The sequence below is a fragment of the Paenibacillus sp. V4I3 genome, assembly GCF_030817215.1.
Taxonomy (GTDB): domain Bacteria; phylum Bacillota; class Bacilli; order Paenibacillales; family NBRC-103111; genus Paenibacillus_E.
Window position 1 is genome coordinate 3,074,859 of record NZ_JAUSZA010000001.1, and the last position, 57,671, is coordinate 3,132,529.

52 protein-coding genes and 2 pseudogenes (2 of these 54 cut by a window edge) are annotated in these 57,671 nt (G+C 42.9%); 39 read left to right on the forward strand and 15 right to left on the reverse strand.

Annotation, left to right across the window (positions count from 1 at the left end; translation table 11 throughout):
• The 9 genes from yjbM to QFZ77_RS14215 all read left to right on the forward strand — a co-directional run.
• Nucleotides 1-696, forward strand: the 3' portion of a protein-coding gene (yjbM, locus tag QFZ77_RS14175) for a GTP diphosphokinase (protein ID WP_307440529.1). It extends 102 nt beyond the left edge of the window; only the last 696 of its 798 coding nucleotides appear in the window; the start codon falls outside the window, past its left edge; its stop codon occupies nt 694-696.
• A gap of 3 nt (nt 697-699) precedes the next feature.
• Complete coding sequence (locus QFZ77_RS14180; protein WP_307440532.1) at nt 700-1,128, forward strand: DUF309 domain-containing protein; 429 nt, start codon at nt 700-702, stop codon at nt 1,126-1,128.
• Nucleotides 1,121-2,116: an ABC transporter ATP-binding protein gene (locus QFZ77_RS14185; RefSeq protein WP_307440534.1), complete on the forward strand. Its 996-nt coding sequence runs from the start codon at nt 1,121-1,123 to the stop codon at nt 2,114-2,116. Before QFZ77_RS14180 ends, QFZ77_RS14185 begins: the two co-directional genes overlap by 8 nt.
• A 5-nt stretch (nt 2,117-2,121) precedes the next feature.
• Nucleotides 2,122-2,937, forward strand: coding sequence for an ABC transporter permease (locus tag QFZ77_RS14190; protein ID WP_307440535.1), 816 nt, complete (start codon nt 2,122-2,124; stop codon nt 2,935-2,937).
• Between the two features lie 18 nt (nt 2,938-2,955).
• Nucleotides 2,956-3,744 carry an ABC transporter permease gene (locus tag QFZ77_RS14195; RefSeq protein ID WP_373462742.1) on the forward strand — a complete coding sequence of 263 codons (789 nt, stop codon included), beginning with the start codon at nt 2,956-2,958 and terminating at the stop codon, nt 3,742-3,744.
• Nucleotides 3,745-3,906: 162 nt separating this feature from the next.
• Nucleotides 3,907-5,514, forward strand: a complete 1,608-nt coding sequence (locus QFZ77_RS14200) for a spore germination protein (protein WP_483874769.1) — start codon at nt 3,907-3,909, stop codon at nt 5,512-5,514.
• 21 nt (nt 5,515-5,535) lie between these two features.
• Nucleotides 5,536-6,735, forward strand: coding sequence for a Ger(x)C family spore germination protein (locus QFZ77_RS14205; protein ID WP_307440541.1), 1,200 nt, complete (start codon nt 5,536-5,538; stop codon nt 6,733-6,735).
• 7 nt (nt 6,736-6,742) lie between these two features.
• Nucleotides 6,743-6,976, forward strand: coding sequence for a hypothetical protein (locus tag QFZ77_RS14210; protein WP_307440544.1), 234 nt, complete (start codon nt 6,743-6,745; stop codon nt 6,974-6,976).
• Nucleotides 6,977-6,987: 11 nt separating this feature from the next.
• Complete coding sequence (locus tag QFZ77_RS14215) at nt 6,988-8,091, forward strand: GerAB/ArcD/ProY family transporter (RefSeq protein WP_307440548.1); 1,104 nt, start codon at nt 6,988-6,990, stop codon at nt 8,089-8,091.
• Between the two features lie 36 nt (nt 8,092-8,127).
• Here the strand turns inward: QFZ77_RS14215 and QFZ77_RS14220 are convergent, their stop codons facing one another.
• Nucleotides 8,128-8,637 (reverse strand): thioredoxin family protein, encoded by a 510-nt coding sequence (locus tag QFZ77_RS14220; RefSeq protein WP_171690027.1) that lies wholly within the window; start codon nt 8,635-8,637, stop codon nt 8,128-8,130.
• Between the two features lie 145 nt (nt 8,638-8,782).
• Between QFZ77_RS14220 and QFZ77_RS14225 the strand changes: the two genes are divergently transcribed.
• Nucleotides 8,783-10,321 carry an RsmB/NOP family class I SAM-dependent RNA methyltransferase gene (locus QFZ77_RS14225; RefSeq protein ID WP_307440552.1) on the forward strand — a complete coding sequence of 513 codons (1,539 nt, stop codon included), beginning with the start codon at nt 8,783-8,785 and terminating at the stop codon, nt 10,319-10,321.
• A 6-nt stretch (nt 10,322-10,327) separates the two neighbouring features.
• On the forward strand, nt 10,328-11,068 hold the full coding sequence (locus tag QFZ77_RS14230) for a pseudouridine synthase (RefSeq protein ID WP_307440554.1): 741 nt from the start codon (nt 10,328-10,330) through the stop codon (nt 11,066-11,068).
• A 71-nt stretch (nt 11,069-11,139) separates the two neighbouring features.
• On the opposite strand, the gene QFZ77_RS14235 is transcribed toward QFZ77_RS14230, so the two are convergent.
• On the reverse strand, nt 11,140-11,736 hold the full coding sequence (locus tag QFZ77_RS14235; RefSeq protein WP_307440557.1) for a hypothetical protein: 597 nt from the start codon (nt 11,734-11,736) through the stop codon (nt 11,140-11,142).
• A 133-nt stretch (nt 11,737-11,869) separates the two neighbouring features.
• A pseudogene (locus QFZ77_RS14240) lies at nt 11,870-12,318 on the reverse strand (flavodoxin).
• Nucleotides 12,319-12,831: 513 nt separating this feature from the next.
• On the opposite strand from QFZ77_RS14240, the gene QFZ77_RS14245 reads away from it, so the two are divergent.
• The 5 genes from QFZ77_RS14245 (at nt 12,832) to QFZ77_RS14265 (ending at nt 23,327) form a co-directional block, all read left to right on the forward strand.
• On the forward strand, nt 12,832-13,875 hold the full coding sequence (locus tag QFZ77_RS14245) for an S-layer homology domain-containing protein (RefSeq protein ID WP_307440559.1): 1,044 nt from the start codon (nt 12,832-12,834) through the stop codon (nt 13,873-13,875).
• Between the two features lie 10 nt (nt 13,876-13,885).
• On the forward strand, nt 13,886-20,842 hold the full coding sequence (locus QFZ77_RS14250; protein ID WP_307440560.1) for a PKD domain-containing protein: 6,957 nt from the start codon (nt 13,886-13,888) through the stop codon (nt 20,840-20,842).
• A gap of 115 nt (nt 20,843-20,957) precedes the next feature.
• Nucleotides 20,958-21,755 carry a Cof-type HAD-IIB family hydrolase gene (locus tag QFZ77_RS14255; protein ID WP_307440563.1) on the forward strand — a complete coding sequence of 266 codons (798 nt, stop codon included), beginning with the start codon at nt 20,958-20,960 and terminating at the stop codon, nt 21,753-21,755.
• 65 nt (nt 21,756-21,820) lie between these two features.
• Nucleotides 21,821-22,141 carry a hypothetical protein gene (locus tag QFZ77_RS14260; RefSeq protein WP_307440564.1) on the forward strand — a complete coding sequence of 107 codons (321 nt, stop codon included), beginning with the start codon at nt 21,821-21,823 and terminating at the stop codon, nt 22,139-22,141.
• A 106-nt stretch (nt 22,142-22,247) separates the two neighbouring features.
• Nucleotides 22,248-23,327, forward strand: a complete 1,080-nt coding sequence (locus QFZ77_RS14265) for a hypothetical protein (protein ID WP_307440566.1) — start codon at nt 22,248-22,250, stop codon at nt 23,325-23,327.
• A gap of 67 nt (nt 23,328-23,394) precedes the next feature.
• Here QFZ77_RS14265 and QFZ77_RS14270 read toward each other — a convergent pair whose 3' ends face one another.
• Nucleotides 23,395-24,024 carry a nitroreductase family protein gene (locus QFZ77_RS14270; protein ID WP_307440568.1) on the reverse strand — a complete coding sequence of 210 codons (630 nt, stop codon included), beginning with the start codon at nt 24,022-24,024 and terminating at the stop codon, nt 23,395-23,397.
• A 212-nt stretch (nt 24,025-24,236) separates the two neighbouring features.
• Here QFZ77_RS14270 and QFZ77_RS14275 point away from each other — a divergent pair, with 212 nt between their 5' ends.
• The 9 genes from QFZ77_RS14275 (at nt 24,237) to QFZ77_RS14315 (ending at nt 34,890) form a co-directional block, all read left to right on the forward strand.
• Complete coding sequence (locus QFZ77_RS14275; protein ID WP_307449508.1) at nt 24,237-24,506, forward strand: hypothetical protein; 270 nt, start codon at nt 24,237-24,239, stop codon at nt 24,504-24,506.
• Nucleotides 24,507-24,575: 69 nt separating this feature from the next.
• Nucleotides 24,576-25,049, forward strand: a complete 474-nt coding sequence (gene queD, locus QFZ77_RS14280) for a 6-carboxytetrahydropterin synthase QueD (protein WP_171640389.1) — start codon at nt 24,576-24,578, stop codon at nt 25,047-25,049.
• The gene (locus QFZ77_RS14285) at nt 25,049-25,729 is read left to right on the forward strand and encodes a 7-carboxy-7-deazaguanine synthase QueE (RefSeq protein ID WP_307440572.1); all 681 of its coding nucleotides are present in this window, start codon (nt 25,049-25,051) and stop codon (nt 25,727-25,729) included. Before queD ends, QFZ77_RS14285 begins: the two co-directional genes overlap by 1 nt.
• 52 nt (nt 25,730-25,781) lie before the next feature.
• Entirely contained in the window at nt 25,782-26,501 is a 720-nt protein-coding gene (gene queC / locus QFZ77_RS14290; RefSeq protein ID WP_307440575.1) for a 7-cyano-7-deazaguanine synthase QueC, read from the forward strand.
• A 33-nt stretch (nt 26,502-26,534) separates the two neighbouring features.
• Nucleotides 26,535-27,212, forward strand: coding sequence for a response regulator transcription factor (locus tag QFZ77_RS14295; protein ID WP_307440577.1), 678 nt, complete (start codon nt 26,535-26,537; stop codon nt 27,210-27,212).
• The gene (locus QFZ77_RS14300) at nt 27,209-28,609 is read left to right on the forward strand and encodes a sensor histidine kinase (RefSeq protein ID WP_307440579.1); all 1,401 of its coding nucleotides are present in this window, start codon (nt 27,209-27,211) and stop codon (nt 28,607-28,609) included. The genes QFZ77_RS14295 and QFZ77_RS14300 overlap by 4 nt, the downstream gene beginning before the upstream one ends.
• A 110-nt stretch (nt 28,610-28,719) precedes the next feature.
• Nucleotides 28,720-31,824 (forward strand): efflux RND transporter permease subunit, encoded by a 3,105-nt coding sequence (locus tag QFZ77_RS14305; protein ID WP_307440581.1) that lies wholly within the window; start codon nt 28,720-28,722, stop codon nt 31,822-31,824.
• A gap of 12 nt (nt 31,825-31,836) precedes the next feature.
• Nucleotides 31,837-33,141 carry an efflux RND transporter periplasmic adaptor subunit gene (locus QFZ77_RS14310; protein WP_307440583.1) on the forward strand — a complete coding sequence of 435 codons (1,305 nt, stop codon included), beginning with the start codon at nt 31,837-31,839 and terminating at the stop codon, nt 33,139-33,141.
• A gap of 36 nt (nt 33,142-33,177) precedes the next feature.
• Nucleotides 33,178-34,890, forward strand: coding sequence for a hypothetical protein (locus QFZ77_RS14315; protein ID WP_307440585.1), 1,713 nt, complete (start codon nt 33,178-33,180; stop codon nt 34,888-34,890).
• A gap of 87 nt (nt 34,891-34,977) precedes the next feature.
• Here QFZ77_RS14315 and QFZ77_RS14320 read toward each other — a convergent pair.
• Nucleotides 34,978-36,096 (reverse strand): annotated as a pseudogene (locus tag QFZ77_RS14320) (IS3 family transposase).
• 271 nt (nt 36,097-36,367) lie between these two features.
• On the opposite strand from QFZ77_RS14320, the gene QFZ77_RS14325 reads away from it, so the two are divergent.
• Nucleotides 36,368-36,838 (forward strand): hypothetical protein, encoded by a 471-nt coding sequence (locus tag QFZ77_RS14325; protein ID WP_307440587.1) that lies wholly within the window; start codon nt 36,368-36,370, stop codon nt 36,836-36,838.
• A gap of 52 nt (nt 36,839-36,890) precedes the next feature.
• Here QFZ77_RS14325 and QFZ77_RS14330 read toward each other — a convergent pair whose 3' ends face one another.
• The 3 genes from QFZ77_RS14330 to QFZ77_RS14335 form a co-directional block, all read right to left on the reverse strand.
• A complete protein-coding gene (locus QFZ77_RS14330) occupies nt 36,891-38,222 on the reverse strand; it encodes an IS3 family transposase (protein WP_307440589.1) in 1,332 nt (443 codons plus the stop codon).
• Between the two features lie 174 nt (nt 38,223-38,396).
• Entirely contained in the window at nt 38,397-38,597 is a 201-nt protein-coding gene (locus tag QFZ77_RS37795) for a helix-turn-helix domain-containing protein (protein ID WP_373462600.1), read from the reverse strand.
• A complete protein-coding gene (locus QFZ77_RS14335; RefSeq protein WP_307440591.1) occupies nt 38,554-39,297 on the reverse strand; it encodes a cupin domain-containing protein in 744 nt (247 codons plus the stop codon). Before QFZ77_RS14335 ends, QFZ77_RS37795 begins: the two co-directional genes overlap by 44 nt.
• A gap of 159 nt (nt 39,298-39,456) precedes the next feature.
• Here QFZ77_RS14335 and QFZ77_RS14340 point away from each other — a divergent pair, with 159 nt between their 5' ends.
• Together QFZ77_RS14340 and QFZ77_RS14345 are read left to right on the forward strand one after the other, a co-directional pair.
• Nucleotides 39,457-40,299, forward strand: coding sequence for a sugar phosphate isomerase/epimerase family protein (locus QFZ77_RS14340; RefSeq protein WP_307440593.1), 843 nt, complete (start codon nt 39,457-39,459; stop codon nt 40,297-40,299).
• 5 nt (nt 40,300-40,304) lie between these two features.
• Entirely contained in the window at nt 40,305-41,324 is a 1,020-nt protein-coding gene (locus QFZ77_RS14345) for a Gfo/Idh/MocA family protein (protein ID WP_307440596.1), read from the forward strand.
• Nucleotides 41,325-41,384: 60 nt separating this feature from the next.
• Here the strand turns inward: QFZ77_RS14345 and QFZ77_RS14350 are convergent, their stop codons facing one another.
• The gene (locus tag QFZ77_RS14350) at nt 41,385-41,507 is read right to left on the reverse strand and encodes a hypothetical protein (protein ID WP_307440598.1); all 123 of its coding nucleotides are present in this window, start codon (nt 41,505-41,507) and stop codon (nt 41,385-41,387) included.
• A 195-nt stretch (nt 41,508-41,702) separates the two neighbouring features.
• Between QFZ77_RS14350 and QFZ77_RS14355 the strand changes: the two genes are divergently transcribed.
• Nucleotides 41,703-43,070, forward strand: coding sequence for an MATE family efflux transporter (locus QFZ77_RS14355; RefSeq protein ID WP_373462601.1), 1,368 nt, complete (start codon nt 41,703-41,705; stop codon nt 43,068-43,070).
• Nucleotides 43,071-43,249: 179 nt separating this feature from the next.
• Here the strand turns inward: QFZ77_RS14355 and QFZ77_RS14360 are convergent, their stop codons facing one another.
• Nucleotides 43,250-44,014, reverse strand: coding sequence for a MerR family transcriptional regulator (locus QFZ77_RS14360; protein WP_307440599.1), 765 nt, complete (start codon nt 44,012-44,014; stop codon nt 43,250-43,252).
• Between the two features lie 161 nt (nt 44,015-44,175).
• On the opposite strand from QFZ77_RS14360, the gene QFZ77_RS14365 reads away from it, so the two are divergent.
• A complete protein-coding gene (locus QFZ77_RS14365) occupies nt 44,176-44,802 on the forward strand; it encodes a LysE family transporter (RefSeq protein WP_307440600.1) in 627 nt (208 codons plus the stop codon).
• 2 nt (nt 44,803-44,804) lie between these two features.
• Here QFZ77_RS14365 and QFZ77_RS14370 read toward each other — a convergent pair whose 3' ends face one another.
• Both QFZ77_RS14370 and QFZ77_RS14375 read right to left on the reverse strand, forming a co-directional pair.
• Entirely contained in the window at nt 44,805-46,202 is a 1,398-nt protein-coding gene (locus QFZ77_RS14370; RefSeq protein ID WP_307440601.1) for an amino acid permease, read from the reverse strand.
• A gap of 76 nt (nt 46,203-46,278) precedes the next feature.
• Nucleotides 46,279-46,572 (reverse strand): Rieske (2Fe-2S) protein, encoded by a 294-nt coding sequence (locus tag QFZ77_RS14375; protein ID WP_307440602.1) that lies wholly within the window; start codon nt 46,570-46,572, stop codon nt 46,279-46,281.
• Nucleotides 46,573-46,661: 89 nt separating this feature from the next.
• Here QFZ77_RS14375 and QFZ77_RS14380 point away from each other — a divergent pair, with 89 nt between their 5' ends.
• The 5 genes from QFZ77_RS14380 to QFZ77_RS14400 all read left to right on the forward strand — a co-directional run bounded on the left by QFZ77_RS14380 (nt 46,662) and on the right by QFZ77_RS14400 (nt 50,567).
• On the forward strand, nt 46,662-47,753 hold the full coding sequence (locus tag QFZ77_RS14380; RefSeq protein ID WP_307440604.1) for a threonine aldolase family protein: 1,092 nt from the start codon (nt 46,662-46,664) through the stop codon (nt 47,751-47,753).
• A 44-nt stretch (nt 47,754-47,797) separates the two neighbouring features.
• The gene (locus QFZ77_RS14385; protein ID WP_307440606.1) at nt 47,798-48,703 is read left to right on the forward strand and encodes an ATP-dependent DNA ligase; all 906 of its coding nucleotides are present in this window, start codon (nt 47,798-47,800) and stop codon (nt 48,701-48,703) included.
• A gap of 92 nt (nt 48,704-48,795) precedes the next feature.
• On the forward strand, nt 48,796-49,485 hold the full coding sequence (locus QFZ77_RS14390; RefSeq protein WP_307440607.1) for a metal-dependent hydrolase: 690 nt from the start codon (nt 48,796-48,798) through the stop codon (nt 49,483-49,485).
• Between the two features lie 27 nt (nt 49,486-49,512).
• Nucleotides 49,513-49,821 carry a Dabb family protein gene (locus tag QFZ77_RS14395; RefSeq protein WP_307440609.1) on the forward strand — a complete coding sequence of 103 codons (309 nt, stop codon included), beginning with the start codon at nt 49,513-49,515 and terminating at the stop codon, nt 49,819-49,821.
• A 23-nt stretch (nt 49,822-49,844) separates the two neighbouring features.
• On the forward strand, nt 49,845-50,567 hold the full coding sequence (locus tag QFZ77_RS14400; RefSeq protein WP_307440611.1) for a metallophosphoesterase family protein: 723 nt from the start codon (nt 49,845-49,847) through the stop codon (nt 50,565-50,567).
• Between the two features lie 7 nt (nt 50,568-50,574).
• Here QFZ77_RS14400 and QFZ77_RS14405 read toward each other — a convergent pair whose 3' ends face one another.
• Entirely contained in the window at nt 50,575-50,964 is a 390-nt protein-coding gene (locus QFZ77_RS14405; RefSeq protein ID WP_307440613.1) for a helix-turn-helix domain-containing protein, read from the reverse strand.
• 204 nt (nt 50,965-51,168) lie between these two features.
• Here QFZ77_RS14405 and QFZ77_RS14410 point away from each other — a divergent pair, with 204 nt between their 5' ends.
• A complete protein-coding gene (locus tag QFZ77_RS14410) occupies nt 51,169-51,384 on the forward strand; it encodes a helix-turn-helix domain-containing protein (protein WP_216625547.1) in 216 nt (71 codons plus the stop codon).
• Between the two features lie 192 nt (nt 51,385-51,576).
• A complete protein-coding gene (gene cdaS, locus QFZ77_RS14415; protein WP_307440616.1) occupies nt 51,577-52,200 on the forward strand; it encodes a sporulation-specific diadenylate cyclase CdaS in 624 nt (207 codons plus the stop codon).
• A 21-nt stretch (nt 52,201-52,221) separates the two neighbouring features.
• On the opposite strand, the gene QFZ77_RS14420 is transcribed toward cdaS, so the two are convergent.
• Nucleotides 52,222-53,478 (reverse strand): glycoside hydrolase family 18 protein, encoded by a 1,257-nt coding sequence (locus QFZ77_RS14420; protein ID WP_307440618.1) that lies wholly within the window; start codon nt 53,476-53,478, stop codon nt 52,222-52,224.
• A 216-nt stretch (nt 53,479-53,694) separates the two neighbouring features.
• On the opposite strand from QFZ77_RS14420, the gene QFZ77_RS14425 reads away from it, so the two are divergent.
• The gene (locus tag QFZ77_RS14425; protein ID WP_307449514.1) at nt 53,695-54,639 is read left to right on the forward strand and encodes a fused MFS/spermidine synthase; all 945 of its coding nucleotides are present in this window, start codon (nt 53,695-53,697) and stop codon (nt 54,637-54,639) included.
• A 136-nt stretch (nt 54,640-54,775) separates the two neighbouring features.
• Here QFZ77_RS14425 and QFZ77_RS14430 read toward each other — a convergent pair whose 3' ends face one another.
• The gene (locus QFZ77_RS14430; protein WP_307440620.1) at nt 54,776-55,654 is read right to left on the reverse strand and encodes a helix-turn-helix domain-containing protein; all 879 of its coding nucleotides are present in this window, start codon (nt 55,652-55,654) and stop codon (nt 54,776-54,778) included.
• Nucleotides 55,655-55,786: 132 nt separating this feature from the next.
• On the opposite strand from QFZ77_RS14430, the gene QFZ77_RS14435 reads away from it, so the two are divergent.
• Nucleotides 55,787-57,671, forward strand: partial view of a glycoside hydrolase family 2 TIM barrel-domain containing protein gene (locus QFZ77_RS14435; RefSeq protein ID WP_307440622.1) — the 5' portion only. Its footprint extends 623 nt past the window's final position; only the first 1,885 of its 2,508 coding nucleotides appear in the window; the start codon lies at nt 55,787-55,789; its stop codon lies beyond the right edge, outside the window.

Here is a 57,671-nt window from a genome sequence, read left to right on the forward strand (position 1 = left end):
GAAGAGTATGCACCTATTGAGTTCGTAACGGGACGTGTCAAAAAGATATCAAGTGTACTGGAGAAAGCGAAACGCTTGAGCGTTCCGATGGATCAATTAGAGTCCGGTATCGAGGATATCGCTGGGATTCGGATTATGTGTCAGTTTGTAGAAGACATTGATCGTTTGGCCGAGCTGATTCGCAGCAGACAGGATATGAATGTAGTCTACGAAAAAGATTATATTGCCAATAAGAAACCGAGTGGCTACCGCAGCTTTCATATTATTATTGAATATCCCGTTCAAACCGCTTTAGGTATGAAACGAATATTAGCTGAGGTGCAAATTCGGACGCTCGCCATGAATTTCTGGGCGACGATCGAGCATTCTTTGAATTATAAATATAAAGAACAATTGCCATCTGAGGTTAGAGCACGCCTTAGTAAAGCAGCGGAGGCTGCTTATCTGTTGGATCAGGAAATGTCCAGCATTCGTGGTGAGATTGTTGCGTCTCAGAAGATGTTTGAGGATAACTCGAATTTGGTAAACATCGTACTCAATAACATTCAGGAGCTTTATTTCTATCATAGAGTTCGGGAAGCCGCTCAATTTCAGCTGAGATTTAACGAAATATGGGAGACGGAAGAAGGTTTGAGTGATCTGTCGTCCGATATTGAGGCTGCAATCGCCAGAGCGAAAAAAGGAGACAGTAACTGATCTATGAGTACCTACGATCGTTTATATGTGGCTTACTTGTACTATTTCAATGATCAGCGAGACTATTTCGAATGTCATGAAGTGATGGAGGAGCTTTGGCTGGAGGAAGGCCGAAGCCCCTTATACCAAGGTCTACTGCAGGTTGCAGTGGGCCTTTATCATCATGCCAATGGAAACGTAAGCGGTTCCATTAAGCTCTTTAGCGCAGGACTGGATAAGCTAGCGCCATATCCTGCACATACGCTCGGCATTGATTTGGAAAGATTGATCCGAGATAGCGAGACGTATTTAACTAAGCTGCAGCAAATCGAGAATGAGCCGTTTCCCCCCTATGATTTGGACATTCATATCCTAGATGATGAATTGAATGAACAAATTGCGAAATTAAAGCTAAATCCCCCTCAACATGAAGAGGAGGAAGGCCATGATTGAGGTTCGTCAGCTGAGCAAATATTATCAAGTACATGAGCGAGAGCCTGGATTCATGGCATCTTTGAAAAGCTTGTTTCACCGGAAGTTCCGTACAGTTAAAGCTGTGGACGATATTTCCTTTTCCATACCTGAAGGTGAAATTGTGGCTTTTCTTGGTCCCAATGGGGCTGGCAAGACGACTACGATGAAAGTATTAACTGGACTGCTGCATCCTTCAGGTGGTGAAGTGAAGGTGGGCGGTTTTGTTCCTTTTCAACAAAAAAAAGAATTTAAGAAGCAGATTTCGCTCGTCATGGGACAGAAAAGCCAGCTTATCTGGGACATTCCCGCAGCGGAAACGTTTCTGGTTAATAAAGTCATTTATGAGATACCAGATCGGGAATATGAAGAAACCTTAGGAGACTTGGTGCAGCTGCTCCAGTTGGAAGAAGTTATCCGCAAACCGGTTAGACAGCTTTCTCTGGGGGAGCGGATGAAGTGTGAGCTGGCAGCTGCGCTGCTGCATCGCCCGCGCATAGTATTTCTAGATGAGCCGACGATTGGCCTCGATGTGAATATGCAGGAAGTGATGCGCCGATTCATTCAGGATTACAGCCGTAAATATAAGGCGACCATTTTACTGACGAGTCACTATATGGCGGATGTTACGGCGTTATGTGAGAGAGTGCTGGTGATTGGAAAAGGCCGTCTCCTTTACGATGGTGCTATTTCCCAACTGGTTGATAAGTATGCGCCTAATAAGCGTATTCGACTTCAATTGGCTGAACGGGTCAAGGAGTCAGAGCTAATCGACGTATCCCAAGGGTTAGGGATGTTATTTCATTATGAGTTTCCAAATGTGGAATTGGACGTGCCGAGAGAGCAAGTTTCTGAACTTTCAGCCCGATTATTAACCCGTTTGACGGTATTGGATTTGACCATTGAAGATCCTTCCATGGAATCGGTGATCGCACAAGCGTTTGAAGCGGGGACCGAAGGGGGAAGTTAAGGAGCATGAAGGCGTTAGCTTTATTTTGGCAAAAATATCGTATGCTGCTTCGAGTTGAATGGGCGGTTATGTTTGCCTATCGGAGTGAATCACTCATATGGATGATAGCTGCATTCATTCAACCTCTGGTCAGTATGGCTGTTTGGCTCTCGATAAGTGATAACAATTCCATTGGTGGATATACCGCACATGATTATATGGTGTATTTCCTGGGCGTACTTCTTGTAGATCGATTGACGAGTACATGGGATGTGTGGGAGCTTGATGCCAGCATTCAGGACGGGTCGCTCTCCACCAAGATCGTACGCCCCTTCCATCCGGTTCACTGGAGTATTTCTCAAAATCTCGTATATAAGTTGTTTTTTGCTGTTTTGCTAATACCCGCATGGGCGGTAGCTGCTGCGTTTGTCCCTATGCTCAGGTTGACTATTTCCTTGGAAATAATTGTACTCTCGTTCTTCGCTATTGTGCTTTCCTCTGCAATCCGTTTTCTAATCGGTTTCGAGTTTGGTCTGATGGCTTTTTGGACGAATAGGGCGACTGCGATCTATAGTTTATATGAGGGTGTTCATTTGTTTCTTGCTGGTCGGTTAGCCCCGCTGAGTATGTTTCCTGCTTGGGTTGAAAAAATGGCAGCCTGGCTGCCTTTCTATGGAACCGTCGGCTTTCCAGTTGAGCTGCTGACAGGCAAGCTTACGCTTGGATCATCCGCGATAATTCACAACTTTGCGATCCAACTTATTTGGCTTATTGTCCTTCTTGTAACGTTTCGGTTGATGTGGAGGCAAGGCATGAAAAAGTATGGCGCTGTGGGCGGATGAGGAAGGTGCGGTGTGACAGTGATCAAATACATACGACTTTTTAGAGAGTTTATGCGGGCATGTTTAGTCGAAGAGTTCGAGTATAGAGCTAATTTTGCTGCAAATCTCCTATCCACGTTATTTTGGCTGTTCATGGCGATCTTAACAGTTCAAGTATACTTTTATCGTACACAGGAGATTGGCGGCTGGGGTTTCTATGAGGTGCTTGTACTTCTAGGTATTTTTAACGCTGTACACGGTTTTATTGAATTTATCCTACAGCCGAATATGTCTCGTCTAGTCAGTCATATCCGTAAAGGGACATTGGATTTCATCCTGACGAAACCAGTTGACAGCCAATTTTACATTAGCTTTAGACATCTGGTTTTCTGGCGATTAGCCGATATCATTCTTGGTTTTGGCTTGACGGCTTACGCACTCTTGGAGCTGGACGCTGTTCCTAGTTTTGTGGAGCTTATTCGCTTTGTCATTGTTTTCCTTGCATCGTTGGTTGTGGTCTATTCGCTTTGGATGGGCATGATGATGTTCTCGTTCTGGGCTGTTAAAGTAGATAACTTGTCTTATTTATTTAGTTCGTTTTTTGAAACGGCACGGTTTCCAGTTTCGGTCTATAAAGGGTTATTACGGTTCACCTTAACCTATATATTTCCGATTGCTTTCATAACGACATTCCCGGCTGCAGCGCTCATTGGTCGAATCAGTGGATGGCAAGTTGCTTGGAGTGTTGGGATTGCGATAGTTTGTTTCGGATTGACGAGGGTATTATGGAAGATTGCCTTACGCCATTATACCAGTGCGAGCAGTTGAGTTTCGGAGGCGAAAATAGAGAAGGGCTTCTCACCTTGCGGTGTGAGAAGTCCTTTTTTGTGTGGAGTGAGTTATCCCGCATTTCATACATAAATTTACGGGAAGTGGGAAAACTTTTCCATAAGACATAGTTATTCCTATGAATTTGGTGGTGGCGAGCTCATGAAATCTTGGACGAAAACGCTACATCAACTTTTTAACAGAAAGAAAACCACTCTCCCCCTTTCACAAGAGAGGGAGCCAATGGAAATGCCTATTTTGCAGCAAAGCCTTTATCTTGATATTGGACTGAACATCGCTCAGATCAAAACGATTTTTGGACATAGCTCTGATATAGTAACCGGAGAGTTATGCCTGGATGCCGAAAATACCAATAAGATTGGCTATGTATACTTAGATCAATTGGTTAATAAATCATTTTTTCAAGAAGTGACGAATGCTCTATTTACAGGAACTACTCAGCTCATCGAAGCCATAAATACCGGTTTCTATGATTCACCAGATTTGATTAGGAACAGCATTCATGCTTGCGGTGAAGTCAAAACGATCGAAGATTTTCAAGTATTGTGCCAGAATATATTGTCTGGTGAGACTGTTATTCTAATCGATGGCTATGCACTTGCACTTTCTGTGAATACAGCTGGCGGAGATATGCGTTCTGTGGAAGAACCTTCAACGCAATCCGTAGTAAGAGGTCCTCGTGATGGATTCACGGAATCGATCGGCACGAATATATCCCTCATTCGCAAACGAATAAAGAGTCCCAATTTATGGTTAGAAACCATGGCGATTGGCAGAGTCACTCAAACCACAGTGTCAATTATGTACATAAATGGAATCGTAAATGACAAAATTGTTGAAGAGATACGTCTCCGGCTTGCACGAATTGATATTGATGGGATCTTGGAAAGTGGCAATATCGAGGAACTTATACAGGATGAAACCTTCACGCCGTTTCCAACACTGTACAATACAGAACGTCCCGATGTTATCGCGTCAGGATTGCTTGAGGGTCGCGTGGCCATCCTGGTAGATGGAACACCATTCGTACTTGAAGCACCAGCACTGTTCACCCAGTTTTTCCAATCTGCTGAAGATTATTACCAACGGGCTGAATTTGCCACACTTATCCGCATATTGCGATATATTTGCTTCTTTATCTCTTTGATGGCTCCTTCGTTCTATATCGCTATGACAACGTTTCATCAAGAGCTGGTGCCCAGCTCTCTGCTGTTTAACTTGGCAGCGCAGCGAGAAGGTATACCTTTTCCGGCTTTTGTTGAGGCGCTTCTTATGGAGGTTACTTTTGAAATCTTGCGAGAAGCCGGCGTCCGTCTCCCCAAGACAGTAGGGCAAGCTGTATCTATCGTAGGTGCCTTGGTTATTGGACAGGGTGCTGTTGATGCAGGGCTAGTTTCACCGGCTATGGTAATTGTCGTTGCCATTACGGCGATTTCCAACTTTGTAATCCCGGCTTTTAGCATGGGCATTCCAATCCGCATCATTCGGTTTATTCTGATGATTTTTGCCGCAACGTTTGGTTTATTCGGGATCACCGTTGGCTTAATTGCGATGGTCCAACATTTATGCAGCTTGCGTTCATTCGGGGTGCCGTATATGGCTCCTATGGCGCCTTTTGTCCTTGATGACCAGAAAGATACCATTCTTAGATTCCCTCAATGGGGGCTATTCTCTAGACCACGTTTCATCAGTCAAAAAAATAAAATTCGGGAAAATAATACCCCAACAACGAAACCAACACGGAAGTAAAAGGGAGGAGGGCTCTGCCTGATGAAAAGATTAGGTTGTATTCTTTGTACACTTATCTTACTTGGCGTCGTGCTCTCCGGGTGTTGGGATCGACATGAATTAAATGATCTGGCCATTACGGTTGGTGTAGGGTTCGATAAAAGTGGCAAAGAGTATTTAGTTACAACTCAAATTGTGAATCCGAACGAAGTTGCATCTAAAAAAGGGAGTGGCTATAGCACCCCAATTACAACCTTTTCAGCGGCGGGGGTTTCAACGTTAGAGGCAGCACGAAAGTTAACGACAGTGACCCCTAGAAAAATATTCGCTTCTCATTTACGTATTCTCGTGATTAGCGAAGAGCTTGCCCGTGAGGGTGTTTCCAAGGTATTGGATGGCATTTCCAGAGACCATGAAGTTCGATCCGATTTCTATATCATTGTTGCCAAAGGAACGACGGCTGCAAAGGTTCTTCAAATATTAACCCCAATAGAGAGAATACCAGCTAATAAAATGTTTAAGACATTAGAAACGTCAGAGAAAGCTTGGGCACCCACCGTTAGCATTCAACTTGATCGCTTTATAACCAACCTTGCTAAACCTACCAGAGACTCGGTACTTACCGGAATTCGAATAAATGGAGATTTAGAGAAAGGAAAATCCAAATCCGTTTTAGCAGAAACTACGCCTCGCACGTTTTTGGAATATTCAGGAATAGCTTTATTTAAGAAGGATAAGCTGGTCGATTGGCTAAACGATGATGAAAGCAAGGGATATAACTACATCATGGGTAATGTTAAAAGCACAATGGGACATATCACCTGTCCCAAAGGCGGAACAATATCCTTTGAAATTATCCGAGAAAAAATCAAAGTTAAAGCTCATGTTGTAAACGGCAAGCCCGAAATTAATATTAACGTACTTTTGGAGCAAAATGTAAGTGAAGTTCAGTGCCAGATTGACTTGTTGGATCCAAACACTGTCCCTGAATTGGAACAAATCGCCGCAACTAAACTAAAACAGATTATGACTTCCACAATTAAAAAGGCCAAACAGAACAAAGCTGATATTTTCGGCTTTGGAGATGCTATAGAAGATATCTCCCCCAAGACTTGGTTGAAAGTGAAATCCGATTGGGAGAACGAATTCTCCGAGTTAAAAGTGAATATCGATACTGATATACACATTCGCCGTTTGGGAACAACGAATAATTCGATCATCGTGCGGCCAAAGGAGGAATGATCTCGAATTGCTGACAAATCTCTTGATTATTATTGGTGCTTCTATCATCGGTTTCTTGGAAGCCCCCGCTTTAAGGCGTAAAAAGCTATTCTTAGAAAGCTGGGTTTTCTTTGCTCTTCTGCTAGCTGGGACCCTTCTTAGTATCCTATCAAATCTTCGTGTAAATCTTCCAAACCCACTTGACTTGATTACCTTCGTCTATAAGCCTGTCAGTGATTTCGTTTTCGGTATCCTAAAGTAGAGGTGTGTCCAATGATCGAGCAGGGTAAGATTGGCGTCCATCAATTTACCATATTAACCATTCTTTTTACAATTGGCAGTTCCATTCTCATAGCTCCTTCGGGACTTGCTTTCGCGGCCAAGCAAGATGCATGGATTGCTGCAGTCTTGGGTCTCCTTGTCGGTTTACTGCTAATTATGCTGTATCAAGCTCTTGGAAGTCGCTTCCCCCAAAAAACATTGGTTGCCTATAGTGAGGAACTCATGGGGAAATGGCTCGGAAAAGCGGTGTCCTTCCTTTATTTTTGCTTTTTTTTCATTCTTGCGGCACTTGTTCTTCGCAATTTAGGTGATTTTATTACGACACAGGTATTGGTGGATACCCCACTGCAATTCACTCATATCTTCTTCTTAGGCGTTATCATTCTTGGCATTCGAAATGGCATCGAGACATTCACTCGGACTTCGGAAATTTTCCTGCCATGGGTATTAGTTTTCTTCTTCCTCATGTTTATTCTACTCCCCTCCCAAATGAAAATGAGCTATCTACAGCCCATCTTTGGGTATGGATTGAAGCCAATCGTTCGTGCATCCGTCTCAATTATTGGAACACCTTATTTGGAGCTTGTTGTCTTCTTAATGATTATTCCTTTGGTGAATCAAACTAAAAAACTGGGGAAGGCATTCCTTGTCGGGGTTTCTATTGGGGGAGGTTTGTTGGTTGTCATATCGCTCTTATCTATTCTCGTATTAGGAGATGATTTAACTGCCGTCCAAATGTATCCGAGCTATAGCTTAGCGAAAAGAATTAGTATTGGTTCCTTCCTGGAACGTTTAGAGGTCTTCATGGCAGGGATCTGGTTTATCACCATCTACTTCAAGCTTACTTTGTGCTTCTATGCGGCCACTATGATTTTCGGTGAAGTATTTAATCTGAGGGATGTTCAGCAGCTTTATCTACCCTTGGGCATGATATTAGTCGTGCTTTCGGTCATTGCTTACCCTAACACGGCATATTTTATTCAGTTTGCAACCAAAATATGGGTCTTCTATTCGGGGACATTTGGGTTTCTCATCCCTTCGTTATTACTTGTTTTGGCTATTCTAAGAAAAAAACGCAAACCATTAGGTAAATAGAAAAGCAGCGGAATCTCCGCTGCTTTTATCGTAGGATTAACCTTTATACTTTTGGAAAAAGGCTTTGAATGTTTCAGGAGTATTACCACCGGTTGAACCGGATTCCGGAACACCGCCAACAATTCTTTCAACTTCTACACCATTTTTGTAGTAGACGAGAGTAGGTGTAGATTCGATTTTATATTTCTGCCAGCCATCCTTGAATTCCTCCAAGTTGAACTGTTTAACATCAATACCTAGCTCTTTTTGTATCGGAACAAGAACTGGGGTCGTTACTTTACAATGTGGACAGGTCGAAGCGTAATAATATTGGAAAAATGTTTCTTTGTTCTTCAATCTTTGATCCAAATCCTTCGGTAGAATGAGGTTCTGGTAATTCGGATCCGTTAATTGTTTCACTGTTTCCGGATTTAATTTGGATGCGGCAACGCCATAAGGATTGCCTGCATTAGCTTTGTCCGAAGATTTGGTAGACTGCTGATTAACGAAATATAAGCCTCCAAATAAAACAAGAACAATGCCTAGATAAATAAGCAACTTCTTCAATGTATGCACCTCTTTATAATGTTTACTCTCTACTATCTTCTATAAAAAGTATAGCATATCCTGTTGGTATTTTGAAAATAATTGGCTGTTTGGTGACAAGTCAGCTATAATACCGATATTAAAAGATGAAAGAGAAGATGTCCGGATGACGAAGCAGCTGCCTGCCCTATTTAGAGAAAAAATGATTGATTTATTAGGTGAAAATGAATTTGAGAAATTTCTGGAATCGTATGACCAACCGAGATCGTTTGGTTTAAGGGTGAACACGGTGAAGGTGGAAAAGGCGGATTTTTTGGCGAAGAGTCCGTTTACGCTAAGCGCAGTGCCTTGGGCTTCCGAGGGGTTTTATTATGAAGAAGGTGAACGTCCGGGGAAGCATCCATATTATCATGCTGGGCTTTACTATATTCAAGAGCCAAGTGCGATGGCGCCTGTAGAATTGTTGCAAGTACGCCCAGGAGAACGTGTACTTGATTTATGTGCCGCACCTGGTGGGAAATCAACGCAAATAGCCGCTAAGCTTCAAGGCGAAGGGGTTCTTGTTGTTAATGACATTCATTCCGATCGTGTGAAGGCACTAGTGAAAAACCTTGAGCTTCTGGGTGTTAGAAACGCTATTGTTTTGAATGAGAAGCCGGAGCGGATGTTGAAGGTCTTCCACGGCTATTTTGATAAAATACTAATTGATGCGCCTTGTTCGGGTGAAGGGATGTTCCGTAAAGAAGAAGAGATGATGCAGCAGTGGGAGCGTCATTCGGTGCAGGAATTTGCTAGTATGCAGAGAGAACTGCTTGGTCAGGCTGCCCAAATGTTAGCGCCCGGAGGCATGACTGTATATTCGACCTGTACGTTCTCACCGGAGGAGAATGAAGCGCAGATCGCGGAGTTTTTGGACAAGCATCCGGCGTTTGATGTGGTACCGGTAGAGGGTTTTGGTGCTGGAAGGCCGGATTGGCTGCGGGCGCCTTGGTGTGAGGAGGAGTTTTCTGACCATGCTCGTGAGGCTGTGGCGGGGACGGCAAGGCTTTGGCCGCATCGTTTGCGGGGCGAGGGGCATTTTGTTGCTGTGTTGCGGCGGGACGGGGCTACTGTTGAGGGAGATGCAGGGAGTGCAGGAAATGCAGGAGATGCACGAGATGCAGGGAGAGCTGTCGACGTTGTGTCTGCATCGGGGAAGCGCAGCGGCCGTGAGGCGCTGAGGAAGGGTCGCGCGGAGACGTCGACTCGCGCGGCTGTGAGCTTGGAGCCGCTGCTGGCGTTCTCGGGCGAGCTGCTGCGCAGCGAGCCCTTCGCCGCGGAGCGGCTCGTGTGTTACGGCGAGCACGCGTATGCGTCGCCGGCAGGTTTGCCCGAGCTGCACGGACTGAAAGTCGTGCGGCCGGGCTGGTACATCGGCTCGCTGCACCGCGGCCGATTCGAACCGTCCCATGCGCTAGCCATGGGACTGCGCATGCGCGAAGCCAAGCGAGCGCTGAGCTTGGCTTCGAGCGACGAGCGAGCCCTTCGGTACCTGAAGGGTGAGACGCTCGAAGTCGCGGAGAGCGAGATTATCCGCGACCCGGAAGTGACCAAGGCAGCAAAAGGCTACTGCCTGGTCTGCATTGAAGACCATCCCGTCGGCTGGGGCAAATGGCACGACGGGATGCTGAAGAACGAATACCCGCCCGGCTGGAGGTGGACCTAATCGGTCATGAAACAAACACAAAGGCTCGATAAAATACTCGCCCATGTGGGCATTGGCACACGCTCTGAACTCAAACGCCTCGCCAAAGAAGGCGCGATTTTCGTCAACGGTGCGAAAGTCAAAGACAGCGGAATGCAGGTGAACCCCGATACCGATATCATCACTGTAAACGGTGAACCGGTGTTATATCGTGAGTTCGTTTACCTCATGATGAATAAACCGCAGGGGGTCGTCTCTGCCACAGAAGACAATCGCGACCGCACGGTTGTGGATCTTTTGGATAAGGCATATACGCCATTCGAGGTTTTTCCTGTTGGACGTCTGGACAAGGATACAGAAGGCTTCCTTTTGCTAACGAATGATGGAAAATTGGCCCATAATCTTCTTTCTCCACGCAAACATGTACCCAAAACCTACTTCGCGAAAGTGGAGTGGGAGGTAAGCGAATCGGACCGCGAAGCATTCTCCGAAGGTGTTACTTTGGACGATGGTTATGAAACACTTCCGGGTATTTTGAGAATTTTGAAGACCGGCAAAGAGTCTGAAGATGAGCCCTCGGAAATCGAGCTAACGATCATGGAGGGCAAATTCCATCAAGTGAAACGGATGTTTCAAGCCGTAGGCAAAAAAGTCGTATACTTGAAACGAATTTCGATGGGGCCACTTGCGTTAGATCCAAGTTTAGAATTGGGTCAAGTGAGAGAGTTGAGTAAAGATGAACTTCTTGCTTTGCAGAATGCAACTTAATGTCAATTACGATAACACGCACATTCACGGTTTGAATGAAACGGATTGTGCGTGTTTTATTTTTAATCTTGCTAACGCTCTTCCCATTTCTTTAAGATGGATGCAATAATCTCCTTTTTTGTCTCCTCAGCAAGTCCGTTCCTTAGTTCTGTGATGAATTCAATAAAAAGCAACGACAGAAGCTCATTCAGGTCCATATCCAATGGAATCTCGTACTTACAATCCCAATCATCGAAAAATACGGCTATTCGGTTGACTTCTCTTGGATGGATATCTATGTTAAGGGTCAAATAATCTCTTGCACTGGTCATACTAGATATGTTAGACAAACTCCATTGAAACTTCTCAACTCTATTTATATCTCGCAGATTATTACCTATTACGTTGGTATTCGTGTTTAAAAAATGACTGTAGTTTTCTCTCAAATCCAGCACGTAATCGTACAAATCTTTATCTTGGCGTACGTGATCAAGAAAATTATCAAATAATAGTTTAACGAGAAACGTTATATTCATACCAAGCAGTTCTTCATTTGTTGTGTACTGGATATCTTCAATAAAAACTTCTGCCCGGTTAAAAAAATCGCGAGGTGCACGAACTTTAACGGTTTTATAAAATTCGGGTGTTTCCCTGTTAAAAAAACTAGTCCATGATTTTAAAGTTAGCATACAAGCGGTCCTCCTTTTCTTCTCTATTACTACTTATTCTAAATCTAGCACACATATGACAATCGTTATGGCAAAAAGAGCCTGCGATCTGCCGTTTCAAACAAGAAACAAGCAGGCTCACAGGCCCCCTATACTATACGCCCAACGATTGCACGAACTGTTTGCCAAATTGTCGGCATAGTGCTTTGTCATTCTTTGAAGGAGACAGTTCAATCTTTAATCCTTCTAGAGTTACTTCTGCTCCAAGTTCCTTCAGCTTCGTCACTAATGTATCAACGGCAGCCCCATATTCGGAATAGGAAGAATCACATGATCCGAACACTGCCGCCTTTTTCCCATCTAACTGAATGTCATCCATCTCATCATAAAAGTCGAGGAAGTCGTCTGCTAAATCTCCGTCTCCCCATGTGTAACTGCCAAGTAGGATACCGTCATAGTGGGTAATCTCCTCAGCGTTCGTATCGATAACGTTCTTCACAACAGGCTCAACGCCTGCTTCTTTCAATCCTTCTGCTATCGCATCAGCCATCTCTCCGTATTACCTGTCATGCTTGCAAACACTATAATTATTTTTTTACTCATCCTAATTCCCCCTAAGTTTTATGATTTCATCCTCCGGCTTACGAAGTTCTACGGTTACTAAATCAAATAATGTCGATAGTTCTTGTACATTCATGGATTTCGTAATCTCTTGAGAATATGTCCACTTTTGATCTCGGTGACTTTCACTTTTTTTAACCATTTCAAACAAAAGTCCCACGTTCTAACACACTCCAATCTGAATCAAGCTATATTGATAATGATTTTCATTTTCATTTATTATTTCGAATGATAACCATTCTCATTTATAATGTCAATGCATTTGTAACAATTATCCAAAAAAACTTTAAGTTCAAGGAGGGGGATAACGAAGCGGAAAAGTAACATCTTAAAATTAGAGATTTACAAAACTACTAGTTTATGGTATTTTCAAACAAGAAGAATATGGAATGCGTGCGGAAGAACCGCCCATGTGTCGCTGTGTGCTAGGCGATTGCTGGGCGGTTTTTTATGTTATGCGATACTACTGATGACCAATAGAAAAAGGGGATTATTATGAGAAAAAGGTTTTCAATTATTTTATGTACGGTACTATGCACAGCATCCATCGGGTATGATGCGATTAACTCCTCAGCACAAAGCCCCATCAAGTTCATGGATACATCTCAGCATTGGGCAGAGCTGTCTATTCAAACAGCCGTTGAAAAGAAATACGTGGATGGCTATGATGATGGAAGTTTTAAACCGGATTTACCGATTAGCCGAGCAGAGTTTATCAAAATGTTATCTTCTGCAGCAGGTGAAAAAGTAGAAAAGGTTGAGGGGAATGATTGGTACGTTCCTTATGTTAACAAGCTGAAGGAGTTAAATGTTATCCCAGTGGAATTTCCGGAAAGATATAATGAGCCACTTCAACGCTTTGAAATGGCTATGTTAAGTGCTCGGAGTGTGGATAAGTCTCTGAAGGGGTCAATGCTTGATTCTGTTAAATTAGGGTTGATTCATGGTGTTAGTACGACAGATTTAGCGCCTTATGGTACTAGTACTCGAGCACAGGCGATTACGATAATTGAACGTATCTTGTCAGCTAAAAAGGGTGAGAAATTACCGGTAGATAAGTATGCTGCAAGTTCTGCTGAGATAGCTGCGACAGGCAGCAATGTAGGTACAATGCTTAGTTTGAAAGCGAAGGAGATTGGAACTACTTGGAATTATGCTGAGGGAGTTACTGTAAGGTTGAATAAACTTATCGTAGCCGATCCTGCTGATCCAGATGATCCTTACATGAAGCTAATCGATATGCGTACTTGGGAGCCAACAACCAGTAAAACTGACAACAAAGTTATTTTAGCAAACTTCACTGTATTTGTTACTGAAGCTGGTGTGGGAGCGCCAGATATGTTTCCTTCTCAAGTATTAAAACAGTTGGACACTTCAAATTATCTTTTGATGTCCGAACAGGCATTGACTCGGTGGATGAAATTTAATAAACCTCAGACTAACGAGGGTTATGTAGCCTACGCACTTCCTAATCGAATTGCTAATCTTGGAATTGTGTTTAATATTTTAAATACTGATACAATCTTAGCAATTAAGTAGGGGTGTGAACATGTTCCGTAAATTTCTTCACAGGGCAATGTTGTTTCTAATATTTATTGAGTTATTATTGCCAATCTTTGACCCAGGAGGTGCCAAAGCCGCCGCCTCATCTATTACATTGTATTATAATTTCGAACAAGGAATTTATAGCGCATCATCTGTTGCTGCCCAGTTTTCTTCGTCCGGAACTAAGACATTCACTAAGGATGTCACTTCACTTGTTGGTGGGACGATCACTGGGGTTACTTTAAATAATCAAGGTGGTTCTGGTGGTAATGCTTCATTTACAGCAACCACTATAACTTTGACCAGTTTAGCTGGTGGGAGCAGCACTGTTTATGGCAAGTCTGAGACAAATCCAATGCATCAAATTTATCGTCAACCGTCCGGTAAAATATGGGAACACAAGGGCTCGAAGACTATTCCAGTTGAGTTCGATGGTGCTAGTGGAAACCCTTCCCCGTATCCGGGAGCTATCCCATTGTGGGGGCGAAAAAGATACACATTAGTTGACAATTTTAATTATGGTGACTCTAGCACTTTTGGACCTGACTTACGTTACTCCTTTCAGTCACCCCTATACAGGACTAATGGTGCTAGTGGCGATAAAGAAGCTGATTACGGTAAAGAGGGCTATGCTGTTACCACAGCATATGAAGTGTCTCGGGCCACTAAATGGTACTTAAATCAATCTTCAGTTAGTTTGAGTGGTCTTGATGCAGATATAACTGATCCGGATAAGTTAGATCAAAATAGTATTTCCATAATTGGTGCTGAAAAGCCGAGTGCGGGGTATGGTGCAACACCCTTAGCTTATGGTAAAGGTGATTTTGCTGGAACTGGTATGATCCGCACTATGATGCTTTTAGACGGCACTGTACCCGCTAACCAGATTCATGATAGTCCCGACTCTGATGGCTCTGGTGGTTTGTCGCGTAACTATGAAATGTTCGCTATCGGACTTTGGAGCGGCACAACGTATAAGTATCAAATGTCTATAGACGTTTCTTATACTGCCCCAGTAAAAGCAGATCTAGCTTACGTATCAATTGATGCCGGAGCCTGTGTGCCACAAAACGTAAACGTAAATATTACAATCAAATTTAAAAATATTGGCGTTGCAATTCCAAATGGTGATTCCTTCAGTGTGACTCTAGCTGCTGATGGCACGGTGTTCAAGACATTTACTTATTCCTCAGGATTAGGTGCAGGTCAGACGATAACCGAATCAGTGCCGTATACATTCAGTAGCATGAAGAGCATCACCATGAATCTAGATTCCAATGACGATATCCCCGAAGCGAGTTCCAGCAATAACATACTTACTCAGATCATTACTCCCCAAGCCAGCTGTACACCAAGCGGTGGAAACTTTAACGGAACTACCTCAGCCGACAAGCCCTCAATTCCTTGGAAAGATTCCAACCTCATTAAAGCAGACTGGACGATTCCTTCTGGCTGTACCCCTGTTCAAGGAAGGTTCATTTTATCCCAAACTACAGGTGCATATATTCAATACGGTTGGAGTTCGTTAAGTAGTACTTCTGTGAGTGATATGTCCATTTTTGCTTATGGGATGATGGGTTTTACGGGTTATCCAGGCAATATTACAAGCGGCGAAGTGGTAATAGAATACAAGCTTGAGGATAGTTGTGGAGGAACTTCCTATTTCTACGAAGGTAAGTTTACGGTTGGTCCTAAACCTCCCAATAGACCTCCTCAGTTCGAAATCGGTTGGTTTCCCGATAATGATTACTACAGCCGCACACCAATTGCAGAGGTTGTTGTTGGTGATAAATTAAATGTAAGGTTGTTGCCAGAAATTGCTCCTAATCACTACGATCCTGACGATGATATCGTAACTTTTGAGTGGTTGTTTCCAAGTAGCTCAAGTACTTGGATTAAGAGTTTTCCTTCTATGGGTTATCTAAAGGGAGAGGATAAACTTACGTGGCTGACGGCATCAACAGCCGGAGACCATACGATAACAGCGAAAATGTGTGATGATAAGGGAGCTTGTACGCAAAAGGATGCAACAATAACAGTCATGCGCCCGGAGCCAATTCCCTGTATTAACGTGCCAAACCGTGTCGTACAAAACCGTCCTCTACCAGCTAACGCGATTAATGGAGCGTGCAGCAAACCAGCTAGAAACAGAACGATAACGGAGTATTTCTGGACGAATAATCTCCCCGTTTATCCGAATGTTGGTATAGAGACGGTAACCCTGGAAGTCAAGGATAATTACGGGGTACGCAGCTTGCCTGAAAACATAGCTATTAAAAATATTAATGTAGTCGAGGATAAGCCCCCAGTAGCTGTTATCAACCTACCTATCTTTGCGGTAAGAGGAATTGTCCCGTTTAGGGATATGTCGTATAGTCCTGACGGAGATGTAATCGTAGAAACGTCTATTACATATGTTTACGATAGCAATGATGATGGAATATTCAATGATCATATGCCGTTAAATATACCGATATCCGTTGGTGGGCCGGCTATTCTTACAACTCCTAAGGTAGGCAAGTATAAATTAACGGTAAAAACAAAGGAGGATTGGGGTTTAACGAATACCAGAAGCTATGTGGTTGATATCAAAAATGATTCTCCCGAAGTTTCATTTACTGTCACAAGCGCGAATCCAGAACCTCCTATGTTTCATACAACATCGGAAAATGAAATGCTAATGGCATATGGGGGTCAGTGGCAAGGTTCATCTTTAACTAATCCTAATTTGAATAAAGTGAAGGATATTGGATTTACTTACAATACTGCTTCTAGTGGATTAACAGCTCATTATGGTAAACAGCCTTTCAATGGCCCTGCCACTGGATTAACGATTACTCCTGAACAGTACCAAAAAACAACCTATAACGCTTGGCATACCTTCCCAGTTCCTCAGTTATTTAATACACAATTTTTGGGTAACAGATATGGAGTTGGTTCTATTGGTTCCATTCCATTTTTTGACGGGACTAATACTAGGATAGATGGAGGGTTGGGAAACACATACGATTATAGTCAACAAAAGTATATCCCTAATAAACCTACACCTGATAACCCAGGAAAGTTCCTAGCTTATGATGCTAAAGGTGGAGCGTATTCGGTAGACTTCAATTCCGGATATTATAATGATAATGATTATAGTGAGACGTGGACTATTTATCGTAAAACTGCTGATGGTGTAATATCTTGGAGTCGTTCTGGTCAATACAATTATGATGGTTGTTCTGGCGACTGTTCATCTAGTGAAAGTGGCGTAAGATCACCTCACGCTAACTTGAAATTAAATAATGATGGAACTAAGGTATCACTTGGAGGCACCTATTCCTATGGATGTTGGTGTGTAGTGACTACTTGGCTTGACGTAGAGACTGGATTAGAAGTACCTGCTAATACTATAACTCCTGCACCTACTCTAACAGGCATTTATGAGGACTCAGAAGTATATCTATATCGAGAGCAACCAATGAATTTAACTACGGATACATATAGTTCTGGGAGTTGGGGTTCTATCAGTAACCGAGCAGGAACAGTTAGTGAATACTTTGTATCTTACAATAAACAAACGGGTGTTACTAAAAAGATAGAAATATACAAGGATATCTACTTCAATAATCGTTCAAGGAGTGAGGATGGAAGCGTAATACGAGGGGACGGTTCAGATAGCGATAGTTCAACTTTAATAGATGTGAATTATTCTGTATCGGCTGATGGATATGTCTATATCGTTGATGGGATGAACAAAATCGTAGTTGCCGATAAGTATGCAAACCAACTCGCTTCATATACGACCAAAGGAACAAGACCAACTAATACCTTCTCACACGAACAAACTCTTCAAGAGAGATTTAGATATACGGTATCCTCGGCGGGATTAAGTGCAGATGGAGAGTTTCAAGTCGTTCTTCAAGAAGAGCATTACAAGTTGAGAAGATGGAACTTCCAGTGGACGTCTTGCGCTCCTTGTAGTGTAGGCAGCTATGTTTCTCACTATGATGAAGATGATAGTCAATCTGAACGTAAATTCTACAACTATAAGATAAATGGTGGAACGACTATTCCTTCTAGCTACGCTTTAGCGGAAATTGGTCAAACCATGAAGAAGGATACGAGTGTTGCAGACGCAGATTACGTGTTCGATTTCTTACAGTCAAGTGTGAATACGAATGTGAATGCTCCTTCTGGTTTAATCTTCAGGGCAGCGGATAACAATACGATGTATCGATTAGAGTTTACAACAAACAAAATAAGCTTATCGAAGCTCGTTGGTGGTATGCGTACCGAGTTACGGTCAACGCCAGTCTGGTTGTCTACAACTTCTTTTAACAACATGAAGGTTAGTGTTAGAGGTGGAAAAATTAAGGTGCGGATGGGTACAGTTCCTATAATGGAAGTAACCGATCTTACATTAACAGAAGGTACTTATGGGTTTTTCATTGGCGGATATGGTTCTCACTTCCGTAACTTCTATGTCAAAGTACCAATTGTAGATAACAATAAAATTAGCGATACCGGCATTGCGGGAGAAGAACTGACGTACTCTACGGAGTTTATGGATCCTGAAAGTGATGATCATTTGATTAGTAAGGATAAATGGAAGTACGAGCATACGAACTCTACGAAATTTTTAGATTCGGGGGATGGTAAAAGTGGACTTTCTGCTTACAATAATCAAACAATTAATGGAGATCCGATAAAAACACTGGATAAGGTAGGGGTTTATAAATTAACCTTTATTGGTGCAGATGATCCTACACCTGTTGGCTTTAAATATCCGAATTCAGCCTTTGCTGAGTACCTGTCTGAATCTGACCCGTATTCTAGAAATGTATTGATCCATCGAAGACCTATAGGGGTTTTGAATGTAAATCAAGATATTTATTATAACGTTACTTACGATGATCAGAGCTATGATCCTGATCGTTGGTTAAACAACTGGACTTACTCTACGGAACCAACTGGCATTGATTATTCGGCTTCTCGAGGAATTATTGAGCGAAGATATGAGTACATAAAGCCAGATGGTACAACTGTAAATGGAAAATTAACGAGAGTAAAAGAAATGGGGGCTTATACGTTTAGGGTAGCAGTTAAAGATGAATACGGTACGTGGTCTGATTGGGCAGAAGCTATATTGTGGCTAGATGCACCACCTGTGAATCATGCGCCTTTCGTTGATATCACGAGCCATACGAGTACGGATATGAATAATCCGTCTGGATCAGCAGGGAGTAATCCTTTATTTACTTGGAATGCGATAGATTATGATGCTGATAGCCGAATTGTACGCTCGGAAATAGACGTGCAATACTACTATTACAACTACTACAATAACCCGCAATATCAATGGGTTAGTCAGAATAACCCTGTTGCTGCTAGAACGCATAATTCGCTTAGTGATGGTAACGTTGTTTCGTTGAATTATTCCTACCCGATGACCGTACAGCCTAATCAAACATATAAGGTGAGAATTAGAGTTCAGGATGAAAAAGGGGAATGGTCAGGCTGGTCTGAGAGATATTTTGCAAAAGGCTTCCCTCCAGCCGCAACTTTGACATATCCGAATGGCACGCAGTCTAGTCCTACACCTATTACTTCTGGAATTTTGAAACCTTCTTGGAATCAGAGTGATGCAGATGTTCCTACGGAATACCGTACATTCCAATACCGTATTTTAGACGCTAATGGTGTTCAAATTCAGTATACTCAATATGGTTATGTGTACGATGCTCAAAGGTACGGTAACTATGCACACTTCTGTAGTTATGATAGCGAAAGTAACTCTTGGAACGACTGTGATTACTATACAAGCGCTACTACTTGGAATACTCATGCTACAGAGTGGTTTTATCTTCCGTACATCCAAGATCAAAATGGCCCTTTCCAAGTTCAAGTAAGAGTTCATGATGAAAGATATTGGTCAGAATGGTCAAACTCTGGTTGGTTCACAACGAATAGACCGCCAGTAGCCAGCATGACGATTCCAAGCGGGACGCAAGCTGCTCCTACCATTTTCTCTGAGCTGCGGCCTACCTTTGAGTGGAGCCAAACCGATCCTGATCCGGGTACAACCTTCACTTATTTCCAAATGCAAATTACCAATGAGGCTAACGATGTACTGTTGCTGGACTCAGGGCAGTTCTACCAAGGAACGGTTTCTAACGTGGGGAGTTGGATGGTTAATCAGGAACTTCCAGCTGGTCAAAAACTCCGCGTCAGAGTTAGAGTATTTGATGGGGTTACTTGGTCTGATTATTCAGCGCAAACATGGTTCTATATCAATCGAGCGCCTGTAGCTGAATTTGACTGGAATCCAAAGCCGGTTTGGGAGGGGGATGTAGTGACAAGTATGAATACCTCTTTCGACCTAGATGGTGATGTTCTAACCTATGCGTGGAACTTAGTGCAGCCTGACGGGGTTACTTTCACTTTTTCTACTAAGGATATTTCTCATCGCTTCCTAAAGCCTGGTATGTATAAGGTGTCGTTAACCGTATCAGATGGACGTCTTTCTAATACCTTAATCAAAATGATTGCTGCGATGCCCTTGACGATTCATTCGGATGTAACTTATACAGACAACTGGCTGATTTTGCATGAAAAGAGCGGTCACCAAACGGTTTCGGCACCTAAGGATTTCTACTCTGGGGAAATTTTCATAGTTTCTAGCAAGAGTTCACCTGCTCCTGTAGACGAAGTGACAGCTTGGATTGATACGACAGGGTTAGATGGGCATGCGCTTTATGTGTCTGAGCGTTTAGTTGCATCAGGAGGGGATGCGACCTCTTTTAGCGGAGAACTATTTGATGCGAAATTCCAGTCATTTGCGGAGGGCTTGCCTCAAGGACTGCAAACCATTCATTTTCAAATTCGATACCACAACGGTGTTGTGAAAACAGAGGACATTCCTGTCCAAATCATTGGCAATGTCAATAAATCAGTCGGAGTTCATAGGGTTCAATAATTGGAGGCAGTTATCTTCGGATAGCTGTCTTTTTTATGTAAATTCGATGAATCCAATGTCTTCCTATGGTACAATAGGTCGATAAAAAGGCGAAGCATAAGGGAGAGCGAAAATCTTGAGATATCGATTAATTGCACTTGATGTAGACGGAACTCTTTTAAATGATGAGCATGAATTAACAGAACGCACGATTGAAACGATTCAGGAGGTACATGATCAAGGGTGTCACATTGTGCTATGTACGGGAAGAGCTCCAGCTAGCACGCTGCCAATTCTTGGGCAGCTCGGGCTTGAGGGAACGATGATTACGCATAATGGCGCGGCGACAGTTCACGCGGATGAACGGGGTCAGACGTTGGTGAATGAGTTTGCTTTTACGCTTCCTGAAATTGAGCCTATGTTGGATTATGTGCGGAGAAAAGGTATTCATTTCGATGTATGTACCTCTTTTAACATGTATATTGAACGGATCAGTGAGTATGAAAAACAGATGTACCAAAAGTTTCTGATCAACCCCAAACTCGTAACAGATGTCTCGGAGCTGGAGCTGCCGATTGTGAAATTTACACTTTTTAGCCAAAATGAGTTGGATCGCGTTCAAGAGGAATGGGAAGAACAGAAGCTATACGGTCATTTACGGATGATTCGCAGTGGCGACCTCTTTATTGATGTGATGAGTGCAAAGGCCAATAAGGGCAATGCTTTGAAAGCTTTGGCTGCTTCATTAGAGATTGATCCTAGTGAGATCATGGCTATCGGGAATTATTACAATGACCTGGAAATGATGGCATTTGCCGGACTCGGCATTGCTGTGGAGAATTCGCCTGAGGGCGTGAAAGAAGCAGCGGATGCGGTAACCTCCTCTAATAACGACGAGGGTGTACGTGAGGCTATCTTGAAATACTGTTTATAATATAAAAATTCGACAAAATCCTCGGTTTTCGAGGGTTTTTGTCGTTTATGGGGTTCTTCCATATTATGACGCATGGTAGAATAAGAGAAAGAAAAATTGATATCGGTGGTGTAAAGATGGGGAAAGCGAAGAAAGCTTATAGTAAAAGGGAGAAATTAATAGGGGCAATTGCTAGTACGGCGATTATGGCTGTACCTTTTATGGTGGCTCCTGCTCAGCAGGGGTATGCAAACATTGAAACACCTTATGTAACTCCTTCAGCTACTCCAGCAATTCCAGCAACTCCAGTAGAAAAAATAACGACGATTGTTATACCATTAAACGGAACCAAATATATCGATTTAGATTCATTATACAGTGCGGAATATATGTCTGTCGCTCCATGACGCGGGGAACTGTCCTTTTTAGTTTATCCTGAATACTCATAATTTGGACGATGTTGGGACAATCTACAGAAGAATCATAAGATCTGTAGAGGAGGCGAGTAAAGTCGTGGCCGATATTATGCTTAGACCCGACCTGAAAACGGCAGGCGGAGAAGTCTGCGATATTATGTACAATGGGAAGTTTGTCGGTACGTTAACGCTAGTCTACAGGGAATCGGATCGACTCAAAGGCTCGATTCATCTGGAGCAGCAGTCCATTACGATCATGGACAAACAGAAGGTGTATGAATTCGTTCAGTCGTACATTCAGAATGTCATTGATGCACTGGCTATTGAAGAGTGTGAGGTTTTAGTTAGTTATAGTGATTATGATTTCGTTATCGCGTCAGATCATGCCTTAGAGCCTACCATGCTTGAAGGTGACTCGCATTCGTACACCCGTCACGAACATGACGATGAAGTGGATTATGAATGGGTAAGGGACGAAACCAGATTCGATGACATCGATTCAGAGAATGCTCCGGATAAAATGGATATGATTCAGGAACGCAAGAATCAACAGGACTATGAACTTGTTATTGTAGGTGAAAGTAGAAACCGTGTGGATTATCATGTTTATGATAACGACTCGGAGCTTATTGCTGAAATTACTCTTCATATGTATGGTACTGATGTGATTGGAGATATAACATGGAGATTCGATCCTTTTGATGAGGAAATGGATAGGGTTTCGGAGCTCATCGTCGAAGATTTCAATGAGGATGAAACGGATTCGTTTATTTTCAACATGATCTATAATGGGGAAACCGTAGATACGGTGGAATTAACGCACATTGATTTATTAGATTTGGTTGATGACGTAGAAGAAGATACAATGTCTCTTTCTCCAGAGGATTACACGATTCATTTGGCTAGAGATGATGGCGATACACTCACATATGAAATTTATCAGCAATCCTATGGTGGTTTGCCTATTGGTACTGCAACGGTGGACATTAGTTCTCGTCAGCTAACAGGATTCATTGATTTCCGCGAGCCAGGAGATTCGGATGATCGAGAGCTCATTGCGACATTATTGCTTGAAGAGTTGGATAAAGAAAAAGAGTATGAAACGTTCAATGTATCCATGCTGTATAGAAATAAGCTAATTGATGAAATTTGGTTCGAAACGGATCAGTATCATTGAGCTAGCACCAAATGAAAAAAAAGGCATGAACTTCCATAATAGATGGAAGTCATGCCTTTCTGTTTAATTAAAAAGTGTTGGAAACAGTGATTTGATCTAAGGAAAAGCGTCCTGCGGATCTTGCTGGAGTAGCAGCCAAACCTACGCTAATCAGCATAACAGGTACATAACGTGCTGGAACGTTGAAAGCTTCAACGAATTTAGCAGCATCATAACCACCCATTGGGCATGTGTCATAGCCAAGTGCTTTAGCAGCAATCATAAGCTGCATAGCAGCTAAGGATGCGTTACGAATAGCTTCGTCACGAGCAACTTGTGGGTATTGATATGCGCCTTCGATTTGAGCGGCAAGAGTGTCATACAATTCTTTTGACATGTGACCAGCTTCCACAGCCGGGCCGAAAACCAGTTCAGTATTTTTATTAGCTTCAAGGTCGCCCAGAATAGCGATAACAACGGAGCTTTCCACGATTTGCTTTTGTCCATATGCGATAGGGTGCAATTTCTCTTTTTGAGCTTGATCTTCAATAACGAGAAGCTTCCAGTGTTGAAGGTTCCATGAAGATGGTGCTTGCGACGTAGACGTCAGCAGCTGTTCTAGATCGGCTTTCGGCATTTTGTGCCCAGCTTGATATTGCTTTACGGAATGACGGTCTTCTAAAACTTTCAAAACTTCGGATTTAACTTCTGTACTCATTAGGTTTCCCTCCAAGGTTATAAATTCTTTTTAGTGTGTTTCCGTTGCTTAAAAGCATTCGTTTTTAGCATTTGAAAAAAAATCAATCAGTTAACCAACAAATAACAATTACTGTAATCATAAATGTTATAGTTTAAGTTGTCAAGAGAGTCTTTCGCGATGTCGGAAAATGTTGGATAATGGAAGCAAGAAAGGGGATGTTCCTCTTGAAAATGACGCAAAAAGAGCTGAGTCACCTTATATTTTTATCAGAAGTTGTCCTCACCGGCAAGAAGAAGAGCCTTATGGATGAGACGCTGCAATGTTTGCTTTATATTGTAAAATCAGTTGAAGAGGTTGAACTTCCCGATACTGTGGTTGATCAAATTGAAAGTCTTACAGCTCTAATTGAATCGGATTTACGTAATGAGAATGAACGGATTCAGGAGATTCGCGGTCATTTGGACTGGTCTCAAAAGGGAAGACGAAAACAGCAAGATTGATTGTGAAAAACGGTCTCTTCGTGATAGAATGTAGAGTACTGTTTTTTTCATAATTATGAGGTGATAGATATGAGCTATGATATCCCCAGAGATGTGCAAATGTTGGGGCGTGACATCCAAGAGAACCAATTAAAATATCATCATAAATCCGTTTTGATTTCCAAAGAATTTACGTTTGACAGTGCGCATCATTTGCATTGTTATGAAGGGAAATGTAAAAATCTGCACGGACATACCTATAAGCTGCAAGTTATTATGCGCGGAAAAGTGGATAGCCGGGGGATCGCTATAGATTTTGGTGATATTAAACGTATTGCAAAAGAACGTGTCGTTGACCGATTGGACCATAAATATTTGAATGATGTGCTGCCTGCTATGAATACAACCGCTGAAAATATGGTCGTCTGGATGTATGAGGAAATTCATCAAGCTTTGCTTGAGGAACAACTTTATCCAGCGATCATGCTGGAAGAAATCCGGCTGTGGGAAACGCCGACTAGTTATGCGGCCATCACACGCTCGATGATGGAGGAGGATGTGTAATGCGAGATATCCGCATTCCGATGGTCGAGATCTTCGAGACGGTTGAAGGCGAAGGGACCCGTGCCGGGTTCCCGACGGTCTTCGTCCGTCTTTTTGGTTGCAACCTGCGCTGTACCTGGTGTGACACCAAGTACAGCTACCCGCCCGCGGAAGCGGAGAACGTCATGACCATTACTGAAATTGTCAGCAAGGTCCAGACGTACCGCTCCCGGCATATTTGCCTTACCGGCGGCGAGCCGCTCCTGTACGGCGAGAAGTCGCTCGCGTTAATCGACGCGCTCGCAGAGCTGGAGCAGGTCGATGACCTGCATATCGAGACGAACGGCGCGATCGATCTCGCACTGTTTGTAGAGCGTGTCGCATCGCCGAAGGTGCGATACATCATGGACTTTAAGCTGCCCGACTCAGGCGAGATGGGGCAGATGATCATGAGCAATTTCGCCCTGCTGCGCGAGCAGGACGAGTTGAAGTTCGTCATCGGCAGCGAACACGACTTCCGCACCGCGGTGGAAGTGCTTGAGCAGCATCCGACGAAGGCGCTGCCGATGTTCAGCCCGGTGTGGGAGACCATGCCGCCGCGCAAGCTCGTCGAGCATATGCTTGACGCAGGGTTGTCCAAGGTGAAGCTGAACTTGCAGCTGCATAAGATCATTTGGGATCCAGCGATGCGCGGCGTTTAGAGCGCGTATCTACTGATTTATCCATTTTTCACATGAAGAAAAAGAGGTGTCTATGATGAACGTAAGCAACGAAAATAAGAAAAGAGCCGTCATCATTCTAAGTGGCGGATTAGATAGTACAACGTGCATGGGACTTGCCAAAGAAGCAGGATACGAGCTATATCCGATTTCTTTTGACTATGGTCAGCGTCATAAAATCGAAATCGAGAATGCCAAGCAAGTCGCTGAGCATTATGGGGTCAGTGGTCGTCATAAGATCATCAAGCTAGATTTCTTGCGCGATTTCGGCGGCAGCGCATTAACGGATGATAACATTGATGTTCCTAATGTTGTGGATGGATTAACGGAAGGGTCAGAGGAATCTGAAATCCCAGTGACGTATGTACCTGGACGCAATTTGCTATTCCTTTCCATTGCTACCTCTTATGCAGAAGTAACGGGATCAGAAGCCATCTATATCGGAGTGAATGCCCTCGACTACAGTGGATATCCGGATTGTCGTCCGGAATTTATTCATAAAGTTGAAGAAGTGATTGCCCTTGCGACCAAGGTCGGTGTTGAAGGAAAAGGGATCACGATTGAAACCCCGCTCATTGATTGGACCAAGGCTCGAATTGTGCAAGAAGGCTTGAAGATCGGCGTTCCTTACGAGTTAACTACGTCTTGTTACAATGGAAAAGCGGAAGCTTGCGGTGTTTGTGACAGCTGCCGTTTACGGTTGAAAGGTTTTGAAGAGGCGGGTTCAAAAGATCCAATCCCGTATCTATCATAAAAGTTTCCTGCTTGAAGAAAGGCGGAGCGTTTCGTGACCAGAATCATGGTGGTGGATGATGACGCAGATATCAGAGAGCTGATTCGCGTTTATTTGGCTGGAGAAGGCTTAACGGTCATGCAGGCAAGCAATGGACAAGAAGCGCTCAGCATGCTTGAAACAACACCGGCGGATTTAGTCGTATTGGATGTCATGATGCCTTTGATGGACGGTTGGGAACTTTGTCGCGAATTAAGGGCGCAATATGCAGATTTGCCTCTCCTAATGGTGACAGCCAAAAGCGAGTCTGTCCACAAGGTGAAGGGCTTTCAGCTTGGCACGGATGACTATCTTGTGAAGCCTTTTGACCCCGTGGAGTTGGTGATGCGTGTAAAAGCTTTGCTTAAACGTTATCGGATCAACGCTTCTCAAACGATCACACTTGGTAATGTGATTATTGATCGTACAGCATTTGAAGTCCGTTTACAGGATCAACGATTGGCTCTTCCTTTAAAAGAGTTCGAGCTTCTCTATAAGCTTGCCAGTTATCCTGCCCAAATCTTCACACGTACGCAGCTTATTGAGCAGATCTGGGGTATGGATTATGAAGGTGATGACCGAACGGTTGATGTGCATGTTAAACGTTTGCGCGAGCGGTTTGAATCACTGACGGAAGAATTTCGTATTACGACTATTCGCGGACTTGGATACAGGCTCGAGGTGAAGCCATGATTAAGATTAGGTCGCTTTATCTGCGCGTTGTGCTGACATTTCTGACCATTGTTGTGGTTAGTGTGTCAGTCGCCTTTCCGCTGGCAACGGTCTTTTTCAGAAATCTGATTACCACGGAATTTCAAGCAGATATGCTCGCGATAGGCCGGCAGCTAGTCACGTTGAGTGAAGACATTCAGCCGAAAAATCTTGATTCTTTTGTGACAGGTAGCAACCGATTGAATGATAACTACATCTTGACTTTATTTTACGAAAACGGTGAGCCGGCGACGGCGATTTCTTTTGACAAAAAAGGGAATCCTCTTATTGAAGCGTCGGAAGTGGCCTATGTTCTAAATGGCAGCGTTTATAAAAGCCTGGACTATGGGATGCCCAAAGATCCATTCAATCGGGTTAAGGTAGGACTGCCTCTCCAAGTTGATGGCAAAACTTTTGCCCTTTTCATTCATCCAAACTTCTCCGAGGCAGCTCGTCGTCAAGTGCAGACAGCTGTCATTACTGTACTTCTCATCGTACTTATTGTCGGCAGCTTGCTCATTCTCATCGCATCTCGCTATCTGGTAAATCCACTAAAGAAGTTGACATTGGCTACGGAACGGTTAGCTCGAGGTAATTTCAATGTGCATGTTTCTGTGAAGCAAAAGGATGAACTAGGGCAGCTAGCTCAAAGCTTTAATCATATGGCTGGCGAACTGAAACAGCTGGAGCAGATGCGGCAAGACTTTGTTTCGAATGTTTCCCATGAAATCCAGTCCCCTCTAACGTCGATTCGAGGCTTTTCCAAGGCACTAAGGGGTTCAGAAATTGACGAGTCAGAGCGTGGACGTTACTTGGAAATCATTGAACGTGAGAGTGAGCGGTTATCTCGCCTCAGTGATAATTTATTGAAGCTAGCCTCTCTGGAATCGGAACATCATCCTTTTCACCCCACCACATACGATCTAGATGAACAGCTGCGTAGAATTGTTGTTTTTTATGAACCCCAGTGGTCAGAGAAACAGCTTGATATGGATTTGTCTTTACCAAGAGTGAAAATATCGGCGGATGCGGATCAATTAAATCAGGTTTGGATGAATTTAATTGGAAACGCAGTCAAATTTACGCCTCCAAATGGACACATTTACGTGAAACTTGTTCCTCTAAGAGATCGTGTACAGGTATGGATTCAAGATAATGGGATTGGGATTCCAGAAGAAGATCAAGGACGAATATTTGATCGATTCTACAAAGTAGATCAGTCTAGGCAGCGTGATGGTGGAAGCGGGCTCGGGCTTGCTATCGCCAGGAAAATTATCGATATGCACGAAGGTTCGGTTGAGGTTCAAAGCGAACAAGGTAAAGGAACTTTATTCTTGGTCACTCTACCGATATTGACCTATTTACTCCAAAAAATATAAAAATGAATGAAAAACTTGGATGCCTCATGCCAAGTTTTTTTGTTTGTTCATATTGGGTTCATATTCAGAATGTATCTTAAACGTAATCAGTTGATGAGGGGAGTACAGGAATGAATCGATTAACACAGTTTTCCATGAAGAATGTCTCGGCATTATTCATTATCATGATCATGCTTTTTGTAGGCGGATTTTATTCATCCACGCAGCTTAAAGTAGAGAACATGCCAAACGTTTCTTTTCCAGTAGTTGCTGTAACAACTACCTATACTGGAGCGCCTAAGGATGTCATGGATGAAATTACGGCTCCGATTGAAGAGAAGCTAGCGAACATTGAAGATCTGGATTCCATAACTTCAACTTCGAGTGATAATTTCTCCATGATTATCATTATGTTCAAACAAAATGTAGATATTGATAAGAAAAAACAGGCCGTTCAAGATATGTTGGCTGAAGTTTCTCTTCCAGCAACGGCAGGTGCGCCTAAAGCCTCCACCTTTGGTGCGGCATCCTTCCCTTCGAATTACTTAGTCGCTTATGCAAAGGACGGGGTAAGCCAAACAGAGCTCGACAAGTCTTTTAAAGATAAAATCAAGCCGGGTCTTGAAGGGATTAAAGGGATCGACCATATGGACGTTATTGGGGCCAGAAGCACATCGCTCGATATTGAGCTAGATGCTGCTGCGCTTGATGTATATGGATTGTCACCGGCTCTAGTGAGCAATGCTATTAATTCTGCCGCAACGAAGAGTCCGATCGGTAATGTAGAAATTAGCGGCAATAATAAGATGACTCGTGTCACTGGTAATTTATCAAGCTTGTACGATTTGGAGCAGGTCGAAATCACTACACCTAAAGGAGATATCGTAACACTGGATCAAGTCTCCAAGGTAAAGGCGATAACGGAATCTGATTTCAATGGAAGACTGGATGGCAAACCAGCTATTGGTATGATTTTGTACAAAGCAGGTAGTGCAAATGCGGTTGATTTCTCAGGATCCATCGAGAAGCTGATTCATGAGTGGGAAACGACCCTACCGAACATTACTTTCAAAAACACTTATGATAGTGCAGATCAAATTAAAGAGTCCATCACAGGACTTGTACGTGAAGGAGTTGTAGGGGCGATATTGGCTTCCTTAATGATTCTCATTTTCTTGAGGAACATTCGGATGACACTCATTGTTCTCGTCTCGATTCCACTTTCCATTTTGATCACATTGTTATTAATGTCGACATTAGACTTAACGCTTAATACGATGACACTCGGTGGTATTTTTATCGCAGTAGGTCGTGTAGTCGATGATTCCATCGTTGTTATCGAGAACATATATGCTTCATTGGAAAAAGCGCAGGAACGCAAAGAATCCGTCATTGCCTTGGCAACAAAGCAGGTTTCGATGGCTATTACGTCCTCAACTCTGGCAACCGTAGGGGTTTTTGCTCCACTTGCTTTGGTAACGGGTGTTGTGGGAGGGTTCTTTAGACCTTTTGCCTTAACCATTGCTTGCGCACTTTTATCTTCCTTAATTGTAGCTTTAACGGTTATTCCGATGCTTGCTAAATTGCTCGTTCTTCGCAGCAAGCCGGGTAAAGGTCACCATGATGAATCAAAGCCAACCAAATTAACAGCATTTTACGAAAAGGCATTGACGTGGAGTTTGAAAAATCGGATTAAAACATTGTTAATTTCAGGACTTATGCTTGTAGTCACCATTGCGGCGACAGTACCTTTCCTATCGGTTTCGTTCTTGCCTAGCTCGAAGCCAGCGACAACGATGTACTTCCAGTTAAAAATGCCGTATGCAACTTCTTTTGAGGCTACGGATACGAAAACGAAAGAAATTGAAACCGTCTTGCTAGATACGAAAGATTCCAATGGCGAGCCCGTGTTCAAATTCGTTGAAGCGTTAGTCGGTTATGCAGGCAAAGACGATGAGCGAACGCCTTATGCTTCACAGATTTTTGTTCAAGTAAATGATAAGGTTGATCCGAATCAAGTGAAAGACCAAATGAAAGATTATATTCTCTCTGAACTGCCGAGCGGATCTGAAGTAGAGCCTAAATCCATGGAAGGTGACTTCGGTGTATCATCGACTGACTTTGCCTATACCCTGCAGGGTGAGGATCAGCTTCAATTAGAGAAAGCAGCCGGTTTGGTTAAAGAGAAGCTAAATACATTCACGGAGCTTAGTGAAATTGAAGATAACCTGAGTGATGCCAAAACAGAAATAGAAATTACTGTGGATCAGAAAAAAGCGAGAGCATACGGATTAAGCTCATCAACTGTTCGTGATACCGCACGTGCCTGGATTCAAAAGCAAAATCTAGGAGATATGAAATTCGATAATATCGTTTATACGACAACGGTATCGTTAGACAAATCGGACAAAGATACGTTAGAAAAACTAGGTAATATCCCATTGACGGGATCAAATGGTTCAAAGGTTTTATTGAAGGAAGTAGCTAAGGTCAATGAAACGAAAGGCGCTGCTTCGCTTGCACGTGAGGATCAGCAGCAGCTAGTGAAAGTAACTGCAAAAATCAATTCAGCTGACAAAACTGGTGTGAGTGCCAAAATCAGCGCCGCAATGAAAGATATCGAATTGCCTGAAGGCGTGACACCCAAAATAACTGGCGTTTCGGATGATGTGAATGAAAGCTTCATGCAGCTGTTCATCGCGATGGCTGCCGCCATATTCGTGGTTTACTTGATTATGGTTTTGGCATTTGGAAACGCTAGTGCACCATTCGCCATCTTGTTCTCTTTACCACTTGCTGTTATTGGGGGTCTTCTCGGACTTGTCATAGCGAGAGAACCGTTAACGGTAACCTCTATGATTGGTTTCCTGATGCTTATTGGGATCGTAGTGACGAATGCGATTGTATTAATCGATCGTGCTCAGCAGCTGCGCGAAGAAGGATACACGGTACGTCATGCTCTAATTGAAGCGGGGAAAGTAAGACTTCGTCCCATTATTATGACTGCTGGAGCTACCATTATGGCATTGGTTCCTCTTGCGCTCGGTATTTCTGGAGAAGGCGGATTAATCGGTAAAGGACTGGGTGTAGTCGTTATCGGTGGTTTGATTACCTCTACGCTATTGACACTAGTTGTCGTACCAATTGTGTACGAATTGATTGAAAGTATAAAGAACCGTATAGGTCGTCTATTCAATCGTAAGAATGTAAACGAAAAAACGATGTTAGAGGTATAAGGAGGCACATAGATGATTAACGATAGTTCGCGGAAACGTAAATTCAAATCCCGTTCGATGGGGGTGATCGTGTTATTGACCGCAGCAGCGGTCTTGGCGTCAGCCTGTTCAGCTCCAGGTGCTAAAGGGGCTGCAACGGTGCAGTTAGCACCAAGGGCGATTAAAACAGATGTCATAAAGAAGCAGAAAATTAGCAATCCGATCGAACAGGTTGCTGATGTAGCGGCAGGAACGACGCTTGATGTTGTCTCGAAAGCCAACGGTGAAGTAACGGAAGTGCTGAAAAAACGAGGAGAGTATGTTGAGAAGGGTGAAGTACTCTTCATTGTTGATAATAAAGATGCCTTATCTGCCAAAAGGAAAAGTGAGCTTTCTGTAAGAAGTGCTCAAGAATCCTTGCAGCAAGCAAGGGATAATAAAGTAAATAACCGAAAAGATCTGTTGGACAATGTAACTAGATCGCAAACTGCCCTCAAGAATGCTGCGCAAGAATACAACAAAGTTCGTAATGAATATGATGCAGGCATTGCCGTTCAGCATCAGGTGGATCAATCCAAACAAGCGATGGATAGCGCCCAGATGAATCTAGATGCTGCACAGAGCAAGCTTTCAGCTTTTGATAACTCGGATTCGATTTCAGCTATTCAAACGCAGGCAGAATCAGCAAGTCTATCTTTAGAAGATGCGACTCGTTCTTTAGAGAACTATCAAGTTAAGGCACCAGGTAGCGGCATTCTTACCGATTTCAACGTAGTGGTTGGGCAAACAGTAGCTGCCGCGGCAGGGAAAGTTGGTCAAGTCCAACAGATAGATCCGATTAAAATCAAAACCGAGCTTACGGAAACGAATTTCCTGCTTGTTAAAGGAAAGCAAGAACTCATTTACTATAATCCGGATTCGCCTGATAAAAAAGGAACAGCTAAAATGAGCTACTTGGCACCTATTATGAGTGCGGCGACAAAAACGTACACGTTAGAACTGGAAGTTCCCAATAGCGATCATCTGCTGCAGCCTGGTAATCGATTCATGGTACAGCTGACGACTGAAACGGAAGAACAAGTGGTTGCGATTCCTACATTAAGCATCATTCGTGAAGAGTCGGATACCTTCGTCTTTGTTCAGGAAGGTGACCAATATCAGAAACGGAAAGTGAAATTGGGACGCATTAACGGGGAGTATCAAGAAGTGATTGAAGGAGTCAAAGACGGCGAGAAATTGGTTACTGCCGGACAGAACACTCTGAAAGACGGACAAAAAGTAGACAGTGCTAGTGCTAGCGTACAACCGCAGCCGACAACAACACCAACAGCCAAATAGACATCAGCGAAATTTCACAATAAGGAGAGTACTTACATGAAAAACAAACCATGGAAATCTAGTCTGACAGCCATCATGCTAGGAGCAATGATCGTTCAAGGAGGCACGGCCGTATGGGCGGCCGACTTGACGACGCCTATTGTCTCTGCACCAACTGTCAATTACGGATTGACACCAGATATACGAGCCGCGATTAAAAGTGCAGCCGTGACGCCAACGGCGTCAGGTTCACAACTTGCGGTTACTGTTCGCTTATATAACGGAGGCGCCGTACTGAACAGAGTTCCCGAACACGAGCTTCGTGTTCAAACCGCTAGTGGCGTTTCATATACATTGAAACCAAGTGCGAGCAATAAAGAAGCTTTACAGCCCAAAGAAATAGGCGAGCTTGTGTACATGACTTCTGTTGATAGCAAGGAGATTGGTCAAATTGAGCAGTTATCCTTCGTCAATGTGGATATCTATTCCTATCCAAAGGTGGAAACTACATTACTTACTATGCCAACTAAATCCGTGTGGTATGGCGGTACGGGAAGTACGGCTTTGCAGAGCCTCGAAAGCTTAGCATGGGGCCAAGCATTCACCATTCCTGGGATTAATTCGGGACTGACGTATTCACCAGTTGAAGTTTCTATGCAAAATACGACGTCAGGCCGTGTGGCTGTTGTGACGGTATTGGCTAGTAATCCTGGAGCGGGGCGGGAAACAGTTCCTGCTTTCCGAATGGACGCACAGTCAGAGCAAAAGAGCTATGAAGGCAAACGCTCCGAAGTAGACCCGGTGACTTTGGAGGCTGGCGAAAAGAAATACATTCATTTTGCGATTCCAGTTGAAAATGGTGTGACGTTGTCTAACCTTTTTGTCTTATCGACGGATTCGTTTGTACCCAAAGGTGGAGATAAAGCTACCACGCTAGTAACAGGTAAACTAGCTATCGCATGGCCGAAAGAGCAAGGGAATTCTACTGCAGCGCCTTACACAATTGGTCAGCCGATCACATTTGATGCTTTGACCAAAGTTGTTGATAAGTCTACAGAAGTATCGCTTATGGAGCTTCATCTGCATGAGAATCCAGGGGAAGGCTACCAAACTGCGGTAGCTAAGTTCAAATTAACGAATACGAGTACAACGCCTACTGCTACTCCTGCTTTCCTATCGGAATTGGTCAATGCACAGGGTGTTACTTATCAAGGGTCCCGTCAAACGAATGTAACGACGATGCTAAATCCCGGATTAAGCTACGTGGTAAGCTACTCTTACATTGTGCCGCAAACCGAAGAGAGCACCAGCTTCTCGTTAAAGCTGCTCGATTCAGTGGCTGCTGCACCTTTTACAACAACGATTGCCGCTCTGCAAACGGATGTACAGAAGGAAGGTACGGAATCAACCATCTCCTTATATCCATTTGATCTGACGTTCAATGATGTAACAGTGAGCACACAGACGACTGCTCAATTGACGTATACGTACAAGTTCCGACTTGATCTGGATATTAAACAGAAAGAAAATGTCGTGGTTGACAACAACTTCTCGAAATTGAAATTTGAAATTGTTGATAACGCCGGACGTGTTGTTGGTTCTAAGGACGCTTCCTTCACAGGTGTAAATAAATTAATCAGTGGGAAACAAATGCTGGATGCCACGAATATTACAACCGATCAATTCAGCTATCCTTTCACTGTCAATGTGTATGAAACAATCGAAACGCAAAATGGAACGGCAAAGCGCTTATTGAAAGTTATCAAATAAATGCCAGTTGAATAAACCAAAAAAGAGAAGGCAAGGTTTGATCTGGACCCTCTGTCAAGGACACTTGAAAAAAAGAGTGGTTTAGGTCTATGAGGCCAACAACAATAGATGATTCCTGTATTGCACAGGGGTCATCTTTTTTAATCCCCATTGATATCGATTATTGTTGTAGTAGCGGATGTAACCGTCAATCTTACGTTGTAGTTCTGCTAATGTTGGGCAGCTACGATGGTCAACATGGTCTTTCATATGACCGAAAAACGACTCCTGTGGCGCATTGTCCCAGCAATTTCCTCGTCTAGACATGGATTGACCTAATCCTTTTTGCTTTAAAAGTTCTTGGTATTTCGGACTTGTATAATGACTTCCTTGATCCGAATGGATAAATGCATCTTTGTGTAGCTTCAGCCTTTTTTGCTTTACGAGTGCGTCAATTGTGTCTGTAGCAATGTCCAATGTAAGGCTATTGGATAGGTTGTACGAGAGGATCTCTCCTGTTGAAGCATCTAGTATAGTCGACAAATATGCCGTCTCTGAGCGGCCATATGGGAGGTAGGTAATGCCGGTGAGCAGTGCGAGCCCAGGAATACCTTTCCGGAAATCCCTCTTTAAGCTGTTGGGAAGTGTTCGGTGTTCCTGAGTTGCCTTTGCCATACGCTTGTATGGATTAGGTTTTCGATGTGGACATTCGAGGCCAAATTTCTTCATAATCCTGCGGATTCTCTTCAGGTTGTAGATCACGCCAAACTCGTTTTCAAGCGTCATCTTAATAGAGCGAGAACCCTTTTTAAAGCCCTTTCTATGGAAGGCTTTCTTGATCAGTTTTCCAGCTTTGACATCCGAAAGAGACCGCTCTTTACGGGTTTCTACGGCCTGGATGTAGTTGTAGTAGCCTGAGCGAGATACGTGAAGTAAATCGCAGAGGTAGCGAGTTGAACGTCTTAAACCCTGACCTACAGTTTCTTTAATCAGTTCAAATAACTTATTCTTGCTTAGATTCTTTCCGCTTGCTACCAGCAACCTTTCTTTCGTGTTCTAGCTTTTTTAACAATTCTACCTGAGATTCAAGGAGTCTAATTCTTGCTTCCTGTCGAACAACCGCTTAAATTCATCGGCATAGGTTATTGATTTCTCGCTTATCTTGACAACGTATTTATTCGTTGATAAATGCTCTCGGTTTTTTTCGCTAAAGATTGTCTTAGACATGATGTAATCCCCTCCGGTGCTTACTCTATTATACAAAAAAAGATAAACACACAGCCTGAACACTTTTTCAAAGTGTCCAGACTATGGGTACCAGTGTACAACATGTTCTACTTTTTTTCTGTGGAAATGTGTCACGTAAAGACCATTTTTTTACAAACTATATGTACAACCAGTTCGGGTCGAGGTTCTCGACATATACTAAATTTATAATTAAATCCGTAAATGGCGCAGTTGGAGGGCATTACATTATTGAGAATGAGGGGGAGCTGTCTTGATTAAGATGAATCCGTACATGAAAAGGAAAATAAAAGGGAAGAAATTCATTGGGTCTGGTGTAACGCGAGTTGTATACGATTTAGGTAACGGCTATGTTATGAAGATAGCAAAATCAAAAAAAGGGATCAAATGCAACAAGAGGGAAGTAGACATGTATAAATCATCTTTGAAACCGATAAGAAAATATTTTGCGAAAATTATCGATTACGACACGGATTATCGCTGGGTAACTATGAAAAAATATGATCGGAAATTCCGGAATTCCCCAATAAATAGACGATTGCTTATGAAATTAGTAAAGAAATTTTTGGACAATGGAATCATTCCATCCAAGGGTACAGGCCAATATTATAAACCGTATGCCCTTAACCTGCGTTTAAAGCAGCACTTGCGTTTAAAGCGGAGTAAACAGATCGTAGTCATTGATTATGGGGGATTTAGATTTCGTAGAAAAAAAAGCAGGTAGCGGTGATCTGGACCCTCTGTCAAGGATACTTGAAAAAAAGAGTGGTTTAGGTCTATGAGGCCAACAACAATAGATGATTCCTGTATTGCACAGGGGTCATCTTTTTTAAACCCCATTGATATCGATTATTGTTGTAGTAGCGGATGTAACCGTCAATCTTACGTTGTAGTTCTGCTAATGTTGGGCAGCTACGATGGTCAACATGGTCCTTCATATGACCGAAAAACGACTCCTGTGGCGCATTGTCCCAGCAATTGCCTCGTCTAGAGATGGATTGACCTAATCCTTTTTGCTTTAAAAGTTCTTGGTATTTCGGACTTGTATAATGACTTCCTTGATCCGAATGGATAAATGCATCTTTGTGTAGCTTCAGCCTTTTTTGCTTTACGAGTGCGTCAATTGTGTCTGTAGCAATGTCCAATGTAAGGTTATTGGATAGGTTGTACGAGAGGATCTCTCCTGTTGAAGCATCTAGTATAGTCGACAAATATGCCGTCTCTGAGCGGCCATATGGGAGGTAGGTAATGTCGGTGAGCAGTGCGAGCCCAGGAATACCTTTCCGGAAATCCCTCTTTAAGCTGTTGGGAAGTGTTCGGTGTTCCTGAGTTGCCTTTGCCATACGCTTGTATGGATTAGGTTTTCGATGTGGACATTCGAGGCCAAATTTCTTCATAAGCCTGCGGATTCTCTTCAGGTTGTAGATCACGCCAAACTCGTTTTCAAGCGTCATCTTAATAGAGCGAGAACCCTTTTTAAAGCCCTTTCTATGGAAGGCTTTCTTGATCAGTTTTCCAGCTTTGACATCCGAAAGAGACCGCTCTTTACGGGTTTCTACGGCCTGGATGTAGTTGTAGTAGCCTGAGCGAGATACGTGAAGTAAATCGCAGAGGTAGCGAGTTGAACGTCTTAAACCCTGACCTACAGTTTCTTTAATCAGTTCAAATAACTTATTCTTGCTTAGATTCTTTCCGCTTGCTACCAGCAACCTTTCTTTCGTGTCTAGCTTTTTTAACAATTCTACCTGAGATTCAAGGAGTCTAATTCTTGCTTCCTGTCTTGCAATCACTTCATCCAGCGTTAGTTCACGCTTCAGGGGACGTCCAGAAGCTTCCTTACGGGAGTCAGCTAGTCCAATGATTCCGTCTTTCCCGTAAGCTTTTTTCCAACGGTTTACGCTTTGTTCAACTCGCTTCATTCCAATTACGCTGACATCAAATCCATGAGCTTTAAAGATTTCTCTAGGAGTCTTTCCTGACATGTAAAGGTCGATGAACAACCGCTTAAATTCATCGGCATAGGTTATTGATTTCTCGCTTATCTTGACAACGTATTTATTCGTTGATAAATGCTCTCGGTTTTTTTCGCTAAAGATTGTCTTAGACATGATGTAATCCCCTCCGGTGCTTACTCTATTATACAAAAAAAGATACCCACAGCCTGAACACTTTTTCAAAGTGTCCAGACTATGGGTACCAGTGTAGTTATTCTTGCCTCTCTTTTTTTTGTTTTCTGTCGATTGCTAGGGAAAGTCTCACCTAGGAACTGCCTCTATTCATCGCTACAGACGAGCTTTAACAGACTTAGCATAGTCAGAAGGCGGCATGCCAACGGTTTTCTTGAAATCTCTTGAAAAATAGTGAATGCTGGCGTACCCTAACATGGCTGCAATCTCTGTGAAATTATATCGGCCATCTCTAATATATGTTTTGGCTTGTTCAATTTTGAGGGACTTGAAGGCTTCCAAGACGCCTGTCTGCATCTGGGATTGGAAAAAGTTCCTTTAATCGGCTTTTGCCCAAGTGAAACGTTTGGCATAAATGGTCTTGCGTAAAGGATTGAGAAAGATTGGCTTTCAAGTATTCCATGATTTGCTGAACGATTCGTTGTTCGGCTTTTTCTTTTTGAAGGGACGATTGTTTGTATTTCATAGAATCTGGAGTGGAGGCCTGCTCTTGATTCCGAATGAGTGTGATTAACAAAACCTCTAAATAGGATTTGATCATTTGTTCGCTGGCAAAAGGAGCATCCGGGTTTCTTTCCAAGTGATGAACGGTTGGTTTGTCAAAAGGGGGCAAGAAAGCATGAAACCCTTCTTGGATAATGAGGGATAGGATATTTCTTTCCCGGTCTCCTAATGCCAGAATCTTTTTCTCGAAAATAGTCATAGCTGGGGACGTGCATTCGAAGCATATGACGATAAGGTTTGGCGGCGTATGCTCGTGCTTAACGCTAACCGTATGGAATTCCTCGGGTTTGTGAAAGATTATATTTCCTTGATGAAGGGTATGAATGTGATCATCGGCTCGAATCTCAACTTCCCCTTTGTCCACGTAAAGAATCTCCCAGAAGTCATGCTGTTCTCCGTCAAATACAAATCCCTTTGCATACTCGAAATAATGAAAAGAAAAGAGGGTTTGAATGGTAAGTGATTCCTGTAGTTGTATACTTGGGAAATCCATGCTGCTCGTCCTCTCTCAGGGTGGTTCTTGTTCCAAACTCATTTTTAATCTCATTTTACCATATCCGTATTTGTAAAAGTGCAAATAAATCGGCTTTTTGGATAAATCATATCGAACGTGGCTCTTTTATAATAAAGGGAAGAGACGGAGGAGATAACAATGAAAAAAGGGATCAATATTTGGTCATTTCCAGGCTCCATGAAGGTAGAACAATGTATAGCTGTTGCTAAGGAAGCCGGATTCGACGGGATTGAGCTGGCTTTAAACGAGACTGGCCAATTAAGCTTGGAAAGTAAAGAAAGCGAAATCAAGGAATACCGTAAGATTGCCGAAGATCAGGGTATTGCGCTTTCGAGTTTAGCCAGTGGATTATACTGGACATATTCTTTAACAAGTGGACATGCACAAACGCGTCAAAAAGCGAAAGATATCGTCAAGAAACAATTGGAGAACGCAGCTATTTTAGGTGTAGATACGATATTGGTTGTGCCAGGTGCTGTTGGCGTTGATTTCATTCCGGATTCTGAAGTGGTTCCATATGATCAAGCCTATGACTACGCTTTGGAAGCTATAAGTAAGCTTTCCGATGTTGCCCAATCATTGAAGGTTTCCATTGGTATAGAAAACGTATGGAACAAATTCTTACTATCCCCGCTTGAAATGAGAGACTTTATCGATAAAATCAATTCGCTATATGTCGGCGCTTATTTTGACGTAGGGAATGTCTTATATGCCGGTTATCCGGAGCATTGGATTTCCATTTTAAATAAACGAATCAAAAAAGTGCATTTCAAAGATTACCGCCGCGCCGCAGGAGGCTTGCATGGTTTTGTTAATCTTCTAGCCGGTGATGTTAATTATCCAGAGGTTATGAAAGCCCTTCAAGCTATCGGGTATGACGATTATGTCATTGCCGAAATGATTCCGGGTTATACGCATCATGGCGAACAGCTTATTTATAATACATCAGGTGCTATGAACGCCATCTTAGGGAGGAAGTAATCAACATGCTAAGAATCGGATTAATTGGTTTAGGGTTTATGGGTAGGACTCATCTGGAGAATTACGTTCGCCTGGAGTCAGAAGGAGTTCCCATTCAAGTTGTGGCTTTGTGCGATATTGATAATGAGAAGCTCGAAGGTCGCGCGGCTGCGGGCAACATCGATACGGGTTCATCTGGCATTGACTTCGGTCGCTACAATAAATATACAAGTGTGGCCGAAATGCTTGAGAAGGAACAGCTTGATTACGTAGATATTGCACTGCCTACTTTTCTACACAGAGACATAGCGGTTCAATGTTTGAATCATGGTCTTCATGTCTTGTGTGAAAAACCGATGGCGCTGAATGCTGCGGAATGTAAAGATATGATTCAGGCAGCCGAGGCGAATGGAAAGCAGCTGATGATAGGTCAATGTTTGAGATTTTGGCCGGCCTATGTATACCTGAAGCAGGTTGTTGAAGAGAAAACGTTTGGTCAGGCACTGGGTGGTTATTTCTACCGAGGGGGAGCAACTCCGACCTGGGGACCATGGCTTACACAGAAGGAGAAAAGCGGCGGAGCCTTGCTAGATATGCACGTTCATGATATTGATATGATTCATTGGTTGTTCGGTAAGCCTGAATCCGTATCGTGTTTGGCACGAAATGTCGTTCCCGGCAGCGGTTATGATGTGGTTTCTGCCAACTATCTGTATGAAGATGGCAAAGTCATCAATGCCCAAGCAGACTGGACTCTTGAAGGTGATTATGGCTTCGATATGCAGTTCCGGGTTAATTTTGAAAAAGGCAATGTCGTTTTCAAAGGTGATTCCTTACAAGTAAATGTGAATGAAGGAAAAGGTTTCAGTCCTGAACTTTCCGCGGAAATGGGCTATTATAACGAACTTAAATATTTTATTGAAACATTACTTTCAGGTGAAAGTGTTTCAATTGCGACTCCCTCCAGTACGATGGGCAGCATTGAAATTGCTGTGGCTGAAATCGAATCTGCGGACAACCGTGGTACATGGGTTAAGGTGAAATAGGTTGGTGTGTATGAAAAACCTTGGAAATCATTATGATTTCCAAGGTTTTCTGTAAGTTTATTATTTGCCTGGATGTTTATTTGCATCATCAATGCCATTATTGCTGCTATTATTGTTTTTGTTATCTTCACTTGCTTTTTGACCTTTTTGTTGATTGGATTGATTTTTTTGTTTGTTCGACATTAGCCCACATCCTTAGATATATTTCAAACCTTCATTATTGTGAGCAGTCTCAGTCTTATTATTCATGTTTACTTCAACTTTAAAGTATCACGTGACAAAGTTTAATTTAATGGATATTAGTAGCATTTGACTGCAATCGCTTACGTATCCTACACTAATAGCATTTGAACGGAGAAAGTGTAGGGATTGATGGACATGGAATCGATAGCATCTTGGAAAAAGCTTGGTCTTTTCGCGGTCACATGGCCGATATTCGTTGATTCCGTCCTGCGCATGATGCTGGGAACGGCAGATGTGTTTATGCTCAGTCTGATCTCGGATCAAGTGACTGGAGCAGTAGGCTTAGCAAACGAAATTATAGTTTTTTGCATTCTAATGTTTGGCTTCGTTGGGCTTGGAACGAGTGTAGCAGTCGCACAAAATCTTGGTGCAGGTAGAGCGAAAGAAGCCAGCCGCATTTCAGCTCTAGCGATTACGATAAATTTGATATTTGGAATTTTGGTTAGCATCTTATTGGTTGTCTTTGGTGAATCGCTGATGCGGCTAATGAATTTGGCGCCGGAGCAGGTTGAGATTGCCAAAACGTATTTAAACATCATTGGCGCTTTTATATGGATTGAGGCTTTGTCCTATGCGATCTCATCTGTTCTTCGTTCCAATGGTCAAACGAGAGACGTCATGTTTGTTACGTTGGGAGTGAACCTGATCCACGTAGCCGGTAACAGCCTTCTTATCTTTGGTAACCTTGGTTTTCCCGAGTGGGGAGTAACTGGAGCTGCAGTATCCACTGTGGTAAGCCGTCTTATTGGGCTTGTCGTTCTGATTGTTATCTTATATCGCCGTATTCCGGTACCGATTCGTCTGAAGCACTATGTGACATTCGATAGCCGTATTGTGAAGCAAATCATGAGCATTGGCATACCGTCAGCCGGCGAGCACCTGTCTTGGCAGTCTCAGCATATGATGATCGTCAGTTTTATTAATATCATCGGTCAAGCGGCTTTGAGTACGCATATCTACATGATGAATATAACCAACTATTTCATGGCGCTAGCTATGGCAATAGGTATGGGGACGGAAATCATTGTTGGCCATATGGTGGGTGCTGGGGCATTCAAGGCAGCCTATCATAAGTTAATTCGCAGCTTGCGGATTAGTCTTCTTGTGACCTTCGTGGTTGTGGGAATTGCTTCTATTTTCCGCAAGGATCTAATAGGGCTATTCACCGACAATCCGGAAATTATTGCAATGGGTTCTAGTATTTTAATACTCTCCGTTCTCTTAGAGCCAGGCAGGACATTCAATCTAGTTGTCATTAACTCCCTTCGTGCTGCTGGAGATGCGAGATTTCCCGTCTTAATGGGGATTCTATCCATGTGGGGGATCGCAGTGCCGCTTGCGTATTGGCTTGGCATTGTGATGGAAATGGGCCTGCTTGGCGTGTGGGTCGCATTTGCGGTAGATGAATGGGTGAGAGGCCTGCTCATGTATCTGCGGTGGAAGAGCCGCGTATGGCAAAGTAAGGCGCTCGTGAAGCCAAATGTAGGAACAGTCGCCAAGTAGCATGCGAAAAAAATGTAAAGAAGCACAGGACCCTTGAGGGTTCTGTGCTTCTTTCGTTGGAGTGACATGCACGGTCGCTGCTGGTGACTGGTGCAATACTAGTATATTCAGTTTCTTGTAAAAGAATTGGATGTTTAACGGAGATAATAGAAATAGTGCTAGTGTCCCATTCAATAGAATTACTTCTTAACACCCGTGTAGATATGGATGGCATCTCTCAGAAACTCAGCCGTACCGGGCTGTTTTTCATCATAGTAAGCCTTAAACCGTTCGTCATCCACATACATTTGGGCTAGACCAGCATGCGCTTCTTTACTGTACTCACTCCAGTAATAGCTTAACCACATCTTATGCAAATCCGCGGCTGCTTGAGCCAGTTCGCTGGCAGGGTCCCCATTTTGGAAAGCTTCCGCCAATGTAGCTAATACTTCATTCGCCAATCGCGTTACCTCGTCCTGCTGTTCCTGTGTCATGTTTTTGATTTTTTGGTTGGACTTATTTACGGCTTCATCGCCGTACTTCTCGCGAATTTCTTTCCCGTATTTTTCCTCGTTGTCATCGATCATCTTTTGCTTGAAGCCTTCAAATTTCTCTTTATCCGTCATGGTTATTCTCCCTTCGGTTACGGCAATCGTTTTTTCTACATTTGCAATTAGTAAATCTAATTGTTTTCTTTTGTCGAGGAGTTGTTCATGGTGTTCTTTCAGGGCATTGGCGCCATTGAAGGAAGGGGCGGTAACAATTTCTTTAATACTGTCTAGACTGACCCCTAGTTCTCTGTAGAACAGTATTTGTTGTAACCTATCCACTTCCGCTTGACCATAGATTCGGTATCCTGACGAATTGATTCTTGCCGGCTTAAGAAGTTCAATCTCATCATAATATCGAAGCGTTCTGGTGCTGACCCCAGCCAATTTGCCCAGATGCTGCACGGTGTATTCCATCTGTTCACCTCCTGACAACATAACTGTACTGCTTTACGTAGCGTGAATGTCAAATGCTTTTTTGAAATTTAATTCTACAAGTAATACAAGTCTTACTCTAGGAATAGGATGATACGAGCCTTAAAGCATGTACAAATCAATAGAATGAATGGGTGATTCAGTTGTATACGATTCTTAGTTTTTTTCTCCTGGGTTTATCGCTGGCAGCACCTATTGGTCCGATTAATGCAGCTGTGTTAGACAGAGGAATTAAGAAGGGTTTTTTTCATGCTTGGGTAGTGGGTATTGGAGCACTGATTGCTGATGCACTGTTAATGATCCTCATTTATTTCGGACTCGTGCATTTTCTAACAACGCCTTTTATGAAAACGTTTCTTTGGTTATTTGGCTGCTTTATATTGCTCTACTCCGGTATCGAAAGTTTGATTGATGCGGGGAAAATAAAGGGAGAAGCATATAGAAACGAAGTTACGCTTTCGAAATCGTTTTTGTCCGGTTTTTTCATGTCTATAACTAGTCCCTTGTCCATCCTCTTTTGGCTTGGTATCTATGGGTCGGTTTTAGCTGAAACCATTGCTGATTTCGATAGAAACCACGTATTATTGTATACGGGGGTTATGTTCACAGGTATTTGCATGTGGGATGTTATTATGGCGTCGTTAGCCAGTACGTTTCGAAGATTTCTCACGACTCGCGCTCTCTCGTTCATATCCATCGCATCAGGACTATCCCTGATTGGCTTTGGGTTGCATTTTGGGATAAAAGCCTTCCACGCCCTCTTTGGATAACGCTAGGTCGCTCCTTCACGATTATCATGTTTAGGATTTGGCAGTTCTTTGGCTCTGTAAGATGCTGCGTGGGCGCTCTTTTTCCATTTGAAGCTCATGCCCCATGTAACCAAGCCTATGATCACGATAAATAGGAGGCTTATCCAGAATCCTGGTCGGCTCGTTCCATGAAAGACTGTACCCGTGATAGCAGTAAGGATTAGAGCCATGCCCAGATATCGTTTGATCTTTCCCCAAACGGATAGTTGTAGTAAGCGTCCTGAAGATAGTAGGATGAAGAGCCAGTTCAAGAGCAGCATAATCCCCGCGGCTGTTGTTACATATTCATAAAGCTCCTCAGGCAACAAGAGAGCCATCAGCACTGCTACAGCTATACCTCCAGTCGTAAAACCGATGGCGAATAAAGGCATTTGTCTTTTCCCTGTTGTTTTTTTGGCAAAGATCGAAGGGGCATCGTGATCTTTGGCTAACGTTATAAGGATCGTTGTCACCGCAAATAAAGAAGCAACCATTGTAGAAAATCCAGCAATAATTAGAATAGCGTTAAACGCATGCGGGACAAAAGGGAGATTGTAACTTCCCAAAGCAACCTGAAACGGGCTTTCCTTTCCCTGTAAAGCATTCAAGGGGATCAAGGTTAAAGCAAGAATAAGAGATGCGATATAGATCGTCGTTAAAAGAAGGATCATGATGTTCCCTGCTTTAGGTGCCTCTTCGGGTCGCTTCAATCTTGTGGCCATTAAGCCCATGATTTCAATACCGCCAAAGGCGTAAAAAGCATAAATAAAAGAGGACCAAGATCCCATTAACCCAGCTGGCAAAAAGGTTTCTTTGGCCGCCCGGAATCTCGGTTGATGAGCTCCACCTGTGATAAATCCAAAGACTGCGGCTCCTGCAATAAGGAGAAACATAACGATGGCGGATACTTTGATAATGGCAAAAACATGTTCAGTGCGCTCGAATGCTTTAGTCCCGAGCAAGATAACACCCAAACCAATCAAGGCGTAAAACGTAGCAAAAATCCACATGGGTACCGCTGGAAACCAGAATCGGGTAAAAAGGGACAAAGCTGTTAATTGACTCCCCATAATTAAGAGCTCTGAACTCCAATAGACCCATCCACTGCTGAAGCCTGCGCAGCGTCCAAATGCTTTTTTGGCATATGCCCGAAAAGATCCTTGCTGCGGATCCGCTCCCGTCATTCGGGCCAAGACATCAAAAACAATATAAGTGCCTATGGCTGCCAGAATAAACATGAAAATGACGGATCCTCCACCCATTTTGATCCCAATCCCGGAGCCTAAGAAGTAACCCGTACCAATCGTGCAGGCAACTCCTAGCAATGACAGCTGCCACCACTTCATCTGTCCTGACTTATCACTCTTTGCTTTTGTGGACATATAGCCTCCTAATGCCGTTCGTCTCGAAATAACAGCTGTTAGTATAGCTTGTCCATTGGTAAAATATACTTAGAAATTAATCTATCAGAGCTAATAGAGTACCGTCTCTTAGTATGACCACATAGGAGTGGAGTCTAGCACTAGGCACATTATGGCAACGCCCAGTATGTACTTCATACGTCCATCCATGCAGCGGACACACGAGCTCTCCATCTTCAAGGTCAACGGTGTAACCGGCATGAGGGCAAACACTAGACAGTAGGGTATAAATACCTTCCACCTCCGTAAGGAAGTACAGGTTATCCTCTACTTGAACCTCTGACGGAAATGATGTGAATTGATCTATTGTTCCGATTATGATTTCTTTCATCGTTATTCTCCTTTTCAACCAGGTTAGTTTGAGTATAAGTCACGGCTGTTGTTTCACCAAGTGAAAAATGACAATGGAGGATCACACAAATGAGCAAGAACAACCCATTATTAGAAGCGTTTAATCAAGCAAGTTACCCAGTAGGTGGCCATAGTAAAAGAAACATTCAGGTTTTGAAAGAGGTATTGAATGATATAGATGGGAATCTGGACAGTGATATGTATGGTTCAGGTAAACTTATCGAAAGTTTTCAAGAAGAAATGGCGACGTTCTTGGGTAAAGAAACAGCCGTATTTTTCCCTAGTGGAACCATGGCACAACAAATTGCCTTAAGAATCTGGTCTGACAAGAAAGGTATTAAGAAAGTGGCTTATCATCCTTTGAGTCATTTAGAAATTCATGAAGAAGACGGGTTAAAAGAATTGCATCAAATTGAAACTATTTTGCTTGGGGATAAAGACAGACTGATTCGACTGGAAGATGTTCTCCATATGCAAGATGATATTGCTTGTTTATTAATAGAATTACCGCAACGTGAAATTGGCGGACAGCTGCCGGACTACGAGGAGCTTGTTGCGATTTGTACTTATTGTCGCGAGAAAGGAATTAAATTGCATCTAGACGGAGCCAGACTATACGAGATTCTACCTTATTATCAAAAAACAGCAGCAGAAGTTTGTGAGCTTTTTGATAGTGTGTATATTTCTTTCTATAAAGGGGTTGGCGGGATCGCAGGAGCCATACTTGCCGGTAGTGAAGCTTTTACAAAAGAGTCCAAAGTATGGAAAAGACGATACGGAGGCGATTTAATTAGCCTTTATCCGTATATCCTAAGTAGCGGCTATTATTTCAAACGGAGATTGCCTAAAATGAAGCAGTATTATGAAGAAGCCAAAGTGCTTGCTGGATACTATAATCAATGCCATGGCGTTGTGACAAAACCATTAGAACCCGTGACTAACATGTTTCATGTGCATGTTGATCTGCCGAAAGAGAAGCTTGAACCTCTATTAGTAGCCTTGTATGAGGAGACAGGTATAGGATTAACCCCCTATGTAAGAGAGAGCAGCGAGACAACATGTTGTTATGAAGTAAATATCGGTGATCGCTTTGCGAATATACCCACAGATGAGCTTAAGAAAGCATTCCAGCGGTTGGATGTGAAAATGAGAACTGTTTAGATCGGATACGAAAGTGCCACACTGGTGTTATGGGGTGGTTAGAAATGCTCTTTGAGCCTATAAAACCAATGATTGTCAGTATCGGTAAAGAAGCTTTTGATGACGAGAGATATATATTTGAACCCAAATGGGACGGATGGCGAATCCTCCTACATAAGCAGGGGAATCGCATTGAAGCTTTTACACGTAACGGCATGTTGATTTCCAGTAAATTTCCGGAATTAAAGGAAGCAGCAGTGGCCATCAAGGCTCAAACGGCGATTCTTGACTGTGAGGGAATTGTTTTGCGCGGTGGCAGACCGGTATTTGATGATTTTTCTTATCGTGGCCGGTTGAGTAATTCTGCGAGGATTAATCGCGCTGTAAACACACATCCCGTAACATTTGTTGTATTTGATGTCCTTTACACAGATAGAGATCATTTGGATGAATCGTTGACGCAGCGAAAACAGCGGCTTGGCGAGATCGTCGATTCTACCCCCGTTATCATGCCTACCATGTTCGTAGGAGGACAAGGTAGGGCGTTATTTGAGTTAATGAAAGAACGAAATATGGAAGGCATTGTAGCGAAGCGAAAGAACTCCAAATATCAACTGGATACCAAAAGTGACGATTGGCTGAAAGTGAAATATTTTAAATCGATTGATGTGGTCATATTGGGGTATAGAACGAATCCATTTGGCCTTGTAATCGGCTTGAATTTCAGAACGGTGAAGAATAAGCCAGTTGGAGTGGTTGAGTTTGGTTTTCAGCAAGAAGATAAGCAAATGTTTTTGGTAATAGCTAAGCAATTGAACTCGGTCAGGGATGAGAAAACACAGTGGATTGAACCACGCTTGTGCTGCCGGATTGACTATTTGGAGCGAACAGACACGCATCAATTAAGGACCACGGTGTTTCGTGGTTTTTTGCCGGATAAGAAGCCTGAGGAATGTAAATGGGAATCTTGAAGAAGCAAGTGGTAAATAAAGTATGCTAAAATAGGCTTAGGCCCGACCAAGAAAACTTAATTGAAATCAGCTAATTACAAAGGAGCGATTATATGAACATTATTTTTCATGGACAAAGCTGTGTTGAGATTCGATTAAAGGAGCATACGCTCATCATTGATCCCTTCTTGAACCATAACCCTCTGGCCGCTGCAAAACCGGAAGATATTAAGGCCGATTACATACTCGTTACTCATGGTCATGCCGATCATTTAGGTGATTCACTAGAGATTGCAAAGCGCAACGAAGCCACTATTATTGCACCCAATGATTTGGGGAGGTACTTATCTTTCCAAGGGGCAAAAACCCACGGAATGGGGATCGGCGGAGAATTTCATTTTCCTTTTGGTAAAGTGAAAATGACACTAGCGCTGCACGATTCTTCCTATAACCCGCCAGGAACCAAAGAAAATATTTATACAGGGATGGCTAGTGGTTTCTTAATTACGGCAGAGGGGAAAACGATCTACCATGCAGGGGACACGGGCCTTTTTGGAGATATGCAATTGCTGGGCAAATTAAATGCTATTGATCTTGCCTTCCTTCCAATTGGTGACAACTATACCATGGGCCCACGCGATGCCGTAATCGCCGCACAATTCTTACAAGCAAAAATGGTCGTTCCGTTGCACTACAACACATTTCCACTCATTAAGCAGGATCCCAAGGCTTTTGTTGATAGTCTGGCTTCTGAGGGAATTAAGGGTGTTGTCATAGAACCTGGTCAAAGTCTATCATTCTAAATTAATTCTAAAGGAGGCTTTGTAGCCATGATGTTTGAGCACTTGGTTTCGTTCAAATTTAATGAGAATTTAGATCCGCAGAAGGAAAAGGAATTGCTTGAAACCTTATTGTCATTAAAAAATAAGATCTCTGGGATCGTCGATTTATCGGCAGGCGTAAATGTGACAGAAGAAACAGATAATGTGCAAGGATACACGTTAGGACTTCGTGTGACTTTTGAAGATCAAGAATCTTTACGACAATATGGACCGCATCCTGCGCACCAGCAATTCGTGAAATCATTAGAAGGAATTATTGAGAATGTCATAGTGATTGACTACCCAATTGTGAAGTGAGTGATAAACAGGGGGAAAGCCGAGTGAAATTAGCCTTTATTTCGGATATACATGGGAATGCAATCGCTCTCGAAGCAGTTTTGCAAGATATGGCTAAGCATGAGATAGACCGTATTTATGTACTGGGTGATCTTTGCTACCGTGGACCAGATCCCAAAAGATCTCTTTCTTTGGTCCGTTCTTTAAATACTCAGGTCATTAAAGGAAACGCAGATGAATGGGTTGTGCGCGGCGTAAATCAAGGAGAAGTCCCGGAGCAGGTCATTGACATGATGAAGAGAGAACGGGAGTGGACCGTTGCGCAATTGGACGAGCAGGATATCGCATACTTGGTGAGTCTGCCTACTGAAATGAAGCTTGAGATAGAGGGGATCTCTATTCATGCGTTCCATGCGACGCCAGATAGCTTGTTCGAAATCGTACTTCCTGGCGTTGGCGATGAGGTGCTGAAGTCAAAGCTTATGTCCGCGTCGGATGCGGATATTTTCATTTATGCTCATATCCACAGACCATTCATCCGTTATATGGAAGGTAAAATACTGTTGAATACCGGAAGTGTAGGTCTACCTTTTGACGGTATGTCTAAAGCTGCCTATGCCATTGTTGAAATTGAAAATGGACAAATCCGAACATCGATTGAACGTGTTCCATTTCGAATTGAGGACGTAGTCAAGCAATATGAAGAAGTCCATTACCCGAATGCAGAAATGATGACGAAAATTGTTCGAAACGGTCTTGTGAAATAAGAAAGAATTATTGAGCCTCTGTATTATTCGTTTGGCGGTCTTTCCAAAATAAGACGGTCAGCATACGCTCGACCCATTCTTTATCTTCTGTCGTAAGTACAAAACCATCAAACATGAGCTCATTCTCTCGGAGAAAACGCCGCAAATTAACGGGATTGCTTTGAAATTGCTGTTCAGACGGAGAAGACTCCAGATATCCAGCGATATCCATCAGTTCGGAATAGGAAGTGTTAAGCCCTTCTGACAGCTTCATTAATACTTCCGGTGAAGGAATGCCGCGGTTACCGTTCTCTAGTTGGGAAATATAAGCTGCTGAGACTCCTGAACGGTCGGCAAGCTCACGGATGGTGAAGCCTTTTAATTTGCGCATATCTTTTAATTTATCGTAGAAATACATAGACTCTCACTCACCCTCGCTAACAAAAGTAAACATTAGTAAACGATATAATAGTAGCAGTTTACTAAAGTAATTACAATCGAAGTTACGGGTAAAATTGATCCATTTCAGGTTACTTATGTAAACAAAAATGGTTGCATAAGTAAAATTTAATGGTATAATGTTTGCAAGGGGAACAAAATGAGAACGGGGGTCTATGGCAGAATGAATATAAAGATCTTGGCGAAGACCGATGTTTTTATTAAAGCGAGAGTCATTAAAGGTTACTCCCAGCGAGAGTTGGCGAAGCACTCGGGTTTAAGTCATGCTTATATCAGTCTGCTTGAACGATCGATTAAATCAGTGGGTCCATCCACGGCTAAGAAATTGAGTGATTTGCTAGATAAGGATTTGGAAGAGTTGTTTCTAATTGAGATGTAGTCTGAATTGAAATGATTTTGAAGAAAAATATATGTAAACTAAGACCCGCGGCCTCTTGTTGTGGGTCCTTTTTTTGGACGATTACATTTAAAGTAATACATACAAGGAAGGATGTACATATTAATTTATAGGAATACGGAAGGTTGATCAACTTATTCGTGAATATAATAATGAAGTTCTGAGGTGTGACGAGTGCAGCAAGAAAATTGTGACATATCCCCGATGAAAGAACAGTTGAAGCAACAATTGCGCCACATTTCCGCTGAAATAGAGTGCAGTTTGGATACCTTAGATAATGACGAAAATAACTGTCTTTTAAGTCGATTTGACGAAATTCGTGAAGCCTTCAAACAAGTCGAATCCATAGCGGCTTCCTTCTATTTGCAATGTTATTTATCCTCTTTCACGACCCATTATTTAGACTTGTCCATTTGCATTCAGCATCTGTCGGAACGCCGACATGGTGCTTTGATCGTGATCCAGAGGAACGATCTGCTGGATATGTTTATGCACTCTGGCATTATGTTGGAAGCAACGTTGACGTACTCGTTATTGGAAGCCATCTTTTACCCTGGCAACCCGCTGCATGATGGAGCCCTATTGATTCAATCTGACCGAATCGTCTCGGCTGCGAATGTTTTGCCAGTATCTAATATTACGGTTGAAAAAAAACTGGGGACAAGACACCGTGCTGCAATAGGTTTGACAGAGCGAACCGATGCTCTTGTACTCGTCGTTTCAGAGGAAACCGGCAATGCTTCCTTTGCCTATAAGGGGATCCTGCACCCCATTAATTCTTTGGATCCAATGATCTAGCCGACCAACGGTACGATAGATTCAAATCACTCTTTTCTGATAAAAAAAATGTTTCACTAAGAAAACAGATTGCGGGAAATTCAATCCGAGCTGCCATGCCCCAACGCCTCTAAGATGGTAATCGACGACAGTTTGAAATTTTGCTGCACGGGCTCGCGCATCTTCAAACCACACACTATGTCTTCTACCGTTTTCGTCCCAATATGAGAAATAAGGTTGTTGGTACTGTATAGAATATTGAATCGGTACTTCATACCTCAAAGCTGTTTCGGTAGCCGTTGTAACGGAAACAGCTTTAGCGCTGATTACGGTTCCATTGTCCATCGTCCAGTCATACCCATACCTGGGTACCCCAAGAATAATCTTGTTCCGAGGCATGCGCTGCACGGCATAATCGAGGGTTTTACGTATCTCATCGATTGGGGCGACAGGTCCGGGACCGGAATGCTTTTCATGCCAATCGTAGGCCATTATGAAAGCGAAATCCACGACAGCACCGATCCCGCCGTAATCATAACCTGGATAATCGCTATCGCTTTTTTTTACATGAAGGGCGACCGATGTTAAGTATCCCTCCGGATTCAAACGATCATTTAACGAACGTAAAAAGCCGGTATACAAGTCTCTTTCCCCTGCCTGCACTTGCTCAAAATCAACATTTACACCAGCATAATTTTTTGTTTTTATCAATGTATAGATGTTATTAATGAGTCGATTCCTTATTTCAGGAGAGTTAAGGACTTGCCTTGTCATTTCAGGGCTGAACCCTTCCGGCGTTAAATTCGTAATCGTCGCAAGAGGAGCAACTCGCTGATTCCTTGAAGCTCTTACGGCGAGTTCATCGTTCTTTAACGTGCTCAAGTTCCCTTCTTCGGTAATGTGATATTCAAAAATGCCAAAGTAGGCATTGTAAGGAGAAAAGTTACGGGTAGTCATTTCAATTTGTTCAGGTGTAGCAGGAATGAAATAACTTAAACCTTCTTCCGGGTATTTGGTTCTCACCGGCAGATACAGCTTCATGCCTACAGATAATACATCGCTTTGAAGCCCGTTAGCCGAACGCAGGGTATCCACGGGTACCAAACTCATCTGTGATATCGTATATAACGAATCTCCGGGCTGAACAATATAATAAGTTGATGGAACAATCAAAGCTTGACCGGGAACCAGCGTTGGATCAATCAAGCCGTTTACTTCACGAATTTTATCGAGGGGAAATTGAAATTTTGAAGCAATAGAAAAAAGAGAATCTCCATTTTTTACAGTGTAAATAAACATATGAAATTTAGTCCCCCCAGCAGAGCAAAGATACTTCCTTCCATAGATATTCATTAATAGGCATGTTTCAGAACGGCTGCACCGTACTGGCGAAAGGAAATTCGAGGAGAACCGCAGCCCACACTTTCTCGAAAATTATGGCATATCATAATTTTAATTTGTTTGGAAAATTCAAGGAAACTGTAATTATTATGCGAGGTGAAATCATTGCAAAAAATGACAAAGACGCCAAGTAAGATTAAAAAGGTGATACCTAAAAAACCAAACTCTATTCAAATGCGAGGGGATATATGGGATCAACACACACTAAAGCATTTAATGCAAAGGAAGCCTAAAATCATATATAAAGGTAAAAGTCGGTTTCAAAATATTGTCTTGCTCGAAGCGAAAGATGTACGGATGTATTTGGATAAGCAGCTGCAATTCAGTTCATTGGATGAACGCTTTTATCACGAGGCCCTTGTTCACCCGGCAATGACGATGTCACCAAGTCGCCGTAATGTTTTGATTCTAGGCGGTGGCGATGGATTCGCAGTACGAGAAGTGCTTAAATATAAGGATGTAAAAACGGTTGATCTGGTTGAACTGGATCCCAAAATCATTAAAATAGCCAAAAGAAAGCCCATATCTACTTTAAATCATCGATCATTATTTAATAAACGCGTAAAGGTTCATCAAATGGATGCCAAATTATTTTTCCCAACTTCTAAATCCTATCATGTGATTATCGTGGATTTTCCCGATCCATCAGATAAAGTGATTAGTAAGCTGTACACAAAAGAATTTTTTCAACGTGTAGTAAAATCGCTTGCTCCAGGCGGTATTATTGTCATCCAATCCAATTCAACAGAAGATATGCCGCGAGTCTATTGGAGCATTCATAATACGTTGAAAAGCATAGGAATGAAGACGAAAAGCTACTATGTTTATGTCCCTTCTTTCGGAGATTGGGGCTTCCAGATCGCTTCGTTTAAAAACTTTATCCCAGGCAGAAAGAAAGTTCCTGTCCCCAACCAAACACTCCCCAAAAACCTTTCAAGATTGTTCAAATTGCCGGCAGAAGTTCTAGAATCAAAAAATGTAGCTTTACCAAATAGCTTGAAAAACCTAAGATTATTTAAATATTATCATCAAGATCAGAAAGAAGCCGTTGCGCAATGATGAAGAGATAGAGGGCTATGGGATAGTCCTCTTTGTCTTTTCATGCCAATTTTCATCTAGAATTCAGGAACCTCTTGTGAATCTTTCAGATAATGGTATGGACGTTTAACTTTGAAAGATTGTGTTTTTAAAGGATTTATGGCTGGTCTGACGTCCTTTTAAACTGATAAGGGGTCAATCCCACGTGTTTCTTGAACATTTGGCAAAAATAAGAGAAGTTTCCCAGACCGACAGCCTGCCCGATTCCCTGTATGGATATGTCACTTGTTTTAAGCAATAAGCAGGCTTGACGAATGCGTCTTGCAGTCAAATATTCGGTAATGCTGCTGCCTACGATTTGTTTAAAGACCGCGGATATGTGATTTGGCGATAAATGAATGGCCTGTGCGAGTTGATTAAGCTCAAATGGCTCCATGTAATGGATTTCGATCCATTCCATGACCTTCTCAGCAATGGATGAGGACTTTACTTTAGCATTACGTTCAGTGATTAGAGGATAACCGGTTCTTGGATAGGAAGTTTTCAGATGATGCATCAAGTTGGTCAAGAAGAATAATTGTTCTTCGAGCAATTGTTCTGGTTTGGCCTGCTCAATTGTATACTGGTGAGCTTGGAGCAAGTTATGCAAAGCCTCCGTGTCTAGTCCGCTTATCATTTGAATAGATAGGGGGTCTTTCCAAAGCTTCTGGAAAAATTCGCGTGTGGAAGGGAACGCCGCCAAACAGCCATCAAGCAGTGCAGGTTCAAATACGAAAAAAGATCGGATGTACGCTTGATGGGCTGCTTCGTTCATACGTATCCGATGAAGCTGGAAAGGTCTGAAGTAAAACAGAATACCCGGAGCCAGGTCGAAAATTTGTTGCTCCACAATGACTGTTCCAGTACCTTCGTGGACAATAAGGATTTCCATACCTTGATGTGCATGGTAGATTTCAGCAAATGCATTTGTCCGATTTCGATAAAATTGAAGATGTGCCGGGTGTTGATTAAGGTTCAAGTAATTCATTACCTTCATGGTCCGAATGACTCCCATCTTCTCTAGTATGTAAAATCATAACACAACAACATTTTATCATAAGAGCACTACACTCTGTTCGATTGATTTTTGCTATACTGAGGGCAAGAATTTCGGTGGGAGTGATAGAGATTGCTTGGTCAACGGTTGACTCAGAATTGGGAGCATTACTGTGGAAGTCTAGGAGGTGTGTGGGAAGTATGGCGGGGCGATAAGCTCCAAAATCACTATAATGTGCCATGGAAGCAAGTAAAGCTTCCGCATTCTTACAATGCTTTGGATACGATGGATCCAGACAGTAAGTACTATCAAGGGCAGGGCTGGTATCGCACAAAGTTGGAGGTGAACAATCCGTATCCGAATGGGAGAACGCTGCTGCACTTCGAAGGAGCTGGACAGCGTTCTAACGTATTTGTTTATACCGAGCAGGTAGGAGAACACCTTGGTGGGTATGATGAATTCACGGTTGATATTACTGAAGCAGCCGAACGAGCGCGGGAAATTGAACGCTATGAGGGTAAAGTCGCCGTAGCTGTCATGTGCGATAACAGCCGTGAGCTTGAGACGATTCCATCAGATGCCAGTGATTTCCACCTATATGGCGGTGTGTATCGCTATCTTAATCTGGTTTATGTGCCAGCGGTGTCGCTGGAGAAGGTACATATCGAGACGGACACTCAAACATTGCAAAAGTCGAAGGTATCCGGCTCCGATTCGGTATCCTCCTGTACGGTGAAAGTTCGCGCTGCGTTATATAATCCGAATGGCTTGAACGAAAACCTGCAATTGACGATCCAATTAACGGACCCAACGGGACATGTGATAGCGGTTTCAAACGTGAGCTCAATGCCGTGGGAAGGGGATAAGGAGCTAACGGTATTCGAGCTTGATACACCTCATCTCTGGTCGACGGATCAACCTGTCTTGTATGGTTGTAATGTGACACTTTCGTGCGTCCATGGAGAGACAACGGTTAACGAGAAATTCGGGGTTCGTTTCTTTGAGTTTATGAAGCAAGGTCCTTTCAAGCTTAATGGTGAGCGGTTATTGCTTCGTGGTACTCATCGTCATGAGGATCATGCCGGCGTTGGACCCGCGATGACAGAAGAGATGATTCTTGAAGAAATGCAATTGATTAAGAGCATGGGCGCTAACTTTATTCGGCTCGGACATTACCAGCAATCGAGAATTGCACTGAATCTTTGCGATGAGCTCGGCATATTAGTTTGGGAAGAAATCCCTTGGTGCCGTGGAGGATTAGGGGGCGAAGCTTACCGGCAGCAATGTCGCGATATGCTAAGCGCGATGATCTCTCAGCATTACAATCATCCGTCCGTGATTCTTTGGGGGCTTGGCAATGAAAATGATTGGGAATGCGATTTTGATTATTTCGATCAGGAAGAAATCCGTCGCTTTATGAAAGAGCTTCATGACCTGTCACACCAGTTGGATCCAGGGCGTCTGACTGCGATACGGCGATGTGAGTTTTGCAAAGATATTATTGATGTCTACTCGCCATCAATTTGGGCAGGGTGGTATCGAGGCATATACACAGACTACGAGAAAAGCTCCAGGATGGCCTTTGAACAAGTAGACTCCTTTTTCCATATGGAATGGGGGGCTGATAATTTGCCTACTCGGCATGTGGAGAAAACATACACCGGTTTCGAGTATATCCCACGCGGAAACGGAGCTACAGAAGAGCGAGATGGGGATTACTTACTTACTGGAGGCGAAACGCGTGTCTCTCGGGACGGTGACTGGTCGGAGACCTACTTCTGTGAAATGATCGATTGGTATTTAAAATGTCAAGAGGGGATGGATTGGCTGACAGGCGCGGCACAATGGTCCTTCAAGGATTTCGCCACGCCAGTCCGTCCGGATTCACCGATTCCATATCTGAATATGAAGGGAATCGTTGAACGTGATTTGACGAAGAAGGAAGCTTTTTATGTCTTCCAATCCTATTGGTCTAAAGAACCTATGGTACGTATCTACGGTCACACGATGCCAGTCC

Bases quoted from the DNA above. Each gene is read 5' to 3' on its own strand.
- QFZ77_RS14180 (WP_307440532.1), top strand. From the start codon at position 700: ATGAGTACCTACGATCGTTTATATGTGGCTTACTTGTACTATTTCAAT.
- QFZ77_RS14185 (WP_307440534.1), top strand. From the start codon at position 1,121: ATGATTGAGGTTCGTCAGCTGAGCAAATATTATCAAGTACATGAGCGA.
- QFZ77_RS14190 (WP_307440535.1), top strand. From the start codon at position 2,122: ATGAAGGCGTTAGCTTTATTTTGGCAAAAATATCGTATGCTGCTTCGA.
- QFZ77_RS14200 (WP_483874769.1), top strand. From the start codon at position 3,907: ATGAAATCTTGGACGAAAACGCTACATCAACTTTTTAACAGAAAGAAA.
- QFZ77_RS14205 (WP_307440541.1), top strand. From the start codon at position 5,536: ATGAAAAGATTAGGTTGTATTCTTTGTACACTTATCTTACTTGGCGTC.
- QFZ77_RS14215 (WP_307440548.1), top strand. From the start codon at position 6,988: ATGATCGAGCAGGGTAAGATTGGCGTCCATCAATTTACCATATTAACC.
- QFZ77_RS14225 (WP_307440552.1), top strand. From the start codon at position 8,783: ATGACGAAGCAGCTGCCTGCCCTATTTAGAGAAAAAATGATTGATTTA.
- QFZ77_RS14230 (WP_307440554.1), top strand. From the start codon at position 10,328: ATGAAACAAACACAAAGGCTCGATAAAATACTCGCCCATGTGGGCATT.
- QFZ77_RS14235 (WP_307440557.1), bottom strand. From the start codon at position 11,736: ATGCTAACTTTAAAATCATGGACTAGTTTTTTTAACAGGGAAACACCC.
- QFZ77_RS14245 (WP_307440559.1), top strand. From the start codon at position 12,832: ATGAGAAAAAGGTTTTCAATTATTTTATGTACGGTACTATGCACAGCA.
- QFZ77_RS14250 (WP_307440560.1), top strand. From the start codon at position 13,886: ATGTTCCGTAAATTTCTTCACAGGGCAATGTTGTTTCTAATATTTATT.
- QFZ77_RS14260 (WP_307440564.1), top strand. From the start codon at position 21,821: ATGACGCATGGTAGAATAAGAGAAAGAAAAATTGATATCGGTGGTGTA.
- QFZ77_RS14270 (WP_307440568.1), bottom strand. From the start codon at position 24,024: ATGAGTACAGAAGTTAAATCCGAAGTTTTGAAAGTTTTAGAAGACCGT.
- QFZ77_RS14275 (WP_307449508.1), top strand. From the start codon at position 24,237: ATGACGCAAAAAGAGCTGAGTCACCTTATATTTTTATCAGAAGTTGTC.
- queD (WP_171640389.1), top strand. From the start codon at position 24,576: ATGAGCTATGATATCCCCAGAGATGTGCAAATGTTGGGGCGTGACATC.
- QFZ77_RS14285 (WP_307440572.1), top strand. From the start codon at position 25,049: ATGCGAGATATCCGCATTCCGATGGTCGAGATCTTCGAGACGGTTGAA.
- queC (WP_307440575.1), top strand. From the start codon at position 25,782: ATGATGAACGTAAGCAACGAAAATAAGAAAAGAGCCGTCATCATTCTA.
- QFZ77_RS14300 (WP_307440579.1), top strand. From the start codon at position 27,209: ATGATTAAGATTAGGTCGCTTTATCTGCGCGTTGTGCTGACATTTCTG.
- QFZ77_RS14305 (WP_307440581.1), top strand. From the start codon at position 28,720: ATGAATCGATTAACACAGTTTTCCATGAAGAATGTCTCGGCATTATTC.
- QFZ77_RS14310 (WP_307440583.1), top strand. From the start codon at position 31,837: ATGATTAACGATAGTTCGCGGAAACGTAAATTCAAATCCCGTTCGATG.
- QFZ77_RS14315 (WP_307440585.1), top strand. From the start codon at position 33,178: ATGAAAAACAAACCATGGAAATCTAGTCTGACAGCCATCATGCTAGGA.
- QFZ77_RS14330 (WP_307440589.1), bottom strand. From the start codon at position 38,222: ATGTCTAAGACAATCTTTAGCGAAAAAAACCGAGAGCATTTATCAACG.
- QFZ77_RS37795 (WP_373462600.1), bottom strand. From the start codon at position 38,597: ATGCAGACAGGCGTCTTGGAAGCCTTCAAGTCCCTCAAAATTGAACAA.
- QFZ77_RS14335 (WP_307440591.1), bottom strand. From the start codon at position 39,297: ATGGATTTCCCAAGTATACAACTACAGGAATCACTTACCATTCAAACC.
- QFZ77_RS14340 (WP_307440593.1), top strand. From the start codon at position 39,457: ATGAAAAAAGGGATCAATATTTGGTCATTTCCAGGCTCCATGAAGGTA.
- QFZ77_RS14345 (WP_307440596.1), top strand. From the start codon at position 40,305: ATGCTAAGAATCGGATTAATTGGTTTAGGGTTTATGGGTAGGACTCAT.
- QFZ77_RS14350 (WP_307440598.1), bottom strand. From the start codon at position 41,507: ATGTCGAACAAACAAAAAAATCAATCCAATCAACAAAAAGGTCAAAAA.
- QFZ77_RS14355 (WP_373462601.1), top strand. From the start codon at position 41,703: ATGGAATCGATAGCATCTTGGAAAAAGCTTGGTCTTTTCGCGGTCACA.
- QFZ77_RS14360 (WP_307440599.1), bottom strand. From the start codon at position 44,014: ATGGAATACACCGTGCAGCATCTGGGCAAATTGGCTGGGGTCAGCACC.
- QFZ77_RS14370 (WP_307440601.1), bottom strand. From the start codon at position 46,202: ATGTCCACAAAAGCAAAGAGTGATAAGTCAGGACAGATGAAGTGGTGG.
- QFZ77_RS14375 (WP_307440602.1), bottom strand. From the start codon at position 46,572: ATGAAAGAAATCATAATCGGAACAATAGATCAATTCACATCATTTCCG.
- QFZ77_RS14380 (WP_307440604.1), top strand. From the start codon at position 46,662: ATGAGCAAGAACAACCCATTATTAGAAGCGTTTAATCAAGCAAGTTAC.
- QFZ77_RS14385 (WP_307440606.1), top strand. From the start codon at position 47,798: ATGCTCTTTGAGCCTATAAAACCAATGATTGTCAGTATCGGTAAAGAA.
- QFZ77_RS14390 (WP_307440607.1), top strand. From the start codon at position 48,796: ATGAACATTATTTTTCATGGACAAAGCTGTGTTGAGATTCGATTAAAG.
- QFZ77_RS14395 (WP_307440609.1), top strand. From the start codon at position 49,513: ATGATGTTTGAGCACTTGGTTTCGTTCAAATTTAATGAGAATTTAGAT.
- QFZ77_RS14405 (WP_307440613.1), bottom strand. From the start codon at position 50,964: ATGTATTTCTACGATAAATTAAAAGATATGCGCAAATTAAAAGGCTTC.
- QFZ77_RS14410 (WP_216625547.1), top strand. From the start codon at position 51,169: ATGAATATAAAGATCTTGGCGAAGACCGATGTTTTTATTAAAGCGAGA.
- QFZ77_RS14420 (WP_307440618.1), bottom strand. From the start codon at position 53,478: ATGTTTATTTACACTGTAAAAAATGGAGATTCTCTTTTTTCTATTGCT.
- QFZ77_RS14425 (WP_307449514.1), top strand. From the start codon at position 53,695: ATGACAAAGACGCCAAGTAAGATTAAAAAGGTGATACCTAAAAAACCA.
- QFZ77_RS14430 (WP_307440620.1), bottom strand. From the start codon at position 55,654: ATGAAGGTAATGAATTACTTGAACCTTAATCAACACCCGGCACATCTT.